Genomic DNA, 57,241 nt, shown 5'->3' with positions numbered 1-57,241 from the left:
CTTTTCCAATATGAGGTCAAACAATGAAAACAAGGTACAAGATCATCATCGGTTGTGCGGTCGTCCTATTTATCGCACTCTTCCTTGCCAGGAAACAGTTTGTGGGCGGCGCAGGCAGCCCGACCGTAGAAGGTTCGCGCGCCGTTACAGATGGCGGCGTTAAAGTTCCAGGATGGAATGGGAAAGTTGATGCCGCCGAGGAGAAAGCGGGCATGACCCTCAATGATGCAAGGCTCATTCAAGAGGGCGATGCACTTCATGTCACGACGGGTCCTGCAACCACGTATTGGATGTCGAATGCGACGGCCTCTGGAGATTTCGCCGTCAGGGCAACATTCAACGAGCCCAAGTACATGAATCTCAACTCCCATGCACATCCTTATGGCGTGTTCATCGGAGGCAACGATATGGGGACTCCCGACCAAAGCGAGCTTTACTGTGCTGCTTTTGGAAACGGTAAGTTTATCGTGCGCGGCTTCGGACCAACGCCGTTCCGAATGAATGGGCTTCTGGGTGAAAGCAACAGTGCTGTTCATAAAGCACCGGGTAAAGGCCAGCCCGTAACCCAGGAGGTCGCTCTCTCGGTCAGAGGGAATACCGTAACGTGTTCGATCAATGGATCGGTCGTCGCGAGCTACGACAAGGCAGTGCTCACCGGGGCCGGCAAGCTGAAATCGACGGATGGCTACTACGGTCTTCGTTTCGCGCACAACACGGATGTCTTAGTCACGGGCCTGGCGATGTCGAAGAATTGAGCGATCGGACCGGCCAATAAACCGATCGATTCCGACATTGCCTCCTAAAAGCCAACTTGACGTTACCTGGCCGTCGAACGATAGCGCTTGACCCGTAGTTAGGTACGGGTCGTATCGTCAGATCAGACGATATGCAAACTCTTACGATCGGCGAACTCGCCCAAGTCTGTGAAATCAACCTGGAGACACTGCGTTACTACGAGCGTGTCGGCCTGATGCAGCCCCCTCCGCGGTCGAGCAGTGGACACAGACAATACCCGGCGTCCGCTGCGGAGCGCCTTGTGTTCATTCGCCGCGCGCAATCCCTCGGATTCACGCTCACAGAAATTCGAGAGCTATTGCATCTGAAGCGGGAGCCAGGCGAACTCTGCGCCGATGTGGTCAAAAGCATCGATACGAAGCTCGTTGAAGTAGAGAAAAAGATCGCGGATCTGCGCTCCATCCGCATCGCTCTCGGCAAGATGAAGGAACTGTGTCACGGCGACTGTCTCATCGGTGATTGTCCGATTCTGGAGAATCTGGAGCATTCATCCAAGCCCAGCGGTACAAAGCGCAGCCTTCGCAAGCAAGGGAGAACTTCGTGAAGTGTCTTCGCCTTTTCGCAGTGCTGCTCTCACTTGGCTTGCCATTGCTCGGACAGGAGCAGCAACAATCCCCACAGCAGAAGCCAGAGCCCGTGCAACAACAGGTGACCGTCTACGCGACGCGTACGGAAGGCCGTCTTGAAGATCAGCCGACTCGCATTGAACTCCTCGGTCAGGAGGAGGTGGATGAGAAGACGATGATGACGCCGGGCAATATCGTGATGATGCTGAACGAAACCAGTGGCATTCGCGTGCAGACCACTTCGTCCTCGCTTGGATCATCAACCGTGCGCATCCAAGGCATGAAGGGCCGGTACACGCGTTTTCTCGCAGACGGCCTGCCGCTCTTCGGCCAGCAAGGATCAGGACTTGGTCTGTTGCAGATCCCTCCTGTCGATCTCGGCCGCGTTGAAATTATCAAAGGAGTGGCATCGGCTCTGTATGGAGCAGGTGCGATGGGCGGTGTGGTGAACCTCACCACAAGACGCCCCGGCGACAAGCCCGCACGCGACTTCATCGTGAATCAGACCACACTGGGTGGCACCGATGTATCCGCATACCTGGATGGGAAGCTGTCGCCTCACACCAGCGGTTCGCTCCTAGGCATGGGCGATTGGCAGATTGCCCGTGACCTCAACAATGTTGGCTGGGCCGATCTCGCTGGGTACAACCGAGGCGTCGTCCGGCCCCGTTTTTTCTGGGACAACGGCAAGGGCAACAGCGGTCTGATAACCAACGGGTTCACCTATGAAGACCGTACCGGTGGAACGCTGCCGGGACGCGGCCTGCCAGCAACAGGCCTACCCTACATCGAGTCTTTACACAGTGTCCGGGAAGACATCGGCGTGTCTTCCCAGATGCTCGTCGCCGGCAAGTATGTAGTGGCGCTGCGTGGTTCGTACTCCAGCCAGCAGCACCGCCATTTGTTTGGGGATGACCTCGAACGTGACCGTCATGAACTGCTCTTTGCGGAGGCGTCAATACGAGGGGCGCATGGCAAGCAATCATGGGTTGCGGGAGGCGCATATGAACGCGACGCGTACCGCCCCAAGGATGTGCCGGTCTATCGCTACACTTACCGCAATCCGGGCATCTTCGTGCAGGACGACATACAGGCGGCACACTGGCTGACGTTTTCCCTCGGGGCACGCGCAGACTTTCACAGCCAGTACGGCACGCTCTTCAGCCCACGATTCGCCGCCCTCATGCGCGGTCATAGATGGACAAGCCGATTGTCGCTCGGGCAAGGCTTTTCCACGCCAAGCGCATTGACCGAGGATACAGAAGCGGCTGGATTACGTAGGCTCACGGTCATAGCGCCGCTTTTCGTCGAGCGCGGTCGTGGGCTAACCTTCGACCTCACCCGGAACTGGGCACATTGGACGGCAACGAGCACGCTGTTCGCTTCGAACGTTCACCATCCGCTCTACACAGAGCAGCAGACCGCATACACGCTGCGCAACCTCGCTGACGCGACCGAGAATATCGGAGTCGAAAACGTGGCGACATGGCGCGAGGGTGAGTTTTCTGCCGTTGCGTCGTACACGTTCACACATGCGAGAGAGAAGCCCGGTACCGTTCGCCAGGACGTGGAGCTGACGCCACGGCACAGTGCGGGACTGGTCGGTACGTGGGAGCGTGAGAACGCCGCACGCATTGGCGTAGAAGCCTATTACACCGGCACGCAACGGCTGGACGACAATCCATACCGTACGCAATCGGAACAGTATGTGCTGTTTGGCTTCCTAGTCGAGAAGAGATTCGGGCGGTTCAAGGCTTATGTGAATGCCGAAAATCTGGGAAATGTCCGTCAGACGAAATACGATCCGCTGCTCCGCCCAACACGCGGACCGGACGGTCGATGGACGACCGATGCGTGGGCTCCCCTTGACGGGCGCGTCTTCAATGGAGGTGTTCGCGCTAGTTTCTGAAGGATGTTGATACGGGTAAACGCCCATTTCGTCACTGCTGGAGTGCCGCAGGCAGTAAAGGGGAAAAGTGCAGGAAGGGGGAACGTCGTCCTGCCGCCCGGCGCGGAGCCGCCGATGTAACAGCAAAATTTGGGGAGCCTCACGGCTCCCCAAAGTGGCTATGCCGCCTTGCGACTCTTCACCGTTCCGGGAGCCGCTGGTTTGGCCTCTTTCTTCGCCTTATCCTTGGCCGCGAACTCCTGCTTGACCTTTAGGCCGATGGCTTCAGTGTCCACCTTGTACGCAACGGCGGCATCCTTGAGGATCGTCGTGGCGTTGCCGCGTGAAGCTGCCAGCAGAATGCTTGCTTCTACCAACAGACGGGAGAGGGTGCCTTCATCCGCACGGCGAAGGTAGGCCGTCAGCGTCTTCTTGATGCCTCCATCGTCGCGCTTCTGGCGAATGCCGTGCTGCCGCGCCAACGCCTCGATGCGATTCTCTTCCATCACAGACATCAGCCGCTCTGCGACGAGAAGCAGGTCGCGCTTGAGCAACCGTACCGGTACGGCGGAGCCGATGGCAGAGAGAACGCGGAGGCCGGTGGTATTGGCGATGGCCTCCTCGCGGCGCTGCTTCTCCTGCTCGGTCTTCCACTTCGCACGGCTGGCCTCGTCCTGTGTCCGCTCTTCGTCCTTGGGATGATGCACCCGGCAGATAGGGTTCGTGCAGACCTTCTGCATTGTGCCTTGGCCTTCTCCGTCCGCGATGATGGCGGTGATGGTGTCTTTGCAGGTCTTGTACTCCGGTTGTTTGGCCCGCGCCTTGTCCTTGGGCTTGTCTTCGCGGATGGAGACATACTTGTTGCGCGATAGGACGGTGCTGTCTTCGGCTTGTGCGCGGTACGACGTGCTGATTTGCACGAGCTGCGGTTTGGCTGCGACGGCAGCCGCGATGTGGGCCTGAACTTTCGCCTGATAGCAACCGGGGTCGGTGCAGGCATCCTGCTTGCCGAGGTCGGCAAACAGGAGCTTGTTATGTCCTGTTCGCTTAGGGCAGTCCACACAACTCCCGGCAGCGGGAACAAGGTCGCCGTTGCGCTTGTCAAAGGGTGCGTCCTTCAACAGTAGCAATACGTTCGTCTCAATCCAGAAACGCAGATTGCGGACGGGGAGAAGAATTGGCGCTGGCTTGTCGCCTGTTCCGGTGTACACCTCTTTGAAGCAAGCGGTCAGCCCAAGGGTCTGCATCTCTCCGGGCAGTTTCGCCAGCAGGAGCGCATGACCGACGCCGATGTGGTTCTGATAGAACGCGGCAGCAACGTCATCGCACAAATCCGTCAGCTTCAACCGCGTAGCGATATAACCGGGCGTCTTGCCCACCTTCGCGGCGATCTGCTCGACGGTATAGGTCGGCTCCGTCAATGCGAGAAGCCGCTTATAGCCTTCGGCCTCTTCCATCGGGTGTACATCGCGGCGCTGGAGGTTTTCGACAAGCTGCGCCTCCAACACTTCAACATCGCTCATCTCACGGACAAGCGCGGGAATGGTTTCCTTCCCTGCCAGTCGCGAGGCACGATAACGCCGTGCGCCAAACACGATTTCCAAGCGGTCATCCTTGGGACGGGCGAGGATGGCCTGATAGACGCCGGACTTGCGAATGGTTTCCGCCAATTCGTTGAGGTCGTCTTCCTCGAAGTGCTGGCGGGGGTTGGTGGCTGACTCAATCAAGAGGGAAAGAGGGACTTCCTGCGGTACGGCATTCGGGGTTATAGCTACGGTCTGCATATGGTGTGCTCCTTTCGAGCGGTTGGGGGTGAATAGCGGGGAGCGGCACAGTTTGGGCGTCCGCTCCAAGAGGAGCGGACTAGCCGACGATGCACTTGTCCGTGAAAACTTCCGCGAAGCCCTGGACACGCAGGTTGTTGTCCCACGTCTTCGCAAACTGTGTGTGCTGCTCGTAAAGCTGCGTGTGAAAGCAGTAGTTGCTTTCTTGAATGAAGCGGCTCCACTGCTCGATGCCTACATAGTCATTGCGCCAATAGAACGGGTTCAGGTGTGCGCCACCGGCGAAGCCAAGCTCAAAGCACATCTCCGGGTCGCGCATGAGGTCGCCGTTCTGTTCTCCGTAGTGCGCGACGGACAGGGCACGCAGACCGCAAGGGCCGGACTCGTCCACGGCCTCAATAACGAGTTCCAAGTAGGGCGGGTTTTCGATCTTGAGGTAGAGGTCAGGACGCCAACCTCCGGCCTTCACGAGAATGGCAAGGATGGTCTTCATGCTGCCACCCCTAAAGACTCCGCTTCTTCTGTACGCTCCACTGTCTGGCTCGTCGCCTCGAAGCTCTCGCCAAGGATGCAATCGGCCGCGCGTTGGGCATTGGCGGCGGCATGGATGACAAGGCGGTTATCTTCCTCCAGCTTAGAAATCCAGTTCTGGATGTAGGCGGTGGTGTTACGGTCGGTGTGTTCGTTCGCAATGCCAGCGATTGCGCAAAGGAATGCTGCGCCCATCTCCGCAACTAACTCCTCCTTGCTGTAAAGCTCATCGCCGAAGTGGTCGCCAAAGGTGCGGTTGAGGCGGCTTTCGTGGCCGGTGCTGTGGACTAGCTCATGAAAAAGAGTGCTGTAGTAGTGCGGCGCATCCACGAAGCGGCTCCGCGCGGGCATGTGTACAGAGTCCGTGCTTGGGCGGTAGTAGGCGCGGCACTCGCTGGCGCTGGTCAGATGTAAAGCGGGACGGTTCCCCCAAGCGGTCACAATGCCTTCACAGCGTTCGTCTTCGTCGATCTCCTGCGCGGTCGTGGGCTGTTCGATTTCGGGCAGGTTGAGGCCGTCGCACTGCTCCACGTTGAACACGGTGTAATGGCAGAGAAGAAACGGGGCACGTTCGTCGTCCTCGTTCCCTCCGCCGTCCTTCTCGGAGCGTTCGGTTAGCTGCTTATAAAAGACAATCGGCGTTCCGCGTTCGCCCTTGCGAACATGGCCCTTCAAGTCCTGCGCCTGTTTGAAGGTGAGCCAGAACGGGCTGCTGTAGTCGCTCGACCAAAGCAAGAGGACGTTGATTCCCCGGTAGGGCTTGCCGGTGGAGAAGTTGCGCGGGAATGGCCCGCCTGTAAACCGTGGGGTCTTCCACGGCTTTTCCCACGGAATCACGCCAGCCTTGAGGCTGGAGAGGATGCGGTCGGTAACGGTCTGATAGATACTCGGCCTGTTCTTGGTATCGGTCTTTTTCATCGCTTTGCTCCTTGGTCGGCTTTTGCTTTTGCACTTCCGCGTTGAAACGCGGCATGTACATGCCGAACGCCACCTGGCGAAGGCGGGGGTAGCAAGCGTCAAGGGGAGGGGTATCTCCCACCCTTGGAGAGGGAGCCGAAGGCGGAACGGAAAGGGCGAAGCGCAGCGGAGGTCTGCACAAGCGAAGCGCGGAAGACTGCGGGAAACCCCTTGACGCGCGCGATCGGGGCAGAGCCCCTTAGCGAGGCTTGTCTTCCTTCTTCGTGCGCATCGCGCACAGGACTTATTGGGGTGGGCGTTGCGGGCGGGAACGGCCCGCTGAGGTGGGTGACGGAAGACGCAGCGCGGCTGGAGACAGGGAGGAGACACCTCCCTCGAACCTTGGCTTATCCAACAGTTTCGGCGGGTGATGCATCTCAAAGGCCAAGCTGTTCGCTGGTCTACGCGCTCGTATGTCGCCTAAGACACCAACGCGGTCTCTCCAGAGCTCATGTGCAGGAACCCGGAGAAAGCGATGGAAGCGGACATCATTAAAGATTTGCGAGCGAAGCTAGACATCGCGGCAGAGGCGTTACGAAAAGCCGAAGAACGAGCATTGGCGGGACAATTCGCACTCGAAGTGATGCACGAGATTCGCAACCCTTTGGAAGCCGTCGGCTATCTCATCCACCTGGCCGACCAAGAGAATGACTTAGCCCCGATCCGTGAGCATCTCCGTCAAGCGAAAGAAGAGATGGCCACCGTGCATCAGATCGCAGCACAGACCCTCGGCTTTGCCCGTATGCTGCCAAACGCACAGGAAGTCGACTTGATCGAACTCGCGGAGGCGGCACTCCGCATTCACCATCGCCGCATCACGGCTCAAAAGATTCACCTCATACGGGACTTCGCGAAGGAAAGCTTCGCTGAAATCTATTCGGGAGAAATCTTGCAGGTCGTTTCCAATCTGTTGGCGAACGCGCTTGACGCACTTCCGGAAGGTGGGACGATTTCGCTTCGCTTGCGCAAGCGCGACTCTCAAGTGCAGCTGCTTGTTGCGGACAATGGGCACGGAATGCCGCCCGATCACGTCGCGCGCCTATTCGAGCCTTTCTTCACAACGAAGGAAAATAGGGGCACCGGGCTTGGCCTCGCCCTTTCAAAGAAGATCATTGAGCGCCATGCCGGCACGATCTCTGCCCGAAGCAGCGCCCTTCCCCGCAGGAACGGCACGACCTTCCGCATCACTTTGCCGACGAAACGTCCGGTGGGAGACGTTGCACCCCAGCTCTAACGCCGTTTCAGACAACTAATGGTTGAGGGGAGTAAGATCCATCTCAGACAGTAGAGTGCGCAGAATCGTTCGTGCCCGCTGTCAAACCCTCTTCAAGTCACGAACAGGTCAAGGGCGCTATTGCGCGAGCCCAAGGGTTTCCTGCAAGAAAGACACAGGTAACCTCATATGGATGTAAGCCGCCTTTTCAAATGCCGTGTACTCATCGTCGACGATGATCCCGTCCTGCTTCAGACCACCGCCGCCATCGTGCGGAGTTTCGGGTTTTCGGTCCGCACTGCCGAAGATGGTTTCGATGCTCTCAAGATACTCAGAGAAATCCTGCCGGACATGATTATTTCCGACTTAAGAATGCCGAACATGTCCGGGTTTGAATTGCTCTCCATTGTTCGCCGCAGGTTTCCCCATCTACCAACCATCGGGATCAGCGGCGAGTTCATTCTTGCGACCATGCCCCTCGGTTTGCTGGTGGATCATTTCTTTCAAAAAGGTGAATACACTCCGACAGACCTAAAGGCAAAGATGAAGGAACTGATCTCAGAATCCCCGATCCGCGCTCATATTGGCAAAGCCGACAAAGCTCCCCTTTGGATTCCGCGCAAGGACGCTGGCTATGTCGTCGTGACCTGCCCAGAGTGTTTACGATCTTGCTCGATTGAAGATCAAACAGAGACAGGCGACTTGCAAGAGACCGAATGTTTCGCCTGCGGAGCGACCATCAACTATCTGGTGGATTCGAGTGTTCTTAAACTCTTGAACGACAAGCGACCACGAGTGTCAGCTTAGTGGAATTCGATTGGAACCCGCGCTGATCCGTTAGAGATGCTGGACGGGAACTTCGTCCTGGCTCAGTACGATGGGTTCCCCGCCTTCGTCCCGCGTCAACATGTATTCCAACGTGTGCTTTGTAGCGAGGCTGACCGTAAAATTCGTGCCGTCCTCAAAGTCGATAGAGACTTCTGGACACTCCGGTCCACCCCCGTAAAGGTGGATCGAACGGACCACGCGACCTGCAACGTCCTTGCACTCGAACATGACAACACTCTAGTGGGCTCGACTGAAACGGAGAATATCACACTCATCGTGTGTAGACTCATAGTGGTCTATCCCCAAGCATTAGGGAGTGCCCAAAGCTTCAATTAAGTCCCTCTTTGGAATAGCCTTACGCGCTCTACGCGAGGAGCGCGGCTATTCGCAGGAGGAATTGGCGGAACGGGCCGGTTTACATCGCAACTACGTGGGCAGCGTCGAGCGCGGCGAACGAAACGTTGCTTTGGAAAACATTGTGAAGCTGGCCGGGGCGCTTTCGATCCGCTCTAAAGACCTGTTCGATTCACTCCCATAAATCTGGTGCCAGTTTCCGGCAGCATAGTGGCCGGCCAAGTCCCGATCAGTGAACGTCTGCATACCCGTCGCAGTTAATTATTATTAGCCTTACATTCAACAACTTAGAGGATAATGCCCTCTTTATAGGGCAATACGGGTTGACGGGGTGATAACCCGATAGGCGAAGATAAAGCGAATACGCTTATGCCCTCCGCCACCGCAATCCGAGTCCAGATTGAGTCTACGTTGGCCCAACGTGTGCCCGCCGCGCTCACGCTCAAGATCAAACAGGCCCCGGAGGTCTTTGCGAGCGGCATGGCGGAGGTGGACGCCATGCTTGGGGGCGGTATCCCGCGTGGAACCATAACCGAGGTCAGCGGCCCGTCCTCCACGGGCAAGACATCGTTTGCCCTTTGCACCCTCGCTTCAATCACCCAGCTTGGCAATGCGTGCGCCTGGGTGGATGTGAGCGATGCCCTGTCGCCGGAGACAGCAGCGGCTTCCGGTGTGGAATTGCGACGGCTGCTCTGGCTTCGCATGTCTGCGGAACGCCGAACGAAGCTGACAGATAAGCCATGGTCCCGGCTGGAGCAAGCACTGAAGGCGACCGATCTCCTCTTGCAGACGGGAGGCTTTGCAGCAGTCGTGCTTGATATGAGCGATGTGTTGCCGCAACACACGCAACGCATCCCGCTGGGGACGTGGTATCGCTTTCGGCTTGCGGCGGAACATGCACGCACCGCGCTGGTCTTCCTCACGCAATCCCCCTGCGCCAGCAGTTGCGCGACGTTGTCGGTTCGTTGTGAACCGGCTGCGGTTGTGCCATTCAGTAGCCAGGGCGAGACTCCGTTGTTCGAGCAACAGCAGTACCAGTTCGCGCGAGAACGCAATCGCAACGAAGGCTCGCCGTTCCAGCAACGCAAGCCGGTACAGCGCGCGAGCTGGTCGGCGGAGACGCTTTGGTCGAGGGTGCGGTAAATGTACGCCGTTCTCCATCCATCGAACTTCTTCGCACAGGCCGCGGCGCGTCAGCGCCCGGACTTGCGGAAAAGACCGTTTGTCGTGCTGGATGGAGAGCCGCCAACTGAGATGGTTTTCGCGGCCAACCATGCGGCACGTTCTCAAGGTGTCGAGATCGGCATGACTCGGCTACAGGCCGAAACATTCCCGGAAGTCGTCGCGCTCCGTCGTGTTATCGAGCATGAGCATACGGCCCATGCCACCGTTCACCAGGTCGCGTGCATGTTCTCACCCCGTATCGAGTCGGTGGAAGAGCGGCCCGGCACCTATGCGCTCGACATTCGCGGTATGGATCTCCTGTACGGCGATGTTGCGGAGCTTGCGAACAAATTGCGACGGAGTGTGATGACGGCGGGCTTTCTTGCGAACATTGCCGTCGCGGAGAACTTCCACGCTGCGATATCGCTTGCATGTGGCAGGACTGGCGTCTCCATTGTGCCGTCCGGCTGCGAGGCGCACGCGATCGGTCAGCTCCCGGTCACGGCGCTCCACCTTGCACCGGAGCATGAAGCGACTTTTGCGGCCTGGGGTATTCGCACCTGTGCGGAGCTGGCCGCGCTGGCAGAGACAGATTTGATTGCGCGGCTCGGTCAAGCGGGAAAGAAACTGCATTCTCTCGCGTGCGGTACATGGCCGCACTTGATGTTCCCGATTGAACCGAGCTTCGAGGCCGGTCTGGTAGAGCGAATGGAACTGGACTTTCCGGTAGAGGAGTTGGAACGTCTGCTGTTTCTGCTCTCCCGCATGACGACGGAGTTACTGGAGCGTGTTCGCGGGAAGGCACGGGCCATCGCCGCGCTCCGGGTCGTGTTGCGTCTCGACGGCGGCGCACAGCATGAGCGCACCGTTCGCCCTGCGTTGCCGTTGCAGGATACGGCGACCCTGCTCAAGCTCCTCCAGCTCGATCTGGAGACGCATCCTCCGAGCGCAGGGATTGTGGGTTTAGAACTTCACGCGCAGTCAGCCGCCCCGTATCGAGCGCAGCATGGCCTCTTTCTGCCGCAAGCGCCGGAGCCGGGACAGCTCGAAGTGATGCTCGCGCGAATGCGGAAGCTCCTGGGAGAGCAACGGGTCGGCTCGCCGGAACTGACCGACGACCATCGACCGAACGCCTTTCGCATGGTCCCGTTTGAGCCGCCGCCACCACGTCGGAACGAGAGGCAGTCACTCTCGACGCCTCTCGCTCTGCGCGTCTCGCGTCCACCGCACATGGTCGGCGTTTCACTTGCGAACCATGCACCTGTGCGGGTCTTCTGGGATGGAGCGGCCTATGTTGTCCGGGATGCTGCAGGTCCGGTCCGCGTGAGTGGACAGTGGTGGTCGGAGGCCAACTGGTGCCGCGAAGAGTGGGATGTCCGGTTGGAGAACGGGACTGTGGAACGGCTCTGTCGCATCGCCTTCGATCCACGCTCCCGCTGCTGGTATTTGCAGGGGACGTATGACTGACTACGTGGAGCTACATGCGCGGTCGGCTTTCAGCTTCCTCGAAGGCGCCACTATGCCGGAGTTCCTGATGCAGCAAGCGGCGCATCTGGAGATGCCTGCGATGGCGCTGCTCGACCGCAACGGTCTTTATGGAGCAGCGCGCTTTCATATGGAGGGAACACGGTGCGGGGTGCGAGCGCACATCGGCGCGGAGGTTGCTGTCAGTGACCTGGGCCAACGCCTTCAACCTGCCCCGTATCTACCCCATCAGCTTCCTGCTGAGCCTGTGCGTTTGCCGCTGTTGGCAGAGTCACGCCTTGGCTACCAGAATCTTTCGCGACTGCTTACGCAGTTCAAGCTACGCGAGGCAACGAAGGCCGAAGGCGCGGCGGTAGCTGCGGACGTGGAAGAGTACGGCAACGGTCTGGTCTGCCTGACGGGTGGCATCTAAGGCCCGCTGGCTGCGGCATTGGCTCGCGGCGGTTACGACGCCGCACACCAGGCCGTAGAGAAGTTGGTACAACTCTTCGGTTCCGGCAATGTTTACGTCGAATTGCAGCGCCACTTTGACCGCGAAGAGGAGCATCGCAACCGTGCAGCGATTCGTATTGCGCGTTCGCTTAACCTGCCGCTCCTGGCGACGGGCGGTGTCAGTTATGGCACTCCGTATGAGCGTGAAGTCCTGGACATCTTCACTTGCATCCGCCACCGCAAAAGTCTCGATACGGCTGGGCGGCTCCTGAACCGCAATGCAGAGCGGCACTTGCATACAGCAGTCGAGATGCACCGGCTTTTCTACGACTATCCTGAGGCTGTTGCCAACACCCGCGAACTGTCGGACCGTCTGCAATTTCAGATGACGGGCCTCGGATACGAATTTCCGGCGTATCCCGTGCCTGATGGAGAGACGATGGATTCCTTTCTCCGCAAGCGCGTGGATGAAGGTATGCGTCGCCGCTATCTTCCTAAGAATGATCCGGCACTTTACGAGAAAGCCAAGCGGCAAGCAGAACGCGAGCTGCGACTCATCGAAAAGCTGGGGTTGGCTGGGTATTTTCTTATCGTGTGGGACGTTGTCTGCTTCTGCAAGGACAACGGCATTTTGATTCAAGGGCGTGGCTCGGCTGCGAATAGTGTTGTCTGCTACGCGCTCGAAATCACTATCGTCGATTCGGTTGGACTGGACCTGCTCTTTGAGCGATTTCTTTCAGAAGAGCGCGGCGAATGGCCGGACATCGATCTCGACCTGCCCAGCGATACTGATCGCGAACGCGCGATTCAGTACGTGTATCAGCGTTACGGCGAGTTGGGCGCCGCCATGACGGCGAACGTCATCACCTTCCGCAGCCGGTCCGCTTCGCGAGAGGTGGGTAAAGCACTCGGCTTCGACCAGGAAACGGCGGCGAAACTCGCCGGTCTCATGAGCGCGTGGGAATGGAAGGCTCCGAGCGATACGCTCGAAAACAGCTTCAAGGCCGCCGGCCTTGATTTGAAGCACCGGCGAATCGTTCACTACCTTCAGAAATGCGGTGATGTATTGCGTCTGCCCCGCAACCTCGGTCAGCATTCCGGAGGCATGGTCATCTGCCAGGGGCATCTCGATTCGGTGGTGCCGATTGAACGCGCTACGATGCCTGGCCGGACGGTAGTGCAATGGGACAAAGACGATTGCTCCGACATGGGCATCATCAAGGTGGATCTTCTCGGCCTTGGGATGCTTGCCGTACTCAAGGATGCCGCTTACCTTGTCCCGCAGTATTACGGCGAACAACTCGACTACGCGCAGCTTCCGCAGGATGACGCGGTGTACGAGAGTATTCAGCAGGCCGATACCGTTGGCCTGTTTCAGATTGAGAGCCGGGCCCAGATGTCTGCACTGCCCCGCACTAAGCCAAAGTGCTTTGCTGACCTGTCCATGCAGGTTGCCATCATCCGCCCTGGCCCGGTGACGGGAAAGTTCGTCAATCCCTACATTGCCCGCAGGCTCGGAAGAGAACCTGTGACCTATCTTCATCCATCCTTCAAGCCATTTCTGGAACGAACGCTTGGTGTGCCTCTGTTTCAGGAGCAGGTGATGAAGATTGGGATGGTCGCAGCGAACCTCACAGGCGGCGAAGCCGAGGAACTGCGGAAGGCGATGGGCGGCAAACGCTCGGAATCCATCATCGCTGGATTGAAGACACGGCTGCACGAAGGTATGACCGTAAACGGATTTAGTGCAGCAGCACAGGAGGAGGTGATGCGTGTACTCGCGACCGTGAAGGAGTTTATGTTCCCAGAATCCCACGCGCACAGCTTCGCCTCGATCGCGTATTCGAGTGCCTACACGCGCCATCATTACCCTGCGGCGTATACCTGTGCCCTCTTTAACAATCAGCCGATGGGGTTCTACTCGCCAGCCACGATAGCGAATGATGCAAAGCGGCATGGCGTCAAGATCGTGCCGATTGACGTACAGCGGTCTGATTGGTTCTGCACGCTTGAAGAGCGAAGCGAGCAGGATCGCGTCAGATATGCCGGTCGTTATGCCGTCCGCATGGGGATGAAGTATGTGAAGGGCTTGCGGCAGAGAGTAGCGGACGCCATTACCGACGCTCGCTTAATGGATGGGCCGTTCTCCTCGGAGTACGATCTTCGACGCAGGGTTCCGTCGATCAAAAAGGCGGAGCTAACGCTTTTGGCGAAAGCTGGAACGTTCAACTGGACTGGAGAGAAGCATCACCGACGCACCGCTTTATGGAACGCGGAGCGTGCTGGGCAATCCGCTGGGCCCCTATTCGAGCATATCCGAGACGAACACGAACTGGAGGCCGCCGCTCCGCTGCGGCCCATGACAACTGAAGAGCGGTTAGTTGCTGATTTTGACAGTACAGGGGTAACGCTTGGCCCGCACCCAATGGCATATCACCGGGCAGAGATGAATGCGGCTGGCGTACTGCCGGCCGCAAGCCTGCGTGGGATGCTGGATGGAACCTATACCCGAATCGCAGGAGCGGTGATTGCTCGGCAACGTCCGGGTACAGCCGAGGGCTTCATCTTCCTTAGCCTCGAAGATGAAACGGGCATCTCGAACGCCATCATCAATCCGCAACTGTACGAGCGGAACCGCATCACCGTGACGCGCGGAAAGTTTCTCCGCGTCGATGGCACGCTCCAAAATCAAGACGGTGTTATCAACGTCAGAGCGTCAGCCGTGCATGTACTGGCGCTTAGCGATGTAGAGATGCGGTCGCATGACTTCCATTGAGGTTGCTAACTTAAACGGGGGATACAGCTGCGCATTTCCCACGCCATTATTTGCGGGGATGGTCGGTGGAAGACGCCATGCGGCTACAGCCACAAAGCAGGCTCGTTCTCACAATTCATAGTGTGACTAGATCGGCGATCTCTGCGAGATTTCCAAGTGAAATGTCTACGTGACGGAGTTCGCTAACAGGACTCATCGGGAACCAGACGAAACGATACTCGGCTTGATAGGAATATCCGAAGTGTTTTGCCATTGGCAGGAAGATTTGCGCATGTTTCGGCAAAAGCGGATCCACATATTCCACCGGTCCGCATTGATACGTAGCCTGCCCAAGAGCCTTCGAGGCTGCGTTGCGGAGGCGTTCTTCAAATTGCTGTCGGTCCCGAATCAGAACACAGGCGTCAGCCTCGAAGTCAGCGAAAAGACGAGGCTCAACAGATCCGGTGACGCAGTACATCCAATAGTCACCTGGAGATTGGAACACAACATCCACACGCTGCTCGGGGATCACTACAGGAACATCTCGTGGGTTAATCACGAGCTTTCTGATGTCGTCGCCAGATAGGGCGAACGAAAGCGGCAGCCTTCGCTCATCGTCACGGACTGCGCCATTCAGATCTTTTTGCACGAAGTAGCTTGCAGGTTGGATACGCAGGGCTCCTCCGAAGAAGAGCCTCTCCATATAGGATCGTTTCCCATACTTGATAAGAAACGAATTTGCAGCGAGGGCTTTATCCTTGAAGACACTCGCAGCCTTGCGAGCAAGATCAGATGCGAAGTTTGGAAATGGTTCCTGATGAAAGATGTTCCGGGTAAAACCAGCGGGATATGGCCCATAGCGGAGTTGCATCTCTTCTAAGACATGGATGAACTTCTCCATCCAAAGCAAGCTTTGCCCGCTGATCGGCGGTAAGCCAATTTTGGCGTCATTGGTGAGGATCAGTTGATTGAGGAAGATGTCTCGGATGCGCCGATCAAGTTCCGACTGGGACAGATGACGCGCATAGCGTTTGCCATCGTATTGTCGCCGAGCTTGAATGTGTCGCGGTTGGAGGTTCTGGGTATCCATCGACGTGACCCATGATAACCTATTAGGCGAATGCATGGCGAACATGGTGTAATAGCATAGATGCCTTTTCGGCGTCTGGTCGTATCGCTGGACCGCCAAGTCGAGGTAGTGCCACGTAACCAGCAGGAGACGTGGCCTTGAGAGCACTTATTCGGTAGCCGGATATCAACAGAGAATACATTAGCCTTTATTTATGAGGTATTTCTGATGGAGAACGGCGCATCGACGGGCACGCGGCGGCGAATGTTGTTCTTGAGCCACGCGACGCCAGAAGACAATGGTTTCGCTCGTTGGCTAGCGCTCCAGTTGGCGAATGAAGGCTACCCGGTCTGGTGCGATATCACGAAATTGCTTGGGGGTGAAGACTTCTGGAAAGACATCCAAGAAGCGATCCGCGAAGACTCGATTCGCTTCCTCTTCGTTCTTTCTCGGCACTCCAATACGAAAGACGGGACATTGCAGGAACTTGCCTGCGCCAAGGGCATAGCTTCCAAGCTAAAAAGTCAGATTCGAGACTTTATCATTGCGCTTAAGGTAGACGACTTGCCTTACTCGGACGTTGACATTGAGATACAACGTCTCAACCACGTTTCTTTCAATTCATCATGGGCTACTGGCTTACATCAACTATTGAAGAAGCTGGAGGAAGATGGCGTCCCAAAGAATCCAAACTTCAATCCCCAAGCCGTTTCAACCTGGTGGCGGTCTCAGGCTGAATTCAGTGCCGAACATGGTGTCACTGACGAGCAGGAGACGGAGATTTCGAACTGGTATCGCATTGCTTCTCTGCCCGAAACCCTTTGGTGCCACAATATTTCCCGCCGGACTTCTGGCAAGTTGGACTTCGATGTCTCCGGCTTACCCTGGCCGGCCGTCAAAGCGACGGACCTGAGCTTCGTCACGTTCGCACCCGCAGAGGAAGTCGCCGATTTTCTGGATAGAAGTATTTTCATCCAGTCTTCGATCAAACTTGTTGCGGCTGACACCGCTCAAAGGAGTCACCCTCTGTCTCGTGCGCTGGTAAGTCTGTTGCGCCAAGGTTGGGATAAAGCAGTCGAGGGCCACGGGTTTTCGGTGCAAAGGATGGCCCCACAGCCCAGCAGGTATTACCAGCAAAAAGGCGCAAACGAACGGATCTTTTTCGAGGGAGTGAACGGCAAGCGCACATACCGCGATGTGGTCGGATACGCAACCAAACGTGGCGTGCTTCGTTACTGGCACTACGCGATTAGCGGAAAGCCAGAGATGTTGCCCTACCCGCACATCGTCGTTCGCGGCCACGTCTTGTTCTCCGACTCAGGGACGGCATTATGGACGGATGCCGAGAAGTCGGCGAAAGCCCGACGGAACCAGTGCAAGGGATGGTGGAATGACGAGTGGCGAGACCGCATGCTCGCGGCCATGTCGTTGCTGAGGTCGGAGGCAGGTTCGATCGCCCTGCCCATGTCTGTCAATGAGAGTGTTTTGCTGGAAGCACAGCCCGATACCTTCGAGTCTCCAGTGTCATACGACGGTGAAAAAACCGTGGACGAAGAGCTGGATGACTACTACGAGGGTGACGACGACGAGGAAGAGGACGAGGAAACGGAGGGTATGGATCTTGAAGAACCGACTGCTGCGAATTCCTGAGCCCTTACTTCTATTTCGGCACGGCCAAGGGATGGAAGACCCGAGAGATGGTCTCACTCTGTTTGGCCCGCTCGATTCAGCCGCTCCGCTTGGATTGCGCGCTGGTGTGGTCGGGACCGCGACAGGAATCTCTCTTTTCGAACGGTGGGTCGATGCGATCCGGCACCCGATCAAGACGAAGAAGTCCATGCCTTCTCGACCGCCATTCGCTGGTTTCGAGAGTGTATTCCGCATTCCCTGGGAATCGAAGGCGCTTCAGACGGCTGTGATCGAACCTGAGCACTTGCGTCAGGTGCTCTATCAGGACGATCGTCATCAGCGGGTCTATCAAACCGTTGAGTTATTCGTTCAGGCAATCCTCCGCGTTCATCGAGAGGAGGAGGCCAAACCCGACATCTGGTTCGTGGTCATCCCGGACGAAGTAAAGAAGTATTGCCGTCCACTAGCTGTCGTGGAAGCCAACCTGCGCCATGAGGCCCGCCGAGAGTTCGCATCGAGCCTGAAAGACAATACGCGGATCGCGCGGAAGCTGCAGACCAGCCCGTCATTGTTCGCGGAGCAGAATCAGGCAGCGGAGCCATACTCCTATAAAGAGCATTTTCGGAACCAACTGAAGGCAAGGTTGCTGACTGACAAGATCGCGACACAGGTTATCCGTGAGAGCACGATTGCCAGCGTCGGGCCGCAAGGGCCAACGGCGCGTGAACAAGGCAGCGAGCTGATGCAGTCTCAGATCGCCTGGAATGTGAGTACTACAGCCTTCTATAAGCTCGGCGGGAGACCGTGGAAGGTTCAAGGCATTCGTGAGGGCGTCGCGTACCTAGGCCTTGTCTTCAAACGTAATTTGAGCTCGGGAACGGCAAATGCCGCAGCCTGTGGCGCACAGATGTTTCTGGACTCCGGTGACGGGCTTGTTTTCAAGGGTGCGGACGGACATTGGTTCAACAATGAGACGTCCGAATTTCATCTCAGCCGCGCTGCCGCAAAAGACTTGGTCGCAAAAGCAATCAAGAGTTATGCAGCGAAGCACAACGATCAGCCCCCCAAGGAACTCTTTATTCACGGCCAGACGCGGTTCAATAGTGACGAGTGGAAGGGATTCCAAGATGCGGTCTCATCCGAAACGAACGTTGTCGGCGTAAGAATTCAGGACGAAGGCTCATTTAAGCTCTACACCCCAAAGGACACGCCGGTTCTTCGTGGGATGGCCTACATCGTCGATGAAACGCATGCCTACTTATGGACGAAGGGGTGGACTCCGCGTCTTCGCACTTACCCAGGCATGGAGGTTCCTAAACCGGTAAACATAGAGATCTGTAGAGGAAGTGCTGACATCGAGGTTGTGCTAGCCGATGTGCTGGCATTGACGAAACTTAACTACAACACTTGCCGGTTCGGTGACGGCAGACCAATCACGCTGAAATTTGCGGATGCGATTGGCGAGGTGCTTGTAACCCGGCCTGTTGCCGATCTTCCTCCTCTGCCTTTTATGTACTACATCTAGCCAGATCCGACTCTGGTGGCGACGAGAGAATTAGAGATGCCATTCAAGACTGCCGAAGCGTTCCGACATTTTGTGACTAGCGTGAAGCATGATCGCCGCTACATTTACAGTACCGAGGTGACTTCATTCCTAGATGCTGTGGAGGAAACAGCGCAGTCGCGCATCAAAACGATTCCGAAGGATATCCACCTCTGGCGCGCACAACTCGGGGCCACAGTGCGCATACAGGACGAGGGGCAACCCGAAGAGATGGAGGTAGACGTTCCCTGGATGGATGCTCGAATGAAGCCCATTCCTGCACTTGTCGGAGATGGAAGAGCCAACCCACGAGGAGTCGCGTATCTGTACCTCGCCGATACCGCGAAGACGGCCGCATCGGAGCTGCGCCCGTGGCTGGGGGCGCTCATATCCATCTCACAGTTCCACGTGAACCGTGAACTCCGGATCGTAGACTGTACCTCGGACAAAAAGCTATGGATGAAGGGATTCGATCCGATTGAAGGTCACCTCATTCCGTGGGCGCCTGAAGACTATGAGGCCGTCGTCTGGGGAGAAATCGGGGAGGCTATGTCCCGGCCGTATAGCCCTGAAGAAAGTAGTCTGAACTACGTGCCAACGCAAATCATCGCCGAACGTCTTCGTCATGGAGGCGTAGACGGGATGGCATATAACAGTCTGCTGTCTAAGGGCGGACACAACTTCGTCCTTTTCGATATCCGGGATGCAGATCCGGTGAATTACACGTTGCACGAAGCTGAGAGAGTGGATTACACCATCGCTCAATGTGACAACACATACTTCAATCGACGAAAACCTCCTGTAGACCCTATCGAAAACCCGTAGACACGAGAGACCTTAGCCAAGCTTGAGCTGGGCTTCAATGAAGTTCCTGATCTCGGTTCTGTAGTTCTCGTTCTCTTTGAGGGTTCTTGTCTGCGCCTGGTTCCAGACGCCCGTGTCACGGTGTTCCATCCACTGGGCTGCACTAGCAGATGCACGACGTACCCGGCTGTCGTAATCAAACTGGCGCAGGCAGAGCGGTATATTGGTCCGATATGGATCAACGATCATGATTCGCAGCTTCGGGTTGAGCAACATCGCCTTCGAAAGGCGGAAGTTGATATGGACAAGGGCGAAAACATATTGACCGCATCCGCAGGAGAACAGACGCTCGTAGAGCGCATAGTTCTCCAAGAGCAGCAGATTGCAGATGCACTCGCTCCGTACGAGCCACACTCAGCCACCTACTCGTGGTTCGATACGCTACGCGCGATTGAAGAGTGCATCAATTTGATGACCGTTGATTGGAACGATGAAGACTTCGAGCGCGACCTTATCTCGCTTCCACTCACTCAGTCACAGCAGATTCCGAGCCGTCTTGTCCAGGTGCTACAGGGAGTTAAGGCGAGGTTCGGCGAGCAATTCTGCAATCGCTTCAGCAATCTTCTGATCCAGGGGATGTCGATAGCAATAGCGTTCGCCAGCCATGGGTTCATGAATGTAGCAGCAGGTTTCCAAACAGTTGGCACGATGATGGGTTATTTCCAATCGCGAAGGCGTCATTTCGTGGGTCTGTTGCATATGCTTCCGAATGCCTGTCGAGGGAAGCAAATCGTCGAGCCTCTCGATACTCTCAACATCTTTCTGCCGATCATCGAACTAAGCGCGATTCAAATGATGGGCGCACAGAATGCGCTCATCGTAAAGGTGTCCAGAGCCAAGCTCAGGCTTCCCGAGTGTGAGTCGAGTGAGATTGCTATGCTCGATAGCCTTTTTCTCGAACCGGAGCGAGCACGGATTATCGACGTACCGATAACAACAGCGGGTGCTGAAATGCTCAAATCGAGGGAGCCGTTGAGTCCCGACCGGCTGTTTTCCGCTGCCGAACTTCGCAACGACATCCTCGCCATTGAAGCAGCCTACGCAGAGTTCAATCTTGCGGGCACAAATTTTGCACTCGCCGCTGCTCTGGTTCGTCGGTTGTCGAGGAACTTTATCGACCGTGATTTCTGGATTGCAATAAGCCCCGCCGATCTTGATGCCCTCTCGAATGAGCTGGGTCTATTGGGGGCCTTGCGGGCTGCCTTCGTGAACACTTCAACCGGCTACATGGCCTGCTTGTCAACCTATGCTCCTCTAGTTCTCATCGACGGTGTTTACCGATCTACAGTCACACTACTGAGTCGCTTTCTCTACTACTGGCGCGCCCGATCTCTTGACCGGCTCAAACTTTTTCAAATCCGGGCGGGATTCATTTTCGAGCAGGCAGTAGCGAACGAACTCATACGACAGGGATTTATCGTGCAGGATATTACGCGCATCAATCGGCGCGAGTTCGACGTGGTCACCGTTCGCAATGATGTGATCTGGAACTTTCAATGCAAAAATAACTTTGTTGACCTTGCGTGCGTTGACGTTGACGCTCGTCGGTTTGCTCGCTACAACTCGATGTTAGTGCGGTCCTATGAACGAGCGTTAACCAAAGAGCAAAATCGCGAACAGCTGTTGAAATCGAGACTCTCCCTCGATGTCGTGCAACACCTACTCGTATCGCGTTTCCCCGTCATTTGCGACAATCCGCGAATTGTTCCGTTTAGCCGCATCGCCGGCATCGCTAATTTAGCTACTTCTCTCCTGACTATCAAGCGCAAGAGCGGGACATGGTCTCCATCCTGACTCCCGCCAAGATCTGCCACTTCATTCAGCTTCCATACGTGGACGGCTCTGCCTGCTGGTTCCAAATCTCAGAGGCAGCAGATATTAGCCACGGTTTTACAGGTAAACCTTCTGCGGGTCCGAGAATCGACGAATCTTTAGGCTGAATACCTGTCCATCGCGGCACTAAAGAGTCGCATAACAGTCTCGGAACGGACCCGCTTGGATGAGTTGTGAAAGACGCTATGCGGCTGGCGACAGGGAGGAGACCTGCCCCGTCATCGAAATGGTTTCGATGTTTTCGTATTGTCGCTATGCTGAAGAGCTATGGACGAACAACAGACAGGACGCAGCGCGATCTTGGCGCGAAGGATCTACCAACTCAGAAAACATATTGAGCTGTGCAACTCGCTGCCCCTGGCAGGAGCCTCCCCGGAGCTCGATGAGAACACGCTGGAGCTAGAACGAATGCTGGCAGAACTAGTACGAGAACAGACGCACAAGAGGGTGGTTTTACTCGGAACGGAGCACTCGTGCCAGTTTGCCGGCAACATCGGCAATGCCGATCTGCGTATACGCCTTGATTTCCTGAAGGAGCAATTCCAGGGCACGATGCTGATGGAGGAATGGAGCGAAAATAGCGGCCCATCGTTCGTGTCGACACTGGGCATGACCTATGAGAATGTGGGCACCGGACCGGAACGGCAATATCGGACCTACCCAAGCTCCATTCAATATCCAGGCTACGACGGGACGCTCGATTTCGATGCGTCCCATCCCTCAATGGGAGAGTACGGACCGTTGGATCACCAGGAAAACCGGGTGCGCGCGATGGTCGAGCATGTCTGCACGGCGATGGCGAGACATCATGTGGGTATTCTGTTGATCGGACTCGCTCATCTCCACTCAATGTCGCAAAAACTGCTCGCCGCGAATTTCACCGTGAGTGCGTTTCAGTGGCTTCCGAGTCCGTCGCAAGAGAAACCGGGCGAGGACACGGCACCGAGGATAACCTCAGTTTGAGTTGCGAGGGTTGAAGAGGGGGCACGAGGCGGCCAGCGCCGTTCTAGGAAACCAGCTTGGATTTCAGGCGAAAGGAATCATCGGCGAGTTGCATCTGATGGATCTCGATGTTTCTCTTTCTGCTGATCGTGAGGAGCAATTCTCTATGTTCTTCGTTAATGCGCGAACCCAGATACAGGCGCTTCGGTTTAGGCACTCGCCAGGGCGATGATTCCTTGAGCAGACTTGCGGGAATGACAAGCCGCCATTCTTTCTCATAGCCCCACTCGGGCGATTTATAGAGTGAGGCGAGCGCGGAAAACAGCATGTTGAACCCTTGGCGATCTCGTAGAGCTGCGAGATAGTAGCTGGTGGCGTCGAAAAGTTTCTCGGAATAGATCACCGGATACATCATCCGCACAAACAGATTGTCCGGGGCAAGCGAGTGAATGTCATATTCGACACAGAAGCCGCGGTGCTGGTCGGCATAGTGCGACCACATGATGATGGACTCTGCGGTGGCACTGAACGAGCAGACTTTAAGTGAAGCTTTGTGACTTCCTGGAAGGGATTCTTTCACTGCTTCTTTCCACACCTGCACCTGCGCCTCGAATGATGCAATGAACGGCGGCCAGAACTCCGGTGGCACTTCATCCTGCCCGAGCAGTGCCTCCTGAAGGGCTACGGCAGGGTTTGTCCCTGTCAAGAGTTTCTGAAGCCTATCGGCATCCAAATCTGTGCCGAGACCCTGTGAAATCAGTTCTTGAACTCCAGCCTCAAAGATGGTCGATGTCAGCGTCTCGGTCGTGATCGAAATGCTGCTGTCGTATGGATCGTTGTAATCGGTTGGAGAACACACCCAGACGAGATCATTCTCCAAGTTGCGAAGCGACCGCTCGTTGATCTCTCGGTATTTGAATACGCTGTAAGGACGGTGTTCATATTTGATCGCCAGCGCTTCCTCCACACGGACATCCTTCGCCTCCTCGGACTGCATGCAGGCGACCATTCGTTGTTGCCACTTCTCTATCATCTCGGCTCAGTCTTCTCGTATGTGGAATAGTCTAGGCAGCGCGGCCTGTCCTTCAAGTTTCCGGAGAAGAGTTTGACCAGCCTAACTATTGAGCAGCAGTGCGAAATCTTCTGTAGTGCCTCTGAAGCCAAGGTATGGGGGAGACATCCTGCATTCTGATCTTGATAAGTTCCTCAAGGTCAAAATCTGAAAGGATTAGCAAAACTTTCCGGGGATTCGAATCATTGAATATCGAGATCTGTTTCCGAAGCAAGTTATCGCCGGGCGGTTTCCTGGTCACGATGTATCCCAAGCGGCCAATCCTGTCGCCTAAATAGGTGGCTGCTTGATTCAGAGCGGCCATCGTAAGATCGTCGGTGTTCTTGACCTCGAACATCACGAACAAGGAATCGTGGGACGTCCGCACGTAGTCGAGGAAAGTCGCGTCAGAGTCATTCGTAAAGATAATATCCCTACGTTCGGTACCGTCAATCGTGCGTTCCTCAAGGCGCCCGTCGATCAGGTCTGGGCAGAACACGAATGTAAGAATGTCGAGGACAAGCCCCTGATACGCTGTAGCATCCGACTGTCCTGGAGGGATCGCGGCCAAACGCACTAATAGAGACTCTCCTGTGCCAGCGGAGCCGTTTTCAAGCGGAGGTAAGATCGGCTGAGCAGCTGCCGCTTGTTGCTCCCGTTGCTTAATATAGGCGTCGATGATGGCGGTCTCTACGCGGCTTGTAGTTGTCACTTCAGCCTTTGAGGGCGCGCGTCCGGCCACTCTCCCGGTCCTGTTCCGAGCTTCCAGATAGGCTCGAAACTCAGTCTTGACGAAGTTGTCATAGTTAATCCAGGGGAGTTGTCGAACTATTCTTCGAGGCACGAAGAGAATTGCCCTCCCATCCTCAGAATTGACCGGGAGGTCATAATATCCATCGCGCCAACATCTCTCCGTTGAGTCGTAGACATGGCTGATAGGGACTAACGACTGAATGGTAAGGTTATGAACCTCACACTGGCGTTGAGTATATCGAATCAAGTATTCCTTCAGAATGTTCGAGGCGATGTCGCCTACTCGATCCGGCCCTATTCCAGGCGAGATTAGCTGCATTTCTTCGACGTGCCTGATGCCACGCTCCATAATCGCCGGCGACACTTTCAGCGAGCCGATCAGAAGAGTCGTCAGGATCTTGCCTAGTCCAGACCCTCTTTTGTCGCTCGCGCCGTATCCGAAACCAATTTCCGCCACTTCGGGAAAATCTAAGATGTATTTGGCCCCTAACTCGTCGGCTTTGGCAATCGCGCTGACCCCGTCCGCAAAGTGCTCGACAATGCTGGTATGGAGCGTCCGTAATTCAGGATCGCGGCTCTTGAAGAGAAGAAAGGGATCGATGCAGAGCGGCAAATCGCCCACGAGACGAGGGATGACGAAATCTACTTCGAGCTGCCGCAATTGTGGGAATACATTGGAGTCTTTGATCATTTTTGATGTGGCTCGAATGTAATTCCATCTCTCGGGGACTCGTATAAAGGGATACCAATTCGATCTAGTTTCTCAAAATCGAAGAGCAATACATCATCGTACTTTTTGAACCAGGTTTCTGATATAAGGCCGTCGACCTTTGCTTTCACCTCAGATTTCCGAATGTACTCGTCATACTCGTCCGTCTGATTCTCGTCGCTGTCGACATCCTCTTCTGCGGGCTCGGAATCCTCTTCTTCGTCCTCAGCATCGTCCGAATCAGTAGCGTCACTATCATCTTCTTCGCTTGCCGAATCCTCATTCTCATCCATCTCGGAACTCTCTGGTTCCTCGTCATTGGTGTCCTCGGTATAGAAGTCAATCTCATCCTGCTCGGCAACTCTCAAAGCAGCAGCGATCGTCTGAAGCTCAGTTCCTGTAGTGGAATGTTTGTCGGTTTCCACCTCCAACATCGAAGTAAAACGTTCGCTGGCCTGTTGAAGAATTCGAAGCGATAGCAGGATATCCGGATAGCTCGGGTTGTCGCCAGCAGGCACGAAGGATTTCAAACGATCCAGGTAAGCATCGCGAAATATGAGTGCCTTGGCATCCGCTATCTGCGTGTTGACCACTTCGACCAGCAGATCGGACGGAGGTACCACAGACTTGCTTTTGGTGAGTTTGTCGACTTCCTCGTATAGACCTCGAAGCTGGCTTGTCTGTGCCGAGTGATTCTGATGCGCCTTTCTGATGCTGTCCGCGAACTTCCTATGTTCGTCCAGTGCGGTCACAGTTGAAGCTAACTGCTCTTTTCTCGAGAATTCCATCTGTCGCCTCTTTAACTGGTGTTGGATAAATTACGGTTGCTTTATGCGTAGATTCGCCGGCAGCATTGCATCAATCTCATCGTCGTTGAAGGTGAAGTGGCCCCGTTTGATCATGTGATCTGCTGCTGCATACGCCTGTGGAGAGGTGTTCGGGGCAAATTTGTAAACAGCGGTGACTTCGCGGGTTATGATTTCGAGCGCACGTTCAAGCTGTTTCGTCTCAGTAGTTGGCATATGGCACTGAGTAATGAGCAGCAGCAACTGTTCGCGTATCCATAGCAGTTCTTTGGCTGCGACGCGATGTTGACTTTCCTTTCCTACGGGATCGAATCCAGATTGATATAGGGCAAACGCAGCTGTGGCCGCAGCGAACAGAGCCGTCAAGATTAGGGCCCATGCGGGCTTGATAACGGCCGATACGACAGCGAACATTGTGGTGAGCGCGGTAAGCAAGATATTGATGCGGTTCATCGTGCAAGCCTTACCTGCCCAAATCTCGCGTTCCTGCTCGTGAGTTTTATGAGTGTAGACGACGCGGCCATACAGCTCCCGCGCTGTGCCGAGGATGTATTCGCGCTCCGGACCGACACTCATGCCTGCAACAACGCCCCGAGCAACATTGACGTCCCCTGGAAGGTTGTACCGAAGATCTTCTGCCATTCAAGGGTGGCCGAGTACGGTTTATCTTCTTTCTCGAATTCGCAGGCTTTCACGGCGCGGGCGTACGCAGACTGGGCTTTCGTTCCCCAGCAATCCCCAAGTTCGATCCACTCTTCAGTACCTGGTACCCGTGTCCTGCCGTCAACGTATAGGAGCAGGAACTGGAAGAAGTCGCGCACCATCCAATCGTAGTAAAAGACTGTCTGGCTCCGAAACTGCCATTGATTCACGAAAATGACAGCAAGGACCTCTAGTGAAATAGACTTCAATTCGACGTTGCAATCGTACTTCCATGCCTTCAGCATTTTTGTAAGGTGCCTCGCCTTCCCTTGGGTGGCGAGGTCCGCGGCATGAAGCTGTTTATATTCCTCAACCGGGTTTGCGATCTTCCAGCTTCCCATACCGGACGTATGGGCCGTCAGGAAAGTGCCATCGAGCATACGAAAGGCCGGGACGACCTCAACGTGATAGCTCTTGAACGGTGCCTTGACAATTTGGCCGTCAGCCTTGAGTGGTGTGCTCGGGAAGGTGACGAGAAGCGGGGCCTTCAGTTCCTGGAGCAATTGGGACTGCCCATTGCCAGACACGGTGTTGATACGGGTGTAGACGTCCCACGGAAGGATAAAGAGCATGTCCAGGTCGGAATGGTTGCTGGAACCGCAGTCCTTCCCATACGAACCGACCTTGACGTAGCAACTCGAATCGAAGATGAGCTTGTTCGGGTAATACTTTGCAAAAAGTGAGCGGGCAATTCGTTCCGCCTTGCCGTCAGCGTCTTTCCGATCGTCCGGTGACAACTCCAGCTCTTTGAGAAACCTGTCGAAATGGGAGATTACATAATTCCACACGTCATACCTCCGTCTCCGCCTTGCCCCTTTGGTGTGCCGCTGGCGACGCGATCCCCAGGTGCAGGTAAGGACTGAAGTATAGCACATCTGTGATTTTTTCACAGATAAGACGCGACTGGCAGTTGAGAATGGGGCGTTCGAGGTGCTAAAGTGTGAATGTTTCGTAGGGGTGATTCAATGATCGTTTCTCTTTCCATATCCAATTTCCGATCCTTCCACTCTGAGGAGACCTTCTCGTTGGCTGCCAGCAACCGGCTGGCTGGAACACATGATGAACATGTGGCTTCTATACCGCACTCAGATCAAAATGTATTGAGGATTGGTGTCTTGTACGGTGCCAATGGCGCTGGTAAATCTAATCTGTTCAAAGCTTTGCGGTACATCAAGGCGGTGGCGCTCGGGCGAAGAGAAAAAGGAAGGGGCACAGCACGCGAGCCATTTCGGCTTGCCGGCACTACGGAAGAGCCTTCTACTTTCGATTTGCAATTCATCGCCGCTGAGAAGTTGTATAGGTTCGGCTTCAAAACCGACGACCAGCGAATCACAGAAGAGTGGCTGGCAGAGGTGATCGGGGGCCGCGAGAAAACTATTTACGAGAGAATTACGAATGCCGACGGGCAAGTAACCGTTGAGGCTCCCGGTCTCAAGGGATTGGGGGAAAAGCTGACGGCGCTGGTGACTGTTGGTGGTCCCCAAAACCAGAGCTTCTTGGCAACAGTTAACGTGACCCTGAACAAGATGGATTATGGCGACCATTTGCGGAGCGTTCTCCATTGGTTCAAAGAAGGGCTCGAACTAATTGGCCCTAACGTGCCGTTTGGCCAGCTTGGCCCCTATCTCGCCGACAATCCTGATTGTCTGGAGTTTGCTGGCTCGTTCCTGAAATCTGTGTCCACTGGCGTAGATCACCTACAAGTCTCGAAAAAGGAAATTACAGAGGAAGAGTTGCGCAGTCTGTTGCCTCCCGATCTAGTTTCGCGGGTCCTAAAGGGACTTCTTGAAGACGACGAAGGATCAGCTCTCGTCCGACTCACTGAAGGAAACGAACTGTTGATCGAGCGCTCTGGCGAAAATCATTTCTATCGAATCACGGTACGCGCTGCTCATCAGAGTCAAACGGGCACGATTGTCCCGTTTGAATTGAATGAGGAATCTGACGGTACAAAACGCCTTTTAAATTTGATGCCAGCACTTCATGGCTTGCATTCCAGCACAAAGGTATATTTCATCGACGAGATTGATCGAAGTTTGCACCCTAATCTCGTTTGGGAGTTCGTAAATTTTTATCTGAAATCGTGCAGTGGATGCCAAGCACAAGTCATCATCACAACTCATGAATCGAGCTTATTGGATTTGGATCTTCTGCGGCGCGACGAGATATGGTTTGCCGAGAAAGATTCGACCTCTGCAACCCGGCTTTACTCGCTTACTGATTTCAATGTTCGGAAAGACCTAGAGATTCGAAAGCACTACCTGAAGGGTCGTTTCGGAGCAGTGCCCTTCTTAGGTGATCTGGACCGTTTGCTTGCTGAGACGGTGCATACATCATGAGTTTGTTTAATCGACAACCGAGGCCAATTCCGACAAGAGATAAAGACCCCGCCAGCCTTCGAGATGATCGCCTCTTTATCATCGCTTGCGACGATACCTATGCTCCAGCGCAATACTTCAGCTTTTTCCGGCTGACGCGAGTCAAGATTCACGTCATACCAACCCCACACGACGGGAGTTCCGTAGCGCAGTACGTTCTGCAACGCCTTTTGGCCTACGGTTTTGAGGAGGACGACGAGCGTTGGATGCTGCTGGACACAGATCACGTAATTCAAGGGACTCATCTAAGAGGCTTCCTTCAGGCTTTGCGTGAAGCGGCAGATCAAGGTGTTAAGGTTGCACTCAGTAAACCGTGCTTTGAGCTTTGGCTATTGTTGCACCATGTGGATGAAGCAGCAGTGGCGGCCCTAGGAAATGCGGCGGAGGTGGAATCCGCTCTGCGGAGGATTCTCGGCGAGTACAACAAAACCAATCTGAAGGAGGAGCACTACCCTCCTGCCACGGTAAGACAAGCGTGTGAACGGGCTGAACGTTTAGACCTCACGGTCGAAGGCGGTGAAATCCCAAACGGAAATACGAGCCGCGTATATCAGCTTTTAAGCGCGATTGCGAGCAAGTCATTACCTTCTCAACTGCCAGTTGAGCTTCACGGACTGTTATCGAAATGATGCGGGGCGCTCGGAGAGCGTGCGAAGCATCTGTCTTCATATACCGGGATCGCAGTGTAATTGGCGCTGATCCTGGTCGCCACGGTCTGGAATGATGCAGTGTAGCCCGCTGAAATCATACATCTAGCGGGATCGAGAGCGCGCAAAGGCAGTAAACGTTTAGAGCTGTCAAGAAATGCTTTAGTCGACACATTGCTGCGCAGTCGAATGATGCGGGACTATGCGCCACACTGGACCTTTACAAACCCCTCCTAGGAGGCTCATCCCATCGACCGTTAGAGCGCTTGTTCCAATCCCGGCTCTACGACGGATTGAGAAATCTGCACCGCCGCAGTCTTACTGATATCGTGGATAACAATGCGACTCAGTGACGCCGCATTGTTAGTAAAGATTTGAGCATCATGGCTGGCGCGTGAGACGGACACGTACGCAAAGCGCGAACTAATCAGGTCGGGATGGGTATGGGTATCGACGTTAACCAACACCCGATCTGCGGTGAGTCCCTGGGAACTGTGGCTGGTGACTGCGTAGCCATGATCGAAGTGCCGCATCCGATTGGCGTCAAAGCTGACGGATTTCCCATTGTCCATTTTCACGGAGAACTGGCCGTATTTGTTGATGCGTTCCACGGTGCCAAGGTCGCGGTTGGCAACGCCCAACTCTTTTGACGGCGCGGTGAAGCTCAAGCGGTCGCCAACAGCAAACTCCCGTTCCAACTCGCGGTAGACGGTCACGCCGTATAACCGCGCAGGGTTGTAAGTGGTAGTTGTTCCGTCCTCTTTCTGAACGGTCAGCAGATTGTCTTTGGGTTGGATAGCAATGATCTTCGCATAGCTCTGCTTTTCAATGCCGATGTCCTGACTGCCACGCGGATAGTAGAGTACGTCATTCACCGCATAGCGAGCGGCCCAGGTACGGTCGGCTCCAGTCATATCGGAACGCGGCGCGAGCACGCGCATCGCATGATCTTCTACAGCGACTGCGCCAAGGGCCTGCAATTCGGAACGCACGGCTTGATTGATCTGACGGCGCGAGGCGTTGTCGGGCGAGACGACGATGGTGTTGTCCGGGTTGGCGGCGTAGCTCCGCGCAATCGCCGCGATGCGCTGTTGTGCATCGGCAATCTCCGTAACGCGCCCCTGTTGTTCCAACAGGGCGACGCCCTCTGCGACTTCGCCGCGCGACAGATGCTCGACCGCTTTCAGCAGCTCCGGGGCGGCGCGTTGACGCACGATCTGGTCAAGCTGGGTGGCCTTCATCCCGGCGTTGACCAACTGCTCGAAGGGCTTGCCCGCTTCGACGCCCTGATGCTGGCGGGTGTCTCCGATGAGCAACACGCGGTCGCTAGATGCGAGTTTGGCGAGGAAGTCACGGACCTGTTTCGTGCTGGCGAGACTGGATTCATCGAGCATGTAAAGATGACGGTCGGGGTTCCGCTGGCCGGGACGGACAAGGAAACCCTGTAGGGTGTCGGCACCGATCCCGGCGTCGCGGAGCTGGTTGGCGGCGCGGGATGTCGGGGCGAAGCCTTCGACGACATAGCCGCGTTGTTCGGCTGCTTCACGTACCGATTTCAAAAGGGTCGTTTTTCCGACACCAGCCCTCCCTTCCAGCCCTTGCACGACATCGCGCGAGGTCAGAATCTCCTCGGCGGCAGACCGCTGTCCGGCATTGAGATGCTGCTGCTTTTCGGTATGGGCGACGGCGGCTTGTATGGACATGATCTGCTCGGCGCGACCCTGCCCCTGTTGCATCCGGCGCAGGATCTCTTGCTCGGCGCGGATCGTTTCGGCGGTCGTGAAGCTCCGGCCTGAGTCGTGTTTCTGGCCGGACACAAGCTGGAACTCCCCGGCGGCAATGCGAGCCTCAAACCCGGCGCGAACTTCCGAGTACGTTGTTTCACTCATGCCGCGCCGCAAAGCATCGCGGTAAAGCTCGCGTTCGTCGGTGACGGCTTCGCGCTCAAAGCTGCGGTCGCGGGCATAGGTGACAGCCTGCCGTGCAATCTGTTGCGAACTCTCCCGGTCATGCTCGGGCGCATATTCCTGACCACGCCTCCGCGCTTCCCTCACCACTTGGTCGGCCTGGTTGCCGAATTCAGCGGCGATCTGCCGATGAGCGGCCAGTACCTCGGCGGGCGAGTGAATTTCTTTGCGGTCACGGGTAGAGTGCGCGGCGATCTGTGCGGCCTCCGGCCCCTGATAGCCGGTCTTTTCCAGATGCTCGCGTATCTGCTGGCTGCGGGGGCTGGAGGCATCAAGATACTCCTGGGAGTAGCCTCTGATCTCCGGTGCGCCACTGCGTCCCGGTTCAATCTCGTAACCGAGATTGCGGAGGCGATAGGTCAGTTCCGATTGATACACGGCGGTCGCAAACTGCTGTGACTCAAACAGGCCTCGCTCCTGCAAGGCCCGCGTCTGCCCGTTGTCGCGCACGGCGACATTGAAGATGACGGCGTGAGTGTGGAGCTGCGGCGCGGCGTAGCCGTCCACGGGGCGCGCGGTGTCATGCTCGAACTTCGCGGCGATGAACTCGCCGGTGGTTTCGGCGGCGTGGTTGCCGCCGATGCGGGCTTGCGTGTACCTTTCCAGTTCGCTCAAAGCGACGTTCACCGCTTCCCGGTGCGCGTCCCGCACCCGGTCATCGCCGCCGACGAGCGCGGTGAGTGAAACCGACTTGGGCGCGGAGAATGTGGCGTCCCAACCGGCACGATGTTCTACCGGCGCGACGGTCTTCCCATCCGCGCCTTCGTACTCCTGGACGATGCGATGACGTACAAGCTGCTCGGCAGTATGAGGGTGTTGGCCGTCGGCGAGCCGCGCAAAGTGTTCCTCGCTCACGGGCCCGGCAAGGTCAAACTTTTCAGCCAGTTTGCCATGCCACTCGCCCAAACTCCGATCGTCTTGCTTCCAATAATTCTGTTCGGCAGACGTGAACTCCTTGGCGTGGTACGTCTGCGCCTGCGATGCGGAAAGCGGTTTGGAGATCGTCAACATGGTTAATCTCCCAACGAGAATCCTGTCTCGACTGGCTCGTCTTCGCTATCGCCGGGAACGGTGGTTGCGGTTATGTCGGCAGGCTTCGGCGGCTTCTTCGTGAGCGTTTTTGGATCGAAGGTAAGGTCATCGTCGTCCAGGGGACGCGGCACAAACGCGGGCTGGGTGGCGGGGATGTCGTGATAGGCAAATGAGAATCTGGCTACCGTGTTACCCAGCTTTAAGAAAGCGTGTCGGTCGGGAAGACCGGAGATTTCCGAGTCCAGCACCAACGGTTCGACCTGGCGCTCCAGACTGAAATTGTTGCCAGCCCGTAGGCCGGTGGAATGCGTCTCCCGCAGCCGCTCGATCTCAACTTTGCCGATGGCGTTCGACACCCACTCGGCGGCCTTGGGCTCTGTGATTTTCAGGAATATCTTGGTGGCCGGCTGCGACAACATCACCTCGGCCAGATGCCCGTAGATCATCTCAAGCTGGGCCTTACCTTGGAAGCCAAGGATAAGCGGGTTCTTCGCCTTTCTGTTCTCTGTGATCGCAGTATGCAACTGCGGCAGACGTTGCAGACTCGCCAGTTCATCCAGTACGAACCAGACGGGATGCTGACTCTCTTTCGGCTCGTTCAAGAGACGCAATACGAGCAAATCGATCCAGAGGCTATGAAGCGGACGCAGGGCCTCGCGTTCGCTGGGCTTCGATGTAAGGAAGATCCATCCTTTCCTTTCTTCCGCCCATTCGGTTGCAGTCCAATGACTCGCGGCCTGCTCTTTCCGTGGAAGCATTCGAAGGCTATCGGCAATCAAACCGAGTGAGGCCAGAACGCCGTTGCGCTGCTGGTGCGCTCCCTTCGCAATCATCATCGCCATCTCCGTGTTCTGTACGCGGCGGTCGATCTCGTCTGGGTTCGCCATCCACTCCACCAACTCCTGCGGCGATGGGCCGAAGGTCAGCAGATGGGCGAAGATTTTCTGCGGTGTCTCGGTGAAAAATTCGCCTTTCTTATCTGTTGTCGGTTGGTACAGGGACGCGGCAATGGCCCTGGCCTCGGCACGGCGGCGCAGCTCTTCGGATGGTCCCCAATAGGGGCACCGCGCATCGAGCGGATTCAAAATAATGTCGCCGCGACCGGCATCGTAGAACCGTTGTACGAACTCGCAGGCCGGGTCATACACGATGGCGGAATGACCGCGCTCCTTGATCTGTACGAGTAGCTGCATGACCAGCCGGGACTTGCCCGCGCCGGTATCGCCCATGATCTCGATGTGCTGTCCTTCGGCGCGTTGCGGGATACGCATGAGGTGCTTCGACTCGGTGGTTTTGAATCCGACGCCATCGCCTTGGATGGCTTTGTTGAAGCCAGTTGGAGAGACCAAGACCGGGCCTTTGAGGAGCCGTCCATATTTCATTTCTTTCAGTCGCCGAACGTCTTTGCGGACGGCGAATGGAAGCTGAAGTAGAAACACGGCAAGCCCTGACCAGAGCGGTATGCGGAAGATAGCCAAGAGCGAATCGCCGTCATAAACGAAGCGACGAAGGTAGTCATGAAGCGGGCGGTTCATGTAGGAAACCTTCGCTCCCCGATACAGAAAAACGATGCCGGAGGCATGGGCCGCTGGGGATAGCGCCAAGGGTATGGGCTTGCCGATTAGCTGCGGCGTTGAGCCTGGCTGCACATCGGCTTCGGTGACAGGCCGGGCGTGATGCTGGCGGTCGGCTACCGTAACAAGCTGGTACTCGCTGCTCTGACGCATGGTGCCGAGGAACCCCGTTTCGGCATAGCAGGAGAGGTAATAGCGTTCGAGCGGCGTCATGACAAAGGCGAGGTGGAGGTAGACGCAAAGCACGGTCACCACGAGCGCAACGAACACGGCTCCGAAGCCATAGACGGGATAGTGAGGCGGACGGACGATGGTTTCTTTGCGTCCCCATTGTGTGTCGGTCATGGCTGTTCTGTTGTCCCTTCCGCATAGCTGGCGAGCATGTCTGCGGCCGCTTTGCGCTTATTGGTTTTCACGTACCGGAGCATTTCCTTGAACTGCTCCGGTGTCATCTTTTCGCCCCGCAGCAACGGCTCAAGGGTGTTGATGAGCAGGAGGCGTAGGGCTTGCACTTCGGCAAACAACGGCGCGCCGTCGCCGTGTTGCTGTCCGTTCGCGGCGTCCAATAGAACTTCCCGCGCCCATTCGCGGAGGTTCTTTCCGCAGCTTGTGGCAACCTGCAATAACGCTCTTTCTTCACTGGGGGTAAAACGCGTGGCGATGCTCTGCGTGCGAGTTTCGCGTCCCTTAAGCCGCTGGAGGCGGCCTTCGATTTCAGAGGTGGGTGAAAGCATCGCTGATCCTTTTGAGGCCAATTTCGGGCGCGGTTCCAAATGGAACCGCGTGAATTTGCCCTCGGCGGCAAGCCACTTGTTTTCTGTATGTTTCCCGTTGGAACCAAATCGGTTCCAAACGCAACCCTGCGAGGGATGGAGTGTCAATCTTCTTCCGGTGCGCAGCACCGCTGTGGCTCAGCCACAGATGTAGGCGCGGGATCATGCCTTCGATCCCGCCGCAGATGCAGGCGTTTGTGTTGGCGATGATGCCGGGCCAGCGGACTTTTTTCCCTGCTCGGCAACATCATTTCCATTGCCGCGACGAACACGAAGTGTCGGCGTAATGCGCTGCGCTTCAGGCGACTTCAGGAACTCCTGGAAGTCGCGATCCTTGGAGAAGACATAAGCTACCGCTTGCTCGACGACATCGTCGGCGGATGCTCGAATGAAAGAGGCGTACTGGTCGATTTGGGTGGCGGTAGAGTCCGTGAGTCGAATAGAAGCACTAACGTGGCGGGTTTGGGTGACTTCGAGTAGTGGCATTGGGTTCTCCTTTGGTGGTGAAATCAGGCAAGCTTTCTACGAGCAACCATCCGCTGTGCGGTGGCCGCGATCTCCCGAGCACGCGCGGCGCAAAGTGCGGAGGGAAGCTCAAAGCGGCGACGCTCTGAAAGCATCGTTATTACGTCTCCTATTGGAGCGCCTTCAAGAAACCATTGACGGGCGGATGCAACGTCAACGGTCCGCTGGGCGTAGTAGACGGGATTCGGCTTATCGGCCCGACGCGAGGCCAACTCGTGCGTCAGCTTGGCGGCGTCTTTGCCTTGGGCAAGCTCGTGGCAAGCCCACGACCAATCCTGTTCCGAATGGCTATCCTTATGAGCGGTAGAACGCCGCGCGTTACCGCGAACCAGTTGCGTCGCAAGTGGCCCATCTTCCAACGGGCGAAAGTCCGATGGATACGAGATCGCGTCCGAGGGATATTCGACCGTCACGCAGTGAGCGGGAGAATACTTCCGATTGAGGAAACCGGGGATGCGGAGTACCCGGTTGCAATCGGTGCAGGCGGGGTCGCCCCCGAATGCAGTCGCCAGTTGCTTCAAAGTGAATTCCTGTGTCTCGAAATCGAACCCTTCGACGCGCCAGAGCACCTGATACTTGCCGGGAGATGTCGACAGGATGGCGGTCGGGATCGGCACGTACTCCGACGCTCTGAGCGTAGCGAGACGAGCATCCCCATCCTCGTCGATATCGAGATACAGATGAGAAACAGAAGCGATGTTGTCTTTGGTGCGCTTGCGGCTGCCGATGCGTAATGGGTTAGCTGCGACGTAAACATTCGCGCCGTTGTGGTTCTCGTGCGTGAGCCATCCGAGATAACGCCGCGCGAGCGCCTGCTCCAGGGTCACGACACGCTGCTGGGTCTTTGCTGGTATCTCCGTGCGTAGCAGGAGAGCAATCGTCGAGCCCGGTGCGAAGCAACGGGCGAGAAAGTCTTTCGCAATTTCATTCATCGAATCCCCCTATCCGGTCTTTCGACGCGAGCGCAACACCAAGGGTTTAGCAGCCGAAGAAGTCCGGCTGATGCCGGACTTCCAAGCAGTTGTGACCCCGCTAGAACGGGATGTCATCGTCCGTCGTCACTGGCTCCGCCTCAAGCTCTTCCGGGGTAGCCTTCTCAGCCCGGTCCAGCTTGAGGATCGAAGTCACCCGAACGCTGTCAGTGCGAACCGGCTTCTTCGCCTTCTTCGGCGTGTACTCGATGTGGCGAATCTCGCCCTCGACCTGAATGTGCGCGCCCTTCTTGAGCGTGGCGGCAAACTCGCTGAACTTGCCGAAGACGATGCAGCGATGCCATTCGGTATGCGAGACGTATTCGCCGGTATCTTTGCTCTTGTATGAGGTCTTGGTGGCGATGGAAAACGTGGTGAACTTCTGGTCGTTCTTGCCGGTGCGTACTTCCGCGTCGCTGCCGAGGAAGCCCATAAGGATTGCTTTGTTCTGGTACATGGTGGTGATCTCCGTTTCGTTGAATTTCCCGTATCCTGCTCGGGTCACACTTAGCGAAGCGAGCGAGTGGGCCCGGCTCCCAAGTGCCAAGGAGTGCTTTCCTGGTGTGGGCCCGGAAGAAGTTTGTGCGGCGCACTTTGCCGCGGCTTTCAAACTTGTTCTGGGAGGTGCCGAGAAAGCAGAACGACGCCGTGCCGCAGGGCGCCGGAAAGGCCCCGAAGCGTGATCCCGAGAAGAGGACGGGATACGAACCGGATGGCACTCCAATGAACCAGAGGAATCTCCACGCTTCCCGTGACCGGAAGCCCGGCTGAACACGATGCCTACGGCCAGAGCCTCCGCCTCGGCAAAGAAACGGCCTGAGCACGCGAAATGGCATGTGTACGCCGCCTGCCGTTTGCCTGCGATTGCCACGCTGGGCGCATTCAGAGACGAGTTGGGGTGAACAGCTACATGAGCCGTATGGAGAAGCATGGAAGCAACCTCAGTTCGGATTGAATTCGTTAGCTGAAAGCCCGCGCATCAGGCGTCGGAGGCACGATAGACCTCCTCGGTGAGGAACGTCTGTTCCCCGTGGCTGTAGCCGGAGACGGTAATCAGTTCCCGGACTCTTCGGCGGCCCTTGGCATCTCGCTCGCAATGCAATACAAAGTCCACGGCTTTGCCGGTCTGCGACCGGACAAACGCCTGGTCTAAATTGGTTCTTGCACTCAGGGCCATGTCAGCCAGCCTATCCAGCGCATCCAGAGCGGAGTCTGCGTGCAATGTCGAGAGCGTTCCCCCATGCCCGGTGTTCATGGCCTGGAGCAAGTCGTAGCCGCATTCGTCACGGATTTCTCCCATGATGATGCGGTCGGGACGGTGACGGAGAGCTGCCGCCACCAACTGACTCGGCGTGATGGCAACCTGGCCGGGGATGGCAGCGACTGCCTCCCAGCGAACGGCGTTCGGATGAGCGATCTTCAGTTCGGCAGGTTGTTCGATTACGACGAGTCGCTCCTGCATCGGAACATGGTCAAGAAGGGCCTTCATTAGCGTTGACTTGCCTGAGCCTGTGCCGCCGCTGATAATGCCGTTCTTCCGCTTCTGGATCAAATTCACAACGTCGTCGCGAACGAGGGATGGAAAGCTACCGGCAACCACAAGCTCGTCGCTGGTAAACCAACGATTGAATTTGCGAACGGTAAGAGTTGGGCCATTGATCGAAGACGGAGCGCCGACGACGGCCACACGCGAGCCGTCAGGCATACGCGTGTTAAGGATGGGATTCTGATGGGTAAGGTCTTGCCCAAGGATGCGGGCTACACGCTCAATGGCCGCTTGGAGGCGATCATTCGTGTAAGGCGCGGAAAGCGGAATATGCTCGACCACGCCTCCCTTATCCGCGAAGACTCCCGTAGTCCCATTAATCATCAAATCGGAGATAGACGGGTCAAGTAGAAGCGCCCGCAACTCATCGGGAAAGAACGGGAGTATGAGTTCAAAACTCATCGCGTCGCTCCGGTCACGGGCTGAGCGATGGCATTGGGATTCGCGCCAGTGGTTCCCGGCGCGACAATGTCCACGGAGACCCGATTCTCGTGGAACTCGGTAATGGTCAATCCGAGAGGGTTGATGAACTCATACTGCGGATAGATCTTCGCCTGATCGCTGACCTGCTTGGGGTTCAGGTAGTACGTGACAGAGAGGAGCCAATGTTCCGTCCGTGGCTCATGCGAGTGTTCTTGGGAGAAGACCTTGTCGAAGGTCACGAGCGCCGTGCCGCGTGCGATTCGGACCCCTTGTACTACCTCTTCCGACATCGCTGTAATGGTGACATTGCGAACCTGAACGTCGCTCGATTCCACCTGGCCGCCGGTGACTTGAGAGACAAGATGGGCCTGATTGTCAGAGGCCATCAGTTGAGCCGCTAGGGGTTGAGAAAGGAAGTAGTAGTTCAACGGATACTTCTTCGCGATGACATCGCGATTGATGGTGTAGCGATAGTTCGCCCAATCCGTCAGGTACGTCCTTACTTCGCCTTCACGAGGGCTGTAGTTTAGGTCGGTATATTGAATCGCCTGCGCTCGTCCCATCTCGTCGATGCGGATATAACGATTGGCGATTGGTTGATGGGCCAGGGAAAAGTTCAGCCACATCGATCCGCAGAGCAAGACGGTTCCGCAGCCAATGATGAGACGGTAGGCTTTCCGCTCCGCATAGTGGGCCGAATAGACCTCATTACCGATCTGGTCGGCGAGCAGTGATTGCTTCGGCGTAAGCGCACGGTCAATGGGTACTGTGTGCGTGGACATGAGGATTGTTGCTCCTTTCCGAAACTGCTTTCAAGACAACGGCTGCATAGATTAGCCCGGCGATCAGTACGCCCAGAAAGAACAGCGCCACAAGCGGCTTCCATACCCGCCGTACCGCTCTCGATCTTCCGAGCGCACTTCCTGCTCCTAGTGCAACGAGAAAGTTCCACATAGTTATGCCCCTCCGCTCTTCAATGCAGCTAGGCTTCCAACAACTCCCGGAGCTGCCGAAGTCAATCCCGCAGCGCCGCCAAAGATGGCTTGCGTCATGCTAGGAATGAACAACATATTGATTACAAAAGCGACGAAGACCATCAAGCAAGGAATTAAATTCGCGATCCACATATCCATCGAATAGTTGCCATTGAACGTTTGCTGAAGGAATCCGTTCATGAATCCAGCCCACACATAAATGAAGGCGGCGGCCACCGCGCGAATCATAGCGAAGCTGATGAGCACATCGAGGAACTGAAAGAACTTGGCTTTGAAGGTCTGTGTCATCAGCAGCGGGATGAAGACGGGCCCGAAGAGTGCTGTAACTCCATAGAGGATAAAGGCGCTGCAGTTGATGACGAACAGGATGGCGGATGCTAGGCCCAGCATAATTTGCACCAGCACATAACAGAGGATCTGTACAGGCGCGGTAAAGGACGGCATTGCGGTTCCATCACCGGCTGTCTTCAAGAGTTGCAAGAGCTGGTCAAGCGAGTGCTGATCGAAGGCGGCGACCATTGCCTGGGCGATGTACGAAAAGAAGTGATTGATACCGAAGCTCGCACCGGGGAATGGATTTACCCAGTAGTTCTCTAATAGGCAGCAGACGATGAGCTTGAGCAGGAAACTTGTAAGGTCGCCGGCGCGAACTGGCTGGGTGTGAAAGCGCAGCGTCATACCGCTGGTATTCCAGTTGATGACCATGCTGATGAGCGTAAATAGTGCTATAGCGCTCAACTCCGTCAATCCGAGCTGCGTCAGCGCGCCGCCGTTCTGCGTCGTAAGGTTCGTCAGGTTGTTGGTGAACTGATACAGCCAGTCCATACCCGAGCTTGCGGACGGCAGTGCTTGTGCGAGAACAATGGCGACGCTCATGTAGGTCTCTCCCAAACGGTTTATGGAAGGTAGCTCTTCCAGGTCTTGCTTTCATTGCCAGCAGCGGAGTTGTGCTTCTTCTTGTCTCCCTCGACCTTCTTACGGAACGCCGCGTCTTCCTTCTTGCGCTGCTCGGCGTCGCGTTGCTGCTGTTCAAGAATGGCCGCGGCCTTTGCGGCCTCGTGGCGTTGATAAAGTGCGGCGCTGGCGATGGTAGCCAGCACCGCAAGAATGGCAATCAGCAACTTCGTGTTGAGCAGTTTCAGCATGGAATCGTCCTGTTAGGGCAAGTAGGTCTGCCATGTGTTGCTTTCGTTCGCGGCACTCACGTCGTTGGTCGCGTGTTGCTGTTGAACGAAAACGGCTGTGTTGAGGTCAGTCGCGGCGGCGTTGCGACGCTCCATGTTTGTCACGGCCATCTGAGAAGCGAGGCAAGCCTGCATCGCGCCCTGATTCTGCATCTCGGACATCTTCTGCGCCTCAGCCGCGTTGAGCAGGTTGAGTTGCTGCACCTCACTGTTGGTCGTGCTACTACCGTCAAGCTGGCTAGCCGTGAGGCTGGTGTTGGCGGCTGTGTTTTGTGTCCGAGCGGCGCGATAAGCACCTACCGCAGTGATGCAGTCGGGCGAGATGGAGTCGGACATCTCGATCATTGCGAGTTGGGACATCTGAGGGCTGCCGAGAGACTGTCCTTGGAAGTAGGTCGTCACGTTGGTGCTAACCGGGGTTGTGGCAGTCTTCCATGCCGTGCTGGAAGCTGTTGCCGAATTGGTGTTGAACGCAATCGTCATCCCGTTCGTTTCACCAAACATATTGGCGACATTCACGTTCTTCAGAGCGGTCAACGTTGTTTGCCACTGCTGCTTCAGCGAGAAGTGCTCGACGTTGTTTTTAAGCATGTTGTACTGCGACTCGATTGTGGTGAGTTGAGACACCAGACTGGCATAGCTGGTGGGATCAAAGACGATATCGCCGATTCCGAACAGAGCGAAGCTCGGAGTCGCTGTAAGCAGCAACGCAGCGCTCGCGATGATCCATTTGCGATTCTTGCGATTCACTTTCATGGTTCCTCCTGCGGTTGGGTTGAACTACATGCACTGAGGGCAGGTCGGGTCCAACCTGTCCAAGGGAAACGGAAGATGAACGCTACGCTGGATGGCTTCGGTGGACTGGAGGTAAACCCATACCAACGCATCGCGCCCGGTGGAGGTGGCGACCAGGGCAACTGCAAGCACAACGGCAACTACCGTTCCAAGAGTTTCGGTACGAGAGATGGTATGGATGCGCATGATGACTTCAGTCCTCCTCGTCGGCAAGTTGCCGGGCGACCTGGGGGATCAGGGCAACCCACTCGGGTCCGCTGCGCTCGATAGCTTCCGCAATGGAATAGTCCATCTCTGCGAGCCAATCCGCACGATTAAGAACGAGCGCAACCGCTACTCGCTCGCCGGTGGACTGCACGGTCCATGCCCCATGCCCACCGCGCTTTGCGTCACGAGCCTTATGCAGAAGGTGTTGATGGCGATCATTCATTACCGGGGCTCCTTCGCTAGAGTGTGGGATCGACGCGATGTTCCGCGTAGGACGGGATGAGGATGTCGCGTCCGATATACACGCGGGCGCGCGAGCCTTCTTTGAGCGTGATGACCGGAAGCCGATTCAGGAAATGGTTGAGCACCTGTTCGCCTTCTGCGGAGGTCTGTTCGGAGATGCCATTCCGAATCTGCGTAGAGGGATCAAGCACTGTCCCGCTGTTGCCGATCTGGGCAAGGCCGCCAAGGCCGCCGATGGCGGCGGCGGCCCCAAACGCCAGCAGGTAGCCGTGGTCAACCTTGGTGGCGAGGCCGGTGGTGCCGATCTGGTCGAGACCGAGATATTTGTCGAAGTCGAGAGAAAAGCCATCCGGGCACACGGCACGATGAAAGGTAACAAACATCTTCCGCTGCTGGGCATTGCCAACGCTCTGCACGGTGCCGATGAGCCGTGTCCCCTGAGGCATCAACAACTGTTGATGGTCGTGGGAGTAATAGTCCGTCGTCAGCATCACGAGGATGGGCCCAGAAAGTCCACCGTCGATGTGGTTGGTGACGACACCCTCCAGAACATTGCCTTCAAAGATCCGATAGAGGCGTCCTTGGTATTCATCGAAGGGATACTGCCCCATCGGATTGGCCTTGCCTGCCTGCAAAGATGCCGCATCAACGGAGGCTGGCTTGCCAGAGGTATCTTCGCCTTTAGTCATTTCGGTAGCAGTCTGCTTCTCCGACTGCACAACGGTGGGCGAGGCTGAAGTGCCCGCGTGCGAAAAATCAATCGCCACCGTATCGCTATTGAGTGCGTCCTGCTGCTGTTTCTCGATCGCGAGACGTTTCTGTTTCGCCTCCGCCTGGGCCTCGGAGACATTCGAGGTATGTTGGGGAGCATTTGGGCTGTCACCATAGATGGCCGAACGCTGCGCGGCTGTCATCTGCGGCGTAGCCGTCGACTCTGGACCCGGCACGCTCTGTTCTTGCTGGAGTTGCTGCATGGCGGCAGCGAGCGCTTGTTGCCGCTGGCGCTCCTCGGCGTCTTGCTGCGCTTGCATCCGTTGCTGTGTCTCGAAACTCGATACCTGTTCGGCATTCGGCGTCGTCGGATTCATCGTGAGAGAACTGGCGGGAGCTGCCTTCTTGCTGCCGCTCAAGAGGCTGGAGATATTCGCAATGCCGATCAAGGCGACGATGACTACGAGAGCGATCACGACCGGCATACCTTTGCGCAGAGGCGGTTTCGATTCAGGCTGCTCCGGCACGGTGGAAAGAATTGGTTCGTTCGACTCCGGCATGGTTACCTCCCCTCTGTCGCGCGATGGAAGTCCAAACGCTGCTTGCCGATGGCGAGATAGCCGTCGTCAACCTCCTTCGGCACTGTGTAGAGGCCATTGGAGAAGTCGAAGTTGATGAGAGATGGCTTTTTGTCTTTCACCTCATAGAGCGCAGGCGTCTCCTGGAATTGGCCGCGCAGGTAGGTGAACTTGTCGTCATGCCAGATTTGCTGCAGGCCAAGTTGTTTGGCTTTCTTCTCATCCCAGACGTAATCGAAGTGAAGCGAGCCGGGATACTGGCTCCGGTAGGTCTCCTCTTTGCTCTGTTCGGCTTTTAGGATGGTCGCCTGTGCAGCCTGGGCGGCAGCGGCATCCTGTCTGGCCTTGTCGAGGTCTGCGGCCGGCACAAAGACGGGCAACTGTACCAGCTTGTCCTTGGCCGCCTTGTCGCCGGGCTCGATGAGCACTTTCGAGTCGTAATGCGTATCGTCGTCTGCGGAAACCTCTCGTAACTGCAGGGTGTATTCATTGCCGTGGTCCGACACAATATGAATATCCGTCGATCCGTTGGCCGTCTTCGGCTTCACGCTGATAAAGCGCGATGCAACGTGCCCGCCATCGAAGACCCAATCCACCGTGTCCCCGGCGAAGACGTTGGCTACCTTCTCTTCGGCTGGAAGGACAATCAACGTGGATTGGAGAAGTCCCGCGCGGACCACGGGCGGGGTCTGTGACTCCGACACCGTTACCGTTCGGGGAGCATTAGGCTGGAGCGGATGCCCTGGCCCCGCCGCGTTCAGAGATGCGGAGGCCAGCGCAAGGTGGAGGGCAACGGCGATGGGGATCGGTGGCTTCATGGGTTTGTCCTCTTTTGAAATTGCTATTCCGTCTCACCCTGGGCAAAACGCGTAATGCCCTCGGTAAGTCCGTACTTGGCGATAAGGCGGGAGCGGCGCACCCGATCCTTAGGTTTGGTGGAGAACGTCGCATAGCTGCGGCGGTCAAGATTCAGGCGGACAACCTTGGTGAGTCCGTCGCGACGCATATATAGTGCCTCGCGGTCCTGCAAGCTCTCGAAGAGAGTGAGTTGCTGTTCGTTCATCTTGAACAGTTCGGCGTAGCGTCTCCGGTTGAACGTCGCATCACGCAGGAAGAGGAACGATGTGCAGGAATTCACGATGGAATCCGCGTTCGCCCCAAGGTCTTCCGCAGACTGACCAATCATCGTGACGCCACCAAGGTTCTTCCGAACGGTTTTAATGGAGGCGAGCGCTGCCTCAAGTAGTTGCCGGTTCTTCATCGAAGAGAAGATCTCTTCGATCAGGATGTGCTTCGGGACGCCGAGATTGACCGGGTTGAAGAGCACATCGTTGATGCGCCGGAGAATCCATACCATCAGGGGCTCAATCAGGTCGGCATACTGAGCGTTGTTGACTCCTTGGAAATCGAAGCACTGGAGACGCGAAAGCGAAAGACTGTCCTCTGCGTTGTCAAAGATCGCGCTGTAGATGCCTCGACCAACCCACTTTGATAGATATCTATCGAGCTTCTTCGGCAGATATAAGTTGGAAAGACGCCGGTTCGCAGGATCAAGCAGGTACATATCCTGCACAGCCTTGTGGATCACGTCGTCGTCTTCCGGTTCTAGTTCCGCTCCACCGTTTGTAAGCAGCAGCTTGATGAAGCTGTAGAGGAACTGGATGTTGCTTGCGGTGGGCTCCAGCGCGAACGGATTCACGCGCGGGCCGTCTTTCCCGATGCGGTCTACACGACCACCGTAGAGCTCCACGACACTTTCATACGATCCGCCGATATCGAAGATGTAGGTAAAGCCGCCGTACTTCTGCTCGTGGGCAATCGCCATGTTGCCATGTACTGATTTGCCCGACCCCGTAGGGCCGAGGATGAGCATGACGCGCACGCCGTCCACATACACATCCTGAAAGAACGGTGTGCCAGTCCTTGTCTCGAAGACGTTCAGATATTCGCTGTCCAAGTCTTCTGAATGGGGATGACCCAGGCTCGGCGCGAAGATGGACGAGAGGCGAGCATGGTGATCTTCTCCCAGCCACATCGGGAAGACATTGAACTTCCCGTTGCCGGGAAACATGGCGTAGAACGCGGAGAGATTGCCGAGCGTCTCTTCCATGATCTGTGCGCGCGCTTCGACAAAGACCCGATGCACAGTGGGAGCGATACTGTGTAGTTCGGCAACACTCTTGGCTGCTACAAGCAGGCGAAGTGAATATTCACCCTGGGCTTTCTTATCGAGCGCGCGAATCACTTCACTGAGGTCATCAACTGCGACGTTTGCAGCTTTCGCGCCAGCGCCGGTATCGAGCGAAGCCGTGTCCTTGCCGGCCATCACGCGTGAGAGCACACCGACCTTGAAGAAGCTGATGAACTTTTCCTGCTGGTCGATCTCATGGCGGGCGGTGGAGGTGGATTTGGGTCGCCAGGTAGAGCAGAGGATACTATCGCAATCGAGCTTGAGAAGATCGGCGAAGAGGCACGGACGCGATGCTTCTGGCGTCGTCTTCAACGAATACATCTGCACGAAACGTCTACCGATGCGGAGGTGGTCGCTCTCCCAGGCGACAGGGGCCTGTACGATTTGGCGATCCACGCCTGAGTCGATACGAAGCTGTCCCCATTCTGCCCAGTCTTGTAGGTTGAAGAGATAGCTGAAGAATTGGAACGCACCCTGCTTGTCGAGCAGGCGCAGTCCGATTGAACTCCCAAGATTTCCGGCGAGCAGCGCCGCCGTCTTCTCCAACTCTGCGAGCATCCGCGACGTGGCGGCGGTATTCTCCTGCGGGTTACGCTCGAAGGCTTTCGCCTTTGACGGCTCCAGCGTGAGGCACCAATGCAGGTCTATCCTGCGAAACGCTGCTGACCCTTCAAGAAAGCTAAGACGATCCTCAACAAACACCTTCGTTACAGGGTTTGGGCATTGTGAATCGCGCGGTAACTCGAATCCAGACCGGACGCGCGTGTATTGCGTAAGGCAGGCTCCTTCCGGCAGTCCGCGCAATGCACCTTCGATCATGCGGAGTTGCGATTCCAACTCCTGGTCGGTCAACCCTTCCTCGTCCAGACCGGAGAGCTGAAAGAGGCATCCGTATCCGCCGCCTTTCAGAGCGAAGATATGGTCGCTCACGAAGCGGGCAATCGGAACGATGCTGCACGCCGCACCTGCCTTAGCGAACCACGGAACGGATTTTGCCTGCTCAGTATTTGCGTGGGTCATAGTAGCTCTTCTGGCTCAGGCTCAGGCCCCAGAGTTGGAACATCTTTGGGTGTTTGCGGATGATGAGCCACGCGCCAATCGCCAACGTGGGAAAGGCCATCATCGCCAATAGGCGAAACCCAACGAGGAAAACCGCAATGCAGACGAATATGATCGCCATCCATGCTGTGAGGTCGAGGCCAAGTTTGGCTCTCGGACGATTCAGCGCTTGATTGATTGCCTGCGGTTCTCCTCGCCGAGTCATAGCCGATGTCACCTCCTACATCGACTGCCCGGTAAGAGAGCCGATCCAGCCAGCTCCCCAGCCGAGAACCCCGGCGCCAAAAAGCGCACCGAAGAGTCCGGGAATAGCGTCCTGAAACCGTCCGGACATCATGCGGATGCCGGCGAAGATCAGGCCACCAAGACAAATGACGGCACCGGCGTACATGGCAAAAGTTTTGAACGTGCCCATGAGCGTCTGCGCTCCTGAGAAGTCCATCGTGCCTTGAGCGTGAGCAGCGGTTGTGAGGGATAGCACGAGAAGCGTTGGTGCCAGCACTCGCGCGGCATGGATGACACGTTGTTTGGAAAAGCGTTCAGCCCACCGATTGGCGAGCCGCGAGTCGAACTTGAGTTTGATCTGCATTTGGCACCTCATTTCAACCGGGAATCGGTTGCGATATGCGCCAACGTAGGCTGGTTCGTTGCGCCCCGTCCAATAAATGCGGAGAGGTCTCTTATTCAGAGGGAGAATAAGTCTCGAATGTCAGAGGCATTCGGATCGCGGAGCGAAACAGGATTTGAAGGGGAAAGCTCGTGTTCTTGGTGCAGCAGTGGTCACTTCTTAGGACGGGGAATCATGCCCTGAACCAGAGCCTCAAGTCTGCCGCTGTCATCCAAGATCGACACTGTTTCATTGACGAGTAGCGAGTCCGGGAACACGTCGAGGCAGAAGCCCGTTTCGTTTGCAGCACTGGGAACTTTCAACGCGGAAATATGGCCGGTAAAAGAGCAAGCAGCCCCGAGTCTTTGTGTCGGCGTTTCCTGACCACGAGCGTTTGCTATGAAGCGGGACGGCGTGAAGCTGACGAGCTCTTCACGGGTCGTTCCAAGCTCTCGATAGAAAGTGTCGACGGTAAGGTCGAGGACGCGCGCGAGTTCGCAGCGGAGGGTGAGAACCAGGTCGGGGTTCCTCGGAGCGCCGTGCAACCGCCCGTCTGCTGTCGCAAACAGGGCTTGGACCTCCAATAAGGCCGTCATCTGGCTGTCAGCGCAATAGAGAACAGGAAAACTATTAGGAACGTTGTAGCGGCCTCCCGTGCGGATGGAGCCGATTGCCGACAGTGGAGTATCGCGCCACCGCTCCGCAATCGTCCGGTATACGAAGCCCGAGAACGGGGCAACCGGAGCGTTTTCGAGAGCGCGAAGAAGTCGGTCAGTGGAGTGCAAATCAGAAACTCGCTATACGGGCTGTCTCGCGCTCATCGCTTCGACGAGGCTTTCGAGGGGCTTGAGATCGCCCTTCTCAATGAACTCGACAGGAGCTTGGTTCTCAAGTTGTCTGTTCGGTGCATTGAGGAAGATGCGGGCGCTCTTCTTGTTACCGGCGTAGAGTTCCACGATGGCCACCCAAATCCGGTACACACGGCGCAGCTCTGGCTGCAGGCTGCTTGCGTCGGGATGCTTGCGAACACTCGGAGCTTTCTTTCCGATGGCCTCAGCAATCGTTGAGACGGGCAGTTGAATCTCGCCTGCAATCCGTGCGGCATCAAGCCGTCCGGACTGTGGATTGAAGAGGGCGGGATCGGCGCTTACGAAGGTAGGGGTCGCCAGCATTTTTGGTCACCTCTACATGAATGATAAAGTCTTCTATTAGTATCGTCAAGGTATTGTTCGAGTATCGTGCCGTGGGGTCGGAATTTAACGGGTCTCCCGTTTCAACCCCAAACCAACCCCGCGTAAGAATTCACTCAACGTATTTTCAATAACTTACGACTCTGTTACACTACCGATCAGGCCGTGCAACTCGTTGAAACTACGTTTCTACCGCCACTCATAACCCAAAGGTCGTAGGTTCAAATCCTACCCCCGCAACCAAAGAATCAACCACTTAGAGGAATCGGGTACAAACGACCGACTCCCAATATCTCCCAATAAGAAAATTCATGGTTTAGGCGCTCGCTTTCAGCACCATCTCCACAACCTTCCCATTCGCTTCTCTTTTCGATGACGACATGGCTTGTCCATAGACATTCATCGTCGTCTGGATCGAGGCATGACGCATCAATTCCTGTTGCACCTTCATCGGCGCTCCGGTCTCGTCCAGCCACGAACGATAGGTATGGCGGAACGTATGCCAACCAATCGAGCTGTACTTCCCGGCTGCGGCTCGGCGCTCCTTGTGGATAGGTAAGCGACCGCCGTTTGGTGTCGGACGATCTTGCCGACACCAAACGCCCGTACCAACACCACACTTCGGGCACTCCACCAGACACCATCCGGCAGGCCGGAGGTGACGCCTCTGAATCTCCGTCGGGAAATAAGGCTGCTCGGTGATGGGATTTGCAAAGAGCCAGCCCTCCTTCGTCGGGACAGCCTCCTTACTCCACTCCAAGATCACCTCAGTCAACGACGGGTGCAACGGAACATAATCCTGGGAGTATTCGGTTTTGACATCATCCACGTTTCCGTTCACGATGCTGCGCTGAACGAGAAGCTGATTCTTCTCAAAATCGAAGTCATCCCACTGAAGCGCCGCGATCTCGCTCACGCGAAGACCGAGGCATTGGGCGATATAGGCCATCGTGCGATACGGCTCTTTCAGTAGCGCTATGATGGCTTTGAACTGGTCCACAGTGACGATCGCTGGACGCTGACGGCGCTTGCTGCCGTCTTTTATGCGAACCAACGCAATCGGGTTTCTCTTGTCGGTGAACAACTCCCAACGTGTAGCGCACTCATACATCAAGTGCATCACGCTTCGGATATGGGTCTTCGACTTCGGAGCCATAGGGAGTTTCTTCAGCCAATCCTCAACTGCCATCGGACGGATGCGGTCGAGCAAGTAGTCGCCCCAACGCGGCTTCAGGTGGTTCTTGATATTCGACTGATACGACTTCGAGGTCGAGTACCGTTCCGGCATCTCTTCCTTGAGGTAGCGGTCGCAGATCGCGCCGAACGTCACCACTGCCAAACGCTGCTGTGGAGTTTCAGAGTTGAGTTTTAGGAGAAGAGCTTCGACTGCTTTCTGCGCCTGAGCTTTGGTTGGATACTGTGCGACGTTGCCGACGATGCAAGACTTTCGTCTGCGCTCTCCGTGCTCCGTCGGTTCGTAAAACCGAAACTCCCAGGTGTCTGGCCCCTTCGCCCGCTTCTTTCTGGTTAAATTTCCAAATTGATAACATGCACGTTCCATCAAGGTTCCTTTTCTTGATTTCCCGGCACGGATAGCTGTAATCAGCGTACCGCTATCGCTCGGGAAAATCACCAAAAACCGAAGGAATGCTTTGCTTTTCAACCGTCAACTTGCAATGTCTCGGTCGATCCACGCGGTCAAAGAGGACGCTCTAAAACGCCAGAGCTTGCCCACATGCACCGCAGCAATTTCGCCACGATGAACGAGTCTCTGGAGCGTCCTCGGATGAACCTTGAGGATCGCGGCGGCCTGATAGCTGTCCAGCAATGGTTCGCGGTCGATCCGCCCGTTCGGGCCGCCTACGCTTGCTGGGGGTTTCTTCTCGTCGGACATGAGGACTCCTTTTGCGACCGCACCTTGCTTTCTCATTCACAAGCGAGGGTCGCGCGTACCGTCGGAATCGTCCAATGAAATTTTGGGCGGTCGTTATGCCTGTGGGGCATGACGGCTGGCCGGGAGGCACAAAAGGCATAGTGTCAGGAGTGGGTTTTGAGAGGTAAAATGCTTCTCACAGTCGGGGACTTGATCGCACCCGATTCTGAATTGTTTGCCGTCCTTCCAAGAATTCCCCGGTCTCTGGAGGATACGCATGGTCTTACCAGATATAAGCCTGCTTCAAGCGGCGATTGTACTTGCGGAAGAGCTGCACTTCGGACGAGCGGCAGACAGGTTGAACATGAGCCAACCCACGCTCAGTAAGCAGATTTTTCGTCTGGAACGGTCTGTCGGGCTGCGTCTCTTTGAGCACCAACATCAGGCAGCTGAACTGACTCCGGCCGGTGAGGTGTTCCTCGCGGAAGCCCGCGAGGTCGTCTTCCACGCCGAGCGCGCCATCCTTTCTGCCAGGGCTGTAATCGACGGCTCTACCGAGATCCTGAATGTGGGTAAGTCCTCTTATATGGACCCCTTCCTTGTCTCGATTCTTCAGTCGATCCAGCTTCCATTATTTCCGGCTATGAAGATCAAGCTGTGGAGCAACTATTCAAACGTATTGGCTCAACAAGTCATCGCAGGAACGCTGGACGTGGCGCTCATCACCGGCGTACCGCAGAAGAGCAAGCTGAGCACTCTGGAGATAGCGACAAATCCTTATTACGTCGCGATGCAAACCGGCGATGAACTAGCCGCGTACCAAGAGGTGCGATTGCAACAGATGGAGCGCCGCCTCTGGATGCTTCTTGGTCCCCATATCAACGCGTATCTATACGACCAAATCCAGACGGTGGCTGCCGACAAGGAGGTATATCCCACCGACATCTATCACTTCACCAGCCCGGAAGAGGCGTCTGGATTAGTGCGCGAGCATCATGGCCTGACTCTGCTTCCGCGAGCCGCAGCTTGGCGCATCGCACGAGATGGCATCACGATTCGTCCTCTCGCGGAAGATCGGCTTCGCCTCGTCACGAGTCTCGCTGTTCGAGCAGATAGCAAGTCGCGACTTCTTAACGAATTTGTGAAGGCCGCTGGCAGGAAGCTGAGTGAGGTCGCGCAACGGAGACAGAGCAGACTGCCTCTGACCGGATGATCTACTCCGATTTGCCGGGGTCTTTCTCAAGTGTATCGACTGCACGTATCTCGATATTGAGAGGGCCTTCTACGCCACATTTTCGGCAAGGATATATGCCCGTTGTCTGTGCTCCATCCTCAAATTCTTCTCTGCGGAATGCGATTCCGCAATGAACGCATACATGAACATGCACAAAGGGGTCGTGGGGTTTACCAAGGTCTATGGACACTGTTTCAGTTCTCTCTTTGCTCTGCGTAATAGGGAGATTGGGTTGAGTTCGCGGCCTCTTGACTATTTTACTCTATGCGTGTAGAAAATAGGGGTATATGGCGAAATCTCCACAACAACGTGATCTGTTTCCTGGCGCACTGGAGATGATGATTCTCCAGTCAGTTCGTTATCAGCCCATGCACGGATATGCGCTCGTGCAGCACATCAAAGAACGCTCCAATGAGTTGTTACAGGTAGAAGAGGGTTCCCTTTATCCCGCTTTGCAACGAATGCTCAAAGAAGAGTTTCTGAAAGCGGAGTGGAAGATTTCTGACACCAATCGCAAGATCCGGCTCTACAAAATCACCCCAGCAGGGATCAAGCATCTGGAGCACGAAGTCTTTCGTTTCGAGCGAATGCTGGAAGGCATTTCTCTGGTTCTCGCCCCGGCTAAGTCATAGGAGCACATTGTATGAACTGGCTCAAACAAGCTGTCACGCGAGGCAAGATTTACGACGATCTTGCCGAAGAAATGCGCCTTCACTTGGAAGAGAAAACTGAACGCCTTGTAGAGAGTGGAATGGACCGAAAAGCCGCCGAGTTCCAAGCAAAGCGTGAATTCGGCAACGCGACGATACTCGAAGAGCGTAGCCGCGAAATCTGGCAGTGGCCCATATTCGAATCCATCTTGAATGATGTTCGATTTGCACTTCGTCAGTTGCAAAGAGCACCAGCTTTCGCGATCGTCGCGATCGTCGCGCTCTCGCTAGGAATTGGGGCATCAGCAGCAGTATTCAGCGTAATGGACGCCATACTGCTACGACCACTGCCCTTCGCTCATCAAGAGCGGCTCGTAGTTCCGGTGATGGCATCGCGAACCGGCCTTGCGCAGGCGTATTCATATCCAAGCTATGTTGATATGCGGGCACAGCTAAAGACCTTCGATGCCCTGGCCGGATACGCAGGCGGTATAGATAATTCGAATCTCGAGGGCCCTTCGGGTCCAGCATCAGTAAGGCTCATCAGGGGAACAGATAACTTCTTCACGGCCTTTGGAGTTAAGCCAATACTAGGGCGGACCTATCTTCTCGGGGAGGACCAACCTGGCAGAGACGACATAGCGGTCTTAAGCTACGAGGTTTGGAAAACAACCTTTGCCAGCCAGACAAATGTGGTCGGCAAGGTAATACGGCTGGGCGGCATTCCTTATACGGTAATCGGGGTAATGCCATCTGGTTTCCGGTTTCCTCTGTCAGCTCACAACGTGATCTACACTCCCTTGCACCCGAGCGAGGCACAGAGAAAGCAACGGGGGGCGCGTTGGGTGAGACTAGTGGGGCTGATAAAGGATGGAGTGCCACGCGACAGGGCGCTGGCGGATATTGATCGAGTTCTATCAGACATTGGAAGAGCGCATCCCAATACGGACGGCAAACTCACCGGAAATCTGATCGCTTTAACCGAGGACGTGAACAGTTTGACCAGCGGGGGAAAGGTAAACGGCCCGCTTGTAATGTTGGCGTTGGCGTGTCTGGCGTTGTTGGGGATTGCCTGCGTCAACATCGCAGGCTTATTGCTCGCTAGGGGTGTAAAGCGAGATCGCGAGATGGCTCTGCGGGCAGCGGTGGGCGCGAGTCGAGGGCGGCTGGTACAGCAACTGCTGAGCGAAAGCATGGTGCTTTGTATATGTGGGCTTGGCGGCGGCCTTCTAGCAAGTTGGCTCCTGTTGAAGGCGTTCAATGTCTTTTTGATAAATGCAATGGCGCGTGGCGCGGATGTGCACCTAAATCTAACTGTTGTAGCTGTTGCGCTGGGGCTCTCACTGCTGACCAGTATTTTGGCATCACTTACGCCTGCTGTGCGGCTATCAGGCACCGACCCTAACTGGGCCTTACGTGCAAATACTGCAGGGGCGGGAGCCGGACGAAACCAGCGCCGCCTCCAATCGACATTTGTAGTTATCCAAGTTGGATTTTCATTAGTGCTGCTGATGGTCTCTGGACTGCTTCTGAGGAACTTGAGAGAGATGCTCAAAACGGATCTGGGCTTCAACCCATCCACGATTCTTGCAACAGAGATCGATCTGTCGCCTGGGCGATATGTTGGCCGCGACCCTGTGACGGGCTTCTATCAGCCGCTATTAGAGAGAATTTCTCATTTACCTGGGGTCGAGGGTGTTGGCGTGATTGATAACTTACCAGTGCAGAGTTGGGGGAGCAGCCAAGACGTCCATATCGCGGGGCATGCTCCGTATCCGACGAATCAACAAATGTCGGCAGAAATCCGGTTTGTTTCGAGGGGATACTTCGACGCAATGGGTATCAAGCTTACACGAGGGCGAATGCTGTCTTCGGAACAAGACAGGGCTGACATCAATCCGGCGGGGACTGTAATCGTGAACGCGGCTTTTCAAAGAAAATTCTTCCCGAATGGCGACGATCCTGTCGGCGCACATATTGATAACGACCCGAAAATAAAATTGAAGATGGGTATCGTGGGTGTCGTGACAGATGTCCGACAGAATCTGCAAGATTCGCCGCTGGCGGAAATGGACGAGCTGATGGACGAGCTTGACCCGAAGTTAAGGAGAGACTATCTCGGCAATATGACGCTAGTGGTGCGGTCAAATGGAGATCTATCTGCGCTGGTTCCATCCCTACGTAATGCGCTCCACGAGGTTGATCCGACAGTGCCATTCAAAACGCCAAGTACGATGAGTCAAGTAGTGAGTGAGACACTAATTTTTCAACGTATGGAGAGTTGGCTTTTGGGGATATTTGCTTCGTTCGCACTGCTGCTGGCCATCATTGGCCTATTTGGGCTCGTCAATTACGAGGTTGAATCACGCACACGGGAGATTGGCATACGGATGGCACTCGGGTCAACGCGTGCACAAGTGACACGAGTGGTGCTGGGTCGAGTGTCCTTGCTGATGCTAGGCGGTGTCAGTATTGGATGGGGGCTAACACTAGCGCTAAGAACAATATTGGCTACAGTAGTGAGAATAAATGCTGCGCAGGATGCTCTTCTGTTGGCCGGCCTGACGGCCAGTCTTGCGGTTATAGGCATACTCGCGTGCCTTCCGTCAGCAAACCGAGCAGCATCGACGGATCCCATGAGGGCGCTCCGTAGCGAATGAGTTTCTGAGGCAACTCCTAAGGACACATCCATGAGGCAATCCCTCTCAGCTCCCATAAGGTTATCGATCATTTGCTCGCTGCTGACCCTGCTTATGCTGAGTTCCTCCCGGATGTACGCCGCTCAAAGTGTCTGTGGTGTGGAACCGGCTGGCACAACATACAGCTATGTCGATGGGGACATGAAGGATTCACAAAGCCTCCAATTGACCCGTTCTATGAAGGACCACGCAACCTTACAGGTGATCATCTGCGCCGGAAAAGTCCTTGTTGTTCCTGCGCTGGACGGTCGCCTACACCTGAGCATAGAGCTTCAAGGAACCCCCGCAAAGGACATGACCTCTTTTGTAAGGGCAATTGAATCACAAGGGGATAATGCCATAGTTTCTCTGGCATACCCAAAGAACCTGCATCCTCATATTGTCTTGCGCGTGCCTCTAGACAAACCATCGCAGATGATCATCAATCTGGGTACTGGCGAATTGAGCATGCGAGGAGACGCAATCCAAGGCGATTGTCGGATTGATGTAGGAATAGGGAAATTGACACTGTACCTGCGTGGTGACTCGGAATACTCCAAGTTAGACACTCACGTTGGCCTCGGCAGTTTTCGTGACCACAGATCAGATAAAGCCACCGCTCATCTTTCGACGCAACAATTATTCCGTGGCAAAGGGGGCCGAGAGCTTTCAGCAAATGTCGGCATCGGATCTATGGAATTGCGGACGGAAGAGTGATTCAACTTATATTTCCAAGGCGCCTCACTAAAGGGGGAAGGCCCAGGAGGAGGAACTCGACTCTTGGCGCGCAGCCGGCGAGCGGGGCCGGAGATGCTGGAAGTAGGTGCAGGGAGAAACCGGCCAGGTGTCTCCCTGCCGCCGTTTTCGGGCGTAAAGAGAGGGCGGCAGGTTCGCCGCCCTCAAAGTGATCGAAGTATTCAAGCCACTTTCTTAGCAGTTTTATTTGCGGCCTGTGGTGCCTTCTTGGTCTTGTCTTTCGCAGCGAACTCCTGCCTGACCTTGGCAGAGATGGCCTCGGCATCCACTTTGTAGACCGCGGCAGCATCCTTGAGGACGGTGGATGGGTTGCCGCGTGATGCGGCCAACAAGATGCCCGACTCGACCAATGCGCGCGAGAGCCTACCTTCCTCGGCTCGGCGAAGGAAAGCCGCAAGTGCCTTCTTGATACCGCCGTCGTCCCGCTTCTGGCGGATGCCGTGACGCCTTGCCAGCATCTCTACGCGGTTCTCATCCATAACAAAGACCAGCCTCTCAAGGACGAACAACAGGTCACGCTTGAGCAAGCGTACAGGCACAGCAGCGCAAATGGCGGACAGCACACGGAGTGCGGTGGTGTTCGCAATGGCTTGTTCCGTGCGCTGCTTCTCCTGCTCGGCTTTCCAGCGTTGCTCGTCGCGGTCAGACCGCTGCTTCGGATGATGTACCGGGCAGCTAGGATTGGCGCACACCTTATGAATGGTGCCAGCATCGCTGCCCTCAGTGATGATGGCCTCGGTGGTGAACTTGCACACCTTGAACTCGGGCCGCTTGGCCTCGTCGGTGGACTTCGGCTTGTCGTCCCGAATCGCGGTGTACTTGTTGCGCGGCAATACCGAACTGCCTTCCTTCTGGCCGCCGTAGGCTGTGCTGATCTGCACCAACTCCGGTTTCGCAGCGATGGTCTTTGCGACGTGAGCGGAGAGTTTGGCCTGATAGCACGTTGGGTCGGTGCAGCGGTCGCCCTGTCTGCCGAGGTCATCGCCAAACAGCAGCTTGTTATGACCTGTCCGCTTTGGGCAGTCGGCACAACTGCCAGCGATGGGGACAAGCTGCGCATCCCGTTTGTTGAACGGCGCGTCCTTCAGGATGAGAACGATGTTGCTGTCAATCCAGAATTGCAGGTTGCGGACGGGCAACAGGATACGTGCTGGCTTGTCTGTACCGTTCGCATAGACCTCTTTAAAGCACGCCTTCAGAGCGGCCTCCTGCTGGTCGGTGGGTAGCTTCGCCAGCAGCAACGCATGGCCAACGCCGATTGCATCGGCATAGAACGCTTCCACTGCGGCGGGTGCAAGGTCGCTCAGCTTGAGGCGCTGTGCCACAAACGCAGGCGTCTTGCCTACCTTCGCTGCGATCTGCTCGATGCTGTACTTCGGTTCGTCCAAGTCCAGCAAGGCGCGGAATCCCTGTGCCTCCTCCATCGGATGAATTTCAGCGCGAATCAGGTTCTCTACCAATTGAGCCTCAAGTGCCCCAGCATCGGAGAGGTTGACGATACGGACGGGAACGGTCGGAACTTCCGCCATCTGCGCGGCGCGGTAACGCCGTGCTCCTGCGATGATCTCGAATCCGTTCTCGGTAAGAGGCCGTACAAGCAAGGGCGAAAGAATGCCCTGGGTGCGAATGGACTTGGCCAGTTCCTTAAGTGCGACTTCCTCGAACGTGCGTCGCGGGTTGGTCTTCGATTCGTTCAGAAGAGACAGGGAGACATTGCGGTACTCGGTGGCATTGAAGACTTGGATTTCCATGATGATGTGCTCCTTTCGAGCGGGTTGCATTGCATGAACGTGGTGGAGTG

The 57,241-nt window shown here is 56.0% G+C and carries 55 protein-coding genes; 21 read left to right on the top strand and 34 right to left on the bottom strand.

Annotated elements, in window-relative coordinates; translation table 11 throughout:
* The first annotated feature begins 23 nt into the window (after positions 1-23).
* The 3 genes from HB393_RS00760 (at position 24) to HB393_RS00750 (ending at position 3,270) form a co-directional block, all read left to right on the top strand.
* On the top strand, positions 24-755 hold the full coding sequence (locus tag HB393_RS00760; protein WP_213803238.1) for a hypothetical protein: 732 nt from the start codon (positions 24-26) through the stop codon (positions 753-755).
* A 131-nt stretch (positions 756-886) separates the two neighbouring features.
* Positions 887-1,339 (top strand): MerR family DNA-binding protein, encoded by a 453-nt coding sequence (locus tag HB393_RS00755; protein WP_213803237.1) that lies wholly within the window; start codon positions 887-889, stop codon positions 1,337-1,339.
* Positions 1,336-3,270, top strand: a complete 1,935-nt coding sequence (locus HB393_RS00750) for a TonB-dependent receptor (protein WP_213803236.1) — start codon at positions 1,336-1,338, stop codon at positions 3,268-3,270. Before HB393_RS00755 ends, HB393_RS00750 begins: the two co-directional genes overlap by 4 nt.
* Before the next feature lie 158 nt (positions 3,271-3,428).
* Here the strand turns inward: HB393_RS00750 and HB393_RS00745 are convergent, their stop codons facing one another.
* The 3 genes from HB393_RS00745 to HB393_RS00735 all read right to left on the bottom strand — a co-directional run bounded on the left by HB393_RS00745 (position 3,429) and on the right by HB393_RS00735 (position 6,482).
* Positions 3,429-5,033, bottom strand: coding sequence for a ParB/RepB/Spo0J family partition protein (locus HB393_RS00745; RefSeq protein WP_213803235.1), 1,605 nt, complete (start codon positions 5,031-5,033; stop codon positions 3,429-3,431).
* Positions 5,034-5,112: 79 nt separating this feature from the next.
* Complete coding sequence (locus tag HB393_RS00740) at positions 5,113-5,526, bottom strand: hypothetical protein (RefSeq protein WP_213803234.1); 414 nt, start codon at positions 5,524-5,526, stop codon at positions 5,113-5,115.
* On the bottom strand, positions 5,523-6,482 hold the full coding sequence (locus tag HB393_RS00735; RefSeq protein ID WP_213803233.1) for an ArdC-like ssDNA-binding domain-containing protein: 960 nt from the start codon (positions 6,480-6,482) through the stop codon (positions 5,523-5,525). The genes HB393_RS00740 and HB393_RS00735 overlap by 4 nt, the downstream gene beginning before the upstream one ends.
* 514 nt (positions 6,483-6,996) lie before the next feature.
* Between HB393_RS00735 and HB393_RS00730 the strand changes: the two genes are divergently transcribed.
* Both HB393_RS00730 and HB393_RS00725 read left to right on the top strand, forming a co-directional pair.
* Positions 6,997-7,755 carry a HAMP domain-containing sensor histidine kinase gene (locus HB393_RS00730; protein WP_213803232.1) on the top strand — a complete coding sequence of 253 codons (759 nt, stop codon included), beginning with the start codon at positions 6,997-6,999 and terminating at the stop codon, positions 7,753-7,755.
* 168 nt (positions 7,756-7,923) lie between these two features.
* Complete coding sequence (locus HB393_RS00725; protein WP_213803231.1) at positions 7,924-8,541, top strand: response regulator; 618 nt, start codon at positions 7,924-7,926, stop codon at positions 8,539-8,541.
* Positions 8,542-8,571: 30 nt separating this feature from the next.
* Here HB393_RS00725 and HB393_RS00720 read toward each other — a convergent pair whose 3' ends face one another.
* A complete protein-coding gene (locus HB393_RS00720; protein ID WP_213803230.1) occupies positions 8,572-8,790 on the bottom strand; it encodes a hypothetical protein in 219 nt (72 codons plus the stop codon).
* Between the two features lie 88 nt (positions 8,791-8,878).
* On the opposite strand from HB393_RS00720, the gene HB393_RS00715 reads away from it, so the two are divergent.
* The 5 genes from HB393_RS00715 to HB393_RS00700 all read left to right on the top strand — a co-directional run bounded on the left by HB393_RS00715 (position 8,879) and on the right by HB393_RS00700 (position 14,773).
* Positions 8,879-9,100: a helix-turn-helix domain-containing protein gene (locus HB393_RS00715; RefSeq protein ID WP_213803229.1), complete on the top strand. Its 222-nt coding sequence runs from the start codon at positions 8,879-8,881 to the stop codon at positions 9,098-9,100.
* A 185-nt stretch (positions 9,101-9,285) separates the two neighbouring features.
* The gene (locus HB393_RS00710) at positions 9,286-10,059 is read left to right on the top strand and encodes a hypothetical protein (RefSeq protein WP_213803228.1); all 774 of its coding nucleotides are present in this window, start codon (positions 9,286-9,288) and stop codon (positions 10,057-10,059) included.
* Positions 10,060-11,547 carry a DNA polymerase Y family protein gene (locus HB393_RS00705; protein ID WP_213803227.1) on the top strand — a complete coding sequence of 496 codons (1,488 nt, stop codon included), beginning with the start codon at positions 10,060-10,062 and terminating at the stop codon, positions 11,545-11,547. It begins immediately after the preceding gene.
* Entirely contained in the window at positions 11,540-11,977 is a 438-nt protein-coding gene (locus tag HB393_RS25590; RefSeq protein ID WP_345944957.1) for a PHP domain-containing protein, read from the top strand. Before HB393_RS00705 ends, HB393_RS25590 begins: the two co-directional genes overlap by 8 nt.
* A gap of 18 nt (positions 11,978-11,995) precedes the next feature.
* Positions 11,996-14,773 (top strand): error-prone DNA polymerase, encoded by a 2,778-nt coding sequence (locus tag HB393_RS00700; protein ID WP_345944956.1) that lies wholly within the window; start codon positions 11,996-11,998, stop codon positions 14,771-14,773.
* A gap of 115 nt (positions 14,774-14,888) precedes the next feature.
* Here HB393_RS00700 and HB393_RS00695 read toward each other — a convergent pair whose 3' ends face one another.
* On the bottom strand, positions 14,889-15,842 hold the full coding sequence (locus tag HB393_RS00695; protein WP_213803226.1) for a hypothetical protein: 954 nt from the start codon (positions 15,840-15,842) through the stop codon (positions 14,889-14,891).
* Positions 15,843-16,049: 207 nt separating this feature from the next.
* Between HB393_RS00695 and HB393_RS00690 the strand changes: the two genes are divergently transcribed.
* The 3 genes from HB393_RS00690 to HB393_RS00680 are packed head-to-tail and all read left to right on the top strand — an operon-like array spanning position 16,050 to position 19,818.
* Positions 16,050-17,471 (top strand): toll/interleukin-1 receptor domain-containing protein, encoded by a 1,422-nt coding sequence (locus HB393_RS00690; RefSeq protein ID WP_213803225.1) that lies wholly within the window; start codon positions 16,050-16,052, stop codon positions 17,469-17,471.
* A gap of 31 nt (positions 17,472-17,502) precedes the next feature.
* Positions 17,503-18,975, top strand: coding sequence for a hypothetical protein (locus tag HB393_RS00685; protein WP_213803224.1), 1,473 nt, complete (start codon positions 17,503-17,505; stop codon positions 18,973-18,975).
* A 36-nt stretch (positions 18,976-19,011) separates the two neighbouring features.
* Positions 19,012-19,818, top strand: coding sequence for an RES family NAD+ phosphorylase (locus tag HB393_RS00680; protein WP_213803223.1), 807 nt, complete (start codon positions 19,012-19,014; stop codon positions 19,816-19,818).
* A gap of 12 nt (positions 19,819-19,830) precedes the next feature.
* Here the strand turns inward: HB393_RS00680 and HB393_RS00675 are convergent, their stop codons facing one another.
* Positions 19,831-20,073 (bottom strand): hypothetical protein, encoded by a 243-nt coding sequence (locus HB393_RS00675; protein WP_213803222.1) that lies wholly within the window; start codon positions 20,071-20,073, stop codon positions 19,831-19,833.
* Between the two features lie 24 nt (positions 20,074-20,097).
* Here HB393_RS00675 and HB393_RS00670 point away from each other — a divergent pair, with 24 nt between their 5' ends.
* A complete protein-coding gene (locus HB393_RS00670) occupies positions 20,098-21,651 on the top strand; it encodes a hypothetical protein (protein ID WP_213803221.1) in 1,554 nt (517 codons plus the stop codon).
* Between the two features lie 306 nt (positions 21,652-21,957).
* Positions 21,958-22,653, top strand: coding sequence for a hypothetical protein (locus HB393_RS00665; protein WP_213803220.1), 696 nt, complete (start codon positions 21,958-21,960; stop codon positions 22,651-22,653).
* A gap of 43 nt (positions 22,654-22,696) precedes the next feature.
* Here the strand turns inward: HB393_RS00665 and HB393_RS00660 are convergent, their stop codons facing one another.
* The 5 genes from HB393_RS00660 to HB393_RS00640 form a co-directional block, all read right to left on the bottom strand.
* Positions 22,697-23,665, bottom strand: coding sequence for a DUF2971 domain-containing protein (locus HB393_RS00660; RefSeq protein ID WP_213803219.1), 969 nt, complete (start codon positions 23,663-23,665; stop codon positions 22,697-22,699).
* An 85-nt stretch (positions 23,666-23,750) separates the two neighbouring features.
* The gene (locus tag HB393_RS00655; RefSeq protein ID WP_213803218.1) at positions 23,751-25,127 is read right to left on the bottom strand and encodes a hypothetical protein; all 1,377 of its coding nucleotides are present in this window, start codon (positions 25,125-25,127) and stop codon (positions 23,751-23,753) included.
* Positions 25,124-25,933 carry a hypothetical protein gene (locus HB393_RS00650; RefSeq protein WP_213803217.1) on the bottom strand — a complete coding sequence of 270 codons (810 nt, stop codon included), beginning with the start codon at positions 25,931-25,933 and terminating at the stop codon, positions 25,124-25,126. Before HB393_RS00650 ends, HB393_RS00655 begins: the two co-directional genes overlap by 4 nt.
* A 30-nt stretch (positions 25,934-25,963) precedes the next feature.
* Positions 25,964-26,527, bottom strand: a complete 564-nt coding sequence (locus HB393_RS00645) for an SLATT domain-containing protein (protein WP_213803216.1) — start codon at positions 26,525-26,527, stop codon at positions 25,964-25,966.
* Positions 26,524-27,441, bottom strand: a complete 918-nt coding sequence (locus HB393_RS00640) for a nucleotidyltransferase (RefSeq protein ID WP_213803215.1) — start codon at positions 27,439-27,441, stop codon at positions 26,524-26,526. The genes HB393_RS00645 and HB393_RS00640 overlap by 4 nt, the downstream gene beginning before the upstream one ends.
* 237 nt (positions 27,442-27,678) lie before the next feature.
* Here HB393_RS00640 and HB393_RS00635 point away from each other — a divergent pair, with 237 nt between their 5' ends.
* On the top strand, positions 27,679-28,992 hold the full coding sequence (locus HB393_RS00635; RefSeq protein WP_345944955.1) for an ATP-binding protein: 1,314 nt from the start codon (positions 27,679-27,681) through the stop codon (positions 28,990-28,992).
* Positions 28,989-29,660, top strand: a complete 672-nt coding sequence (locus HB393_RS00630) for an RloB family protein (RefSeq protein WP_213803213.1) — start codon at positions 28,989-28,991, stop codon at positions 29,658-29,660. The genes HB393_RS00635 and HB393_RS00630 overlap by 4 nt, the downstream gene beginning before the upstream one ends.
* 275 nt (positions 29,661-29,935) lie before the next feature.
* Here HB393_RS00630 and mobF read toward each other — a convergent pair whose 3' ends face one another.
* The 22 genes from mobF to HB393_RS00520 form a co-directional block, all read right to left on the bottom strand.
* Positions 29,936-32,656 carry a MobF family relaxase gene (gene mobF, locus HB393_RS00625; RefSeq protein ID WP_213803212.1) on the bottom strand — a complete coding sequence of 907 codons (2,721 nt, stop codon included), beginning with the start codon at positions 32,654-32,656 and terminating at the stop codon, positions 29,936-29,938.
* Positions 32,657-32,658: 2 nt separating this feature from the next.
* On the bottom strand, positions 32,659-34,596 hold the full coding sequence (locus HB393_RS00620; protein ID WP_213803211.1) for a type IV secretion system DNA-binding domain-containing protein: 1,938 nt from the start codon (positions 34,594-34,596) through the stop codon (positions 32,659-32,661).
* The gene (locus tag HB393_RS00615; protein ID WP_213803210.1) at positions 34,593-34,985 is read right to left on the bottom strand and encodes a hypothetical protein; all 393 of its coding nucleotides are present in this window, start codon (positions 34,983-34,985) and stop codon (positions 34,593-34,595) included. Before HB393_RS00615 ends, HB393_RS00620 begins: the two co-directional genes overlap by 4 nt.
* A 201-nt stretch (positions 34,986-35,186) precedes the next feature.
* Positions 35,187-35,510, bottom strand: coding sequence for a hypothetical protein (locus tag HB393_RS00610; protein ID WP_213803209.1), 324 nt, complete (start codon positions 35,508-35,510; stop codon positions 35,187-35,189).
* Between the two features lie 23 nt (positions 35,511-35,533).
* Positions 35,534-36,481, bottom strand: coding sequence for a RepB family DNA primase (locus HB393_RS00605; protein WP_213803208.1), 948 nt, complete (start codon positions 36,479-36,481; stop codon positions 35,534-35,536).
* 100 nt (positions 36,482-36,581) lie between these two features.
* Complete coding sequence (gene ssb / locus HB393_RS00600) at positions 36,582-36,977, bottom strand: single-stranded DNA-binding protein (protein ID WP_213803207.1); 396 nt, start codon at positions 36,975-36,977, stop codon at positions 36,582-36,584.
* Positions 36,978-37,499: 522 nt separating this feature from the next.
* Positions 37,500-38,468, bottom strand: coding sequence for an ATPase, T2SS/T4P/T4SS family (locus HB393_RS00595; protein WP_213803206.1), 969 nt, complete (start codon positions 38,466-38,468; stop codon positions 37,500-37,502).
* Positions 38,465-39,271 carry a type IV secretion system protein gene (locus HB393_RS00590; protein ID WP_213803205.1) on the bottom strand — a complete coding sequence of 269 codons (807 nt, stop codon included), beginning with the start codon at positions 39,269-39,271 and terminating at the stop codon, positions 38,465-38,467. Before HB393_RS00590 ends, HB393_RS00595 begins: the two co-directional genes overlap by 4 nt.
* A gap of 174 nt (positions 39,272-39,445) precedes the next feature.
* On the bottom strand, positions 39,446-40,360 hold the full coding sequence (locus tag HB393_RS00585) for a type IV secretion system protein (RefSeq protein WP_213803204.1): 915 nt from the start codon (positions 40,358-40,360) through the stop codon (positions 39,446-39,448).
* Positions 40,361-40,380: 20 nt separating this feature from the next.
* Positions 40,381-40,629 carry a hypothetical protein gene (locus HB393_RS00580; protein WP_213803203.1) on the bottom strand — a complete coding sequence of 83 codons (249 nt, stop codon included), beginning with the start codon at positions 40,627-40,629 and terminating at the stop codon, positions 40,381-40,383.
* Between the two features lie 12 nt (positions 40,630-40,641).
* Complete coding sequence (locus HB393_RS00575) at positions 40,642-41,424, bottom strand: hypothetical protein (protein WP_213803202.1); 783 nt, start codon at positions 41,422-41,424, stop codon at positions 40,642-40,644.
* 24 nt (positions 41,425-41,448) lie between these two features.
* Positions 41,449-41,649 carry a hypothetical protein gene (locus tag HB393_RS00570; RefSeq protein WP_213803201.1) on the bottom strand — a complete coding sequence of 67 codons (201 nt, stop codon included), beginning with the start codon at positions 41,647-41,649 and terminating at the stop codon, positions 41,449-41,451.
* Between the two features lie 7 nt (positions 41,650-41,656).
* A complete protein-coding gene (locus tag HB393_RS00565; RefSeq protein ID WP_213803200.1) occupies positions 41,657-41,893 on the bottom strand; it encodes a hypothetical protein in 237 nt (78 codons plus the stop codon).
* A gap of 16 nt (positions 41,894-41,909) precedes the next feature.
* Positions 41,910-43,184 carry a TrbI/VirB10 family protein gene (locus tag HB393_RS00560; protein WP_213803199.1) on the bottom strand — a complete coding sequence of 425 codons (1,275 nt, stop codon included), beginning with the start codon at positions 43,182-43,184 and terminating at the stop codon, positions 41,910-41,912.
* Between the two features lie 2 nt (positions 43,185-43,186).
* On the bottom strand, positions 43,187-44,020 hold the full coding sequence (locus HB393_RS00555; protein WP_213803198.1) for a TrbG/VirB9 family P-type conjugative transfer protein: 834 nt from the start codon (positions 44,018-44,020) through the stop codon (positions 43,187-43,189).
* 23 nt (positions 44,021-44,043) lie between these two features.
* Positions 44,044-46,413 (bottom strand): type VI secretion protein, encoded by a 2,370-nt coding sequence (locus HB393_RS00550; protein ID WP_213803197.1) that lies wholly within the window; start codon positions 46,411-46,413, stop codon positions 44,044-44,046.
* Positions 46,394-46,657, bottom strand: coding sequence for a VirB3 family type IV secretion system protein (locus tag HB393_RS00545; RefSeq protein ID WP_213803196.1), 264 nt, complete (start codon positions 46,655-46,657; stop codon positions 46,394-46,396). Before HB393_RS00545 ends, HB393_RS00550 begins: the two co-directional genes overlap by 20 nt.
* 15 nt (positions 46,658-46,672) lie before the next feature.
* A complete protein-coding gene (locus tag HB393_RS00540) occupies positions 46,673-47,041 on the bottom strand; it encodes a hypothetical protein (protein WP_255550697.1) in 369 nt (122 codons plus the stop codon).
* 191 nt (positions 47,042-47,232) lie between these two features.
* On the bottom strand, positions 47,233-47,844 hold the full coding sequence (locus HB393_RS00535; protein WP_213803194.1) for an RES family NAD+ phosphorylase: 612 nt from the start codon (positions 47,842-47,844) through the stop codon (positions 47,233-47,235).
* Positions 47,845-47,856: 12 nt separating this feature from the next.
* Entirely contained in the window at positions 47,857-48,231 is a 375-nt protein-coding gene (locus HB393_RS00530) for a hypothetical protein (protein ID WP_213803193.1), read from the bottom strand.
* Between the two features lie 334 nt (positions 48,232-48,565).
* On the bottom strand, positions 48,566-49,810 hold the full coding sequence (locus tag HB393_RS00525; RefSeq protein WP_213803192.1) for a site-specific integrase: 1,245 nt from the start codon (positions 49,808-49,810) through the stop codon (positions 48,566-48,568).
* A gap of 105 nt (positions 49,811-49,915) precedes the next feature.
* The gene (locus tag HB393_RS00520; protein WP_213803191.1) at positions 49,916-50,143 is read right to left on the bottom strand and encodes a helix-turn-helix domain-containing protein; all 228 of its coding nucleotides are present in this window, start codon (positions 50,141-50,143) and stop codon (positions 49,916-49,918) included.
* Positions 50,144-50,399: 256 nt separating this feature from the next.
* Between HB393_RS00520 and HB393_RS00515 the strand changes: the two genes are divergently transcribed.
* The 4 genes from HB393_RS00515 (at position 50,400) to HB393_RS00500 (ending at position 55,401) form a co-directional block, all read left to right on the top strand.
* Positions 50,400-51,335 carry a LysR family transcriptional regulator gene (locus tag HB393_RS00515; RefSeq protein WP_213803190.1) on the top strand — a complete coding sequence of 312 codons (936 nt, stop codon included), beginning with the start codon at positions 50,400-50,402 and terminating at the stop codon, positions 51,333-51,335.
* Positions 51,336-51,643: 308 nt separating this feature from the next.
* Positions 51,644-51,988, top strand: coding sequence for a PadR family transcriptional regulator (locus tag HB393_RS00510; RefSeq protein WP_213803189.1), 345 nt, complete (start codon positions 51,644-51,646; stop codon positions 51,986-51,988).
* A gap of 11 nt (positions 51,989-51,999) precedes the next feature.
* Positions 52,000-54,666, top strand: coding sequence for an ABC transporter permease (locus HB393_RS00505; RefSeq protein WP_213803188.1), 2,667 nt, complete (start codon positions 52,000-52,002; stop codon positions 54,664-54,666).
* Positions 54,667-54,696: 30 nt separating this feature from the next.
* Positions 54,697-55,401 carry a hypothetical protein gene (locus HB393_RS00500; RefSeq protein WP_213803187.1) on the top strand — a complete coding sequence of 235 codons (705 nt, stop codon included), beginning with the start codon at positions 54,697-54,699 and terminating at the stop codon, positions 55,399-55,401.
* 200 nt (positions 55,402-55,601) lie between these two features.
* Here HB393_RS00500 and HB393_RS00495 read toward each other — a convergent pair whose 3' ends face one another.
* Positions 55,602-57,191, bottom strand: coding sequence for a ParB/RepB/Spo0J family partition protein (locus tag HB393_RS00495; protein ID WP_213803186.1), 1,590 nt, complete (start codon positions 57,189-57,191; stop codon positions 55,602-55,604).
* Positions 57,192-57,241 lie beyond the last annotated feature (50 nt).

This window comes from Granulicella sp. dw_53 (assembly GCF_018449545.1).
Classification (GTDB): domain Bacteria; phylum Acidobacteriota; class Terriglobia; order Terriglobales; family Acidobacteriaceae; genus Edaphobacter.
Note: the sequence above shows the minus strand (reverse complement) of the source record. Positions and strands in the feature narration are given on the sequence as shown.

Coding starts and splice junctions, on each gene's coding strand:
- HB393_RS00760 (WP_213803238.1), top strand. CDS start 24: ATGAAAACAAGGTACAAGATCATCATCGGTTGTGCGGTCGTCCTATTT.
- HB393_RS00755 (WP_213803237.1), top strand. CDS start 887: ATGCAAACTCTTACGATCGGCGAACTCGCCCAAGTCTGTGAAATCAAC.
- HB393_RS00745 (WP_213803235.1), bottom strand. CDS start 5,033: ATGCAGACCGTAGCTATAACCCCGAATGCCGTACCGCAGGAAGTCCCT.
- HB393_RS00740 (WP_213803234.1), bottom strand. CDS start 5,526: ATGAAGACCATCCTTGCCATTCTCGTGAAGGCCGGAGGTTGGCGTCCT.
- HB393_RS00735 (WP_213803233.1), bottom strand. CDS start 6,482: ATGAAAAAGACCGATACCAAGAACAGGCCGAGTATCTATCAGACCGTT.
- HB393_RS00730 (WP_213803232.1), top strand. CDS start 6,997: ATGGAAGCGGACATCATTAAAGATTTGCGAGCGAAGCTAGACATCGCG.
- HB393_RS00725 (WP_213803231.1), top strand. CDS start 7,924: ATGGATGTAAGCCGCCTTTTCAAATGCCGTGTACTCATCGTCGACGAT.
- HB393_RS00720 (WP_213803230.1), bottom strand. CDS start 8,790: ATGTTCGAGTGCAAGGACGTTGCAGGTCGCGTGGTCCGTTCGATCCAC.
- HB393_RS00710 (WP_213803228.1), top strand. CDS start 9,286: ATGCCCTCCGCCACCGCAATCCGAGTCCAGATTGAGTCTACGTTGGCC.
- HB393_RS00705 (WP_213803227.1), top strand. CDS start 10,060: ATGTACGCCGTTCTCCATCCATCGAACTTCTTCGCACAGGCCGCGGCG.
- HB393_RS25590 (WP_345944957.1), top strand. CDS start 11,540: ATGACTGACTACGTGGAGCTACATGCGCGGTCGGCTTTCAGCTTCCTC.
- HB393_RS00695 (WP_213803226.1), bottom strand. CDS start 15,842: ATGGATACCCAGAACCTCCAACCGCGACACATTCAAGCTCGGCGACAA.
- HB393_RS00690 (WP_213803225.1), top strand. CDS start 16,050: ATGGAGAACGGCGCATCGACGGGCACGCGGCGGCGAATGTTGTTCTTG.
- HB393_RS00685 (WP_213803224.1), top strand. CDS start 17,503: ATGGAAGACCCGAGAGATGGTCTCACTCTGTTTGGCCCGCTCGATTCA.
- HB393_RS00680 (WP_213803223.1), top strand. CDS start 19,012: ATGCCATTCAAGACTGCCGAAGCGTTCCGACATTTTGTGACTAGCGTG.
- HB393_RS00675 (WP_213803222.1), bottom strand. CDS start 20,073: ATGTTGCTCAACCCGAAGCTGCGAATCATGATCGTTGATCCATATCGG.
- HB393_RS00670 (WP_213803221.1), top strand. CDS start 20,098: ATGGACAAGGGCGAAAACATATTGACCGCATCCGCAGGAGAACAGACG.
- HB393_RS00665 (WP_213803220.1), top strand. CDS start 21,958: ATGGACGAACAACAGACAGGACGCAGCGCGATCTTGGCGCGAAGGATC.
- HB393_RS00660 (WP_213803219.1), bottom strand. CDS start 23,665: ATGATAGAGAAGTGGCAACAACGAATGGTCGCCTGCATGCAGTCCGAG.
- HB393_RS00655 (WP_213803218.1), bottom strand. CDS start 25,127: ATGATCAAAGACTCCAATGTATTCCCACAATTGCGGCAGCTCGAAGTA.
- HB393_RS00650 (WP_213803217.1), bottom strand. CDS start 25,933: ATGGAATTCTCGAGAAAAGAGCAGTTAGCTTCAACTGTGACCGCACTG.
- HB393_RS00645 (WP_213803216.1), bottom strand. CDS start 26,527: ATGAGTGTCGGTCCGGAGCGCGAATACATCCTCGGCACAGCGCGGGAG.
- HB393_RS00630 (WP_213803213.1), top strand. CDS start 28,989: ATGAGTTTGTTTAATCGACAACCGAGGCCAATTCCGACAAGAGATAAA.
- mobF (WP_213803212.1), bottom strand. CDS start 32,656: ATGTTGACGATCTCCAAACCGCTTTCCGCATCGCAGGCGCAGACGTAC.
- HB393_RS00620 (WP_213803211.1), bottom strand. CDS start 34,596: ATGACCGACACACAATGGGGACGCAAAGAAACCATCGTCCGTCCGCCT.
- HB393_RS00615 (WP_213803210.1), bottom strand. CDS start 34,985: ATGCTTTCACCCACCTCTGAAATCGAAGGCCGCCTCCAGCGGCTTAAG.
- HB393_RS00610 (WP_213803209.1), bottom strand. CDS start 35,510: ATGCCACTACTCGAAGTCACCCAAACCCGCCACGTTAGTGCTTCTATT.
- HB393_RS00605 (WP_213803208.1), bottom strand. CDS start 36,481: ATGAATGAAATTGCGAAAGACTTTCTCGCCCGTTGCTTCGCACCGGGC.
- ssb (WP_213803207.1), bottom strand. CDS start 36,977: ATGTACCAGAACAAAGCAATCCTTATGGGCTTCCTCGGCAGCGACGCG.
- HB393_RS00595 (WP_213803206.1), bottom strand. CDS start 38,468: ATGAGTTTTGAACTCATACTCCCGTTCTTTCCCGATGAGTTGCGGGCG.
- HB393_RS00590 (WP_213803205.1), bottom strand. CDS start 39,271: ATGTCCACGCACACAGTACCCATTGACCGTGCGCTTACGCCGAAGCAA.
- HB393_RS00585 (WP_213803204.1), bottom strand. CDS start 40,360: ATGAGCGTCGCCATTGTTCTCGCACAAGCACTGCCGTCCGCAAGCTCG.
- HB393_RS00580 (WP_213803203.1), bottom strand. CDS start 40,629: ATGCTGAAACTGCTCAACACGAAGTTGCTGATTGCCATTCTTGCGGTG.
- HB393_RS00575 (WP_213803202.1), bottom strand. CDS start 41,424: ATGAAAGTGAATCGCAAGAATCGCAAATGGATCATCGCGAGCGCTGCG.
- HB393_RS00570 (WP_213803201.1), bottom strand. CDS start 41,649: ATGCGCATCCATACCATCTCTCGTACCGAAACTCTTGGAACGGTAGTT.
- HB393_RS00565 (WP_213803200.1), bottom strand. CDS start 41,893: ATGAATGATCGCCATCAACACCTTCTGCATAAGGCTCGTGACGCAAAG.
- HB393_RS00560 (WP_213803199.1), bottom strand. CDS start 43,184: ATGCCGGAGTCGAACGAACCAATTCTTTCCACCGTGCCGGAGCAGCCT.
- HB393_RS00555 (WP_213803198.1), bottom strand. CDS start 44,020: ATGAAGCCACCGATCCCCATCGCCGTTGCCCTCCACCTTGCGCTGGCC.
- HB393_RS00550 (WP_213803197.1), bottom strand. CDS start 46,413: ATGACCCACGCAAATACTGAGCAGGCAAAATCCGTTCCGTGGTTCGCT.
- HB393_RS00545 (WP_213803196.1), bottom strand. CDS start 46,657: ATGACTCGGCGAGGAGAACCGCAGGCAATCAATCAAGCGCTGAATCGT.
- HB393_RS00540 (WP_255550697.1), bottom strand. CDS start 47,041: ATGCAGATCAAACTCAAGTTCGACTCGCGGCTCGCCAATCGGTGGGCT.
- HB393_RS00530 (WP_213803193.1), bottom strand. CDS start 48,231: ATGCTGGCGACCCCTACCTTCGTAAGCGCCGATCCCGCCCTCTTCAAT.
- HB393_RS00525 (WP_213803192.1), bottom strand. CDS start 49,810: ATGGAACGTGCATGTTATCAATTTGGAAATTTAACCAGAAAGAAGCGG.
- HB393_RS00520 (WP_213803191.1), bottom strand. CDS start 50,143: ATGTCCGACGAGAAGAAACCCCCAGCAAGCGTAGGCGGCCCGAACGGG.
- HB393_RS00515 (WP_213803190.1), top strand. CDS start 50,400: ATGGTCTTACCAGATATAAGCCTGCTTCAAGCGGCGATTGTACTTGCG.
- HB393_RS00510 (WP_213803189.1), top strand. CDS start 51,644: ATGGCGAAATCTCCACAACAACGTGATCTGTTTCCTGGCGCACTGGAG.
- HB393_RS00505 (WP_213803188.1), top strand. CDS start 52,000: ATGAACTGGCTCAAACAAGCTGTCACGCGAGGCAAGATTTACGACGAT.
- HB393_RS00500 (WP_213803187.1), top strand. CDS start 54,697: ATGAGGCAATCCCTCTCAGCTCCCATAAGGTTATCGATCATTTGCTCG.
- HB393_RS00495 (WP_213803186.1), bottom strand. CDS start 57,191: ATGGAAATCCAAGTCTTCAATGCCACCGAGTACCGCAATGTCTCCCTG.